Below are 57,671 nucleotides of genomic sequence, written 5' to 3' on the forward strand. Positions count from 1 at the left end.
ATGCGCTACGCCCTGTCGGCCGCCATCGCGCTGGCGCTATCGCCGGCGCTGGCGAGCGCGCAGGAAGCCGCACCCGCGGCGCCCGCCGACCAGGAGGCCAAGACGCTGGACGCCGTGGTCGTCAGCGGCACGGCCAAGTTCAAGGGCCTGCGCAAGCGCGACGCCAGCTTCTCGATCAGCACCGCCACGCCCGAGCAGATCCAGGAAACCGCGCCCACCAGCACCGCCGACCTCCTGAAGATCGTGCCGGGCGTCTGGGCCGAGGCCAGCGGCGGCGGTACCGGCGCCAACGTCTTCGTGCGCGGCATGCCGTCCGAGGGCGATGCCCCGTTCTTCACCCTGCAACTGGACGGCTCGCCGATCTTCCCGCCGCCGACGCTGTCGTTCCTCGAGAACACCACGCTGTTCCGCATCGACGACACCATCGCGCGCGTCGAAGGCCTGCGTGGCGGCCCCAGCCCGATCTACTCGAACGGCCAGCCCGGCGTCACCGTCAATTTCATCCAGAAGAAGGGCGAAGACACGCCCGAAGGCCTGGTGCGCCTGACCGTGGGTACCGACGACCTGCGTCGCGTCGATTTCTACAGCGGCGGCCCGCTGGGCACCGACACTGGCTGGTACTACAGCGTGGGCGGCTTCTACCGCGAGACCGATGGCGTGCGCCAGACCGGCTTCCCGGTGGAGAAGGGCGGCCAGCTCAGCGCCACGCTGACCAAGCGCTGGGCCGAGGGCGAGTTCAATCTCTACGCGCGCCACACCGACGATAAGAACACGTTCTACACCGCGGTACCGCTGGTCTCGCGCAACAACGGCGAGGACATCTCCGGTTTCCCGGGACTGGATCCCACGACCGGCACGCTGGTCGGCGACGACTTCCGCCGGGTGACGCTGCCGACCGGCGTCGGCAACCAGACGATGACACGCGACCTGGCCGATGGCCGTGGCGTGGACATCGACGTGTTCGGCGGCTCGCTGGACTGGTATGTCGGCAACTGGACCATCAGCGACAAGTTCAACTACCTGAAAGGCGATACGCCGACCTACGCACTGTTCACGGGCGCCAATCCGCAGACGCTGTCGTCGTACATCACCGATACCTACGGCGCGGGCGTGACCGGCACCGGCACCTTCGTCAATGGCGGCGGCACGGTCGACCCGAACCAGCAGGTGCTGACGGCAGGCTTCTGGGTGGTGGAGAAGGAGATCAGCTCGTTCACCAACGACCTGCGCTTCAGCATCGACCTGACAGAACGCAATGCGCTGACCTTCGGCGTGTACTACGCGGACTATTCGTCCAAGGACCGCTGGTGGCTGGGCAACAACATGCTGCTCACCGCGCAGGACAACGCGCGCCGCGTGAACCTGGCGCTGTCCAACGGGCAGGTCGCCACGCGCGACGGTTTCGTGGGCACCGCGTTCTACAACATTCGCGGTGACTACGACGGCCAGAACACGGCCTTCTTCATCGCCGACGAATGGACCGTCAACGACCGCATCCGCCTGGATGCCGGCGTGCGCTACGAGCGGCAGGAGGTCAACGGCACGGTGTGGGATCCGGTCACGGTCGACCTGGACGGCAATCCGAACACGCTGTACGACAACAACACCTCGGTCTCCACCACGCCGCGCAGCATCGACCAGAACGACAGCGACGTATCGTGGACGGCGGGCCTGAACTACACGCTCAACGACAGCGTCAGCCTGTTCGGCCGCGTCAACTCGGGCTTCACCTTCCCGCAGTTCGACAATCTGCGCGACGGCGCCAACAACAAGACCGAGATCGACCAGTACGAGCTGGGCCTGAAGGCCGGCGGCGAGACGTACGAGATGTATCTCACCGCGTTCTACAACGACTTTACCGGCCTGCGGTACCAGGCGTTCGACAACAACGGCAACAACGTCGTCATCATCGGCGACTCGAAGGCGCGTGGCTTGGAGTTCGAGGGTGCGTGGCGGCCGGCCGGTGGGTTCGAGCTGGCCTGGAACGCGACCTGGCTGCGCGCCAAGTACGGCGACTTCTCCACGTTCGACGGCAACCAGGTCGTACGCCAGCCGAAGTTCCGCGCACGGTTGACGCCGAGCTACTACTGGTCGCTGCCGTGGGGCGACCTGAAGGTGTTCACCACCTACACCCACGTGGGCGATCGCTACTCGGATCCCGCCAACGGCCAGGTGCTGCCGAAGTACGACACCTGGGACGTCGGCGCCAGCGCCCACGTGGGCGATCACTGGGAGTTCACCTTCTCGGGCCGCAACGTCACCGACGAGATCGCGCTGACCGAGGGCAATGCCCGCGTGCTGGGCAATGCGACCAGCGGTGGCGTGTTCATGGGCCGTCCGCTGGAAGGCACGTCGTACCAGGCCTCCGTCGCCTACCGCTGGTGATGTAGCGCGGCCCGCGTTCGCGCGGGCCGTCTTCCGCCGCCGCGCCGTCTCTCCCCGGCGCGGTGGCGGATATCCTCTTCGCACTGGGCGTCGCGCGGCAGGGCCGCGCTGACGTCGCGCACGAACCGACCGGTACCGCCCATGACGCGCACCCGCATGATCCTGGCGATGATCCTGACCTACATGATCTTCGCCATGCTGTTGAACTCCGTGGGCACGGTGATCCTGCAGTCCATCCAGGGCTTCGGCATCAGCAAGGCCGATGCGAGCCTGCTGGAAGCGTTCAAGGACCTGCCGATCGCGATCACGTCGTTCCTGGTGGCCTCGTTCCTGCCGAGGCTGGGGTATCGCCGCGCGATGATGCTCGGCCTGTCGCTGGTCGCGCTCGCCTGCGCCGCGATGCCGCTGCTGCATGCGTTCTGGGCGACCAAGCTGCTGTTCACCACGGTCGGCGTGTCGTTCGCGCTGGTGAAGGTGTCGGTGTACTCCAGCATCGGCCTGCTGACCGAGGACGCGAAAGGGCACGCCGCGTTGACCAGCACGGTCGAAGGCTGGTTCATGGTCGGCATCCTGGGCAGCGCGTGGCTGTTCGCCGCGTTCATCAATGCCGAGGTGCCGGGCGATCCGGTCTGGCTGGACGTCTACTGGGTGCTCGCCGCCCTGTGCGTGGCGGTGGTCGTCCTGCTGGCGACCTGCACGCTGGATGAGCGCGCCGCGCAGGATGGCCATGCGGCGGGCGAGTCCTTCGTCGACATGTTCCGCCTGCTGGCGTTGCCGCTGGTGGCGGTGTTCTTGGTGTCCGCCTTCCTTTACGTGTTGATGGAGCAGGCGATCAACACCTGGTTGCCGACCTTCAACCGCGAGATCCTGCACCTGCCCACGACGCTCAGCGTGCAGGCGGCCGGTATTTTCGCCGGGTCGCTGGCGCTGGGCCGGTTGGGTGGCGGCGTGCTGCTGCGGCGCATGCCCTGGTTCTGGTTGCTGAGCGGCTGCGTGGTCGCGATGGCGGTGCTGGTGCTGGTGGCGCTGCCGCTGGCCGCGAACGTGCAGCCGCGCGAAGGCATGACGTGGTGGAACGCACCGCTGGCCGCGTATGTATTCCCGCTGATCGGCCTGCTGATGGCCCCGATCTACCCGGCGATCAATTCTGTGGTGCTGAGCGCGCTGCCGAAGGCGCGGCATGCGGCGATGACGGGTTTGATCGTGGTGTTCTCGGCGCTCGGCGGCACTACCGGTTCATACATCACCGGACAGTTGTTCGCGCATTTCGACGGGTCGCGTGCGTTCTACCTGCTGCTGGCGCCGATGGCGATGCTGCTGGTATCGATGGCGCTGCTGCATCGCGCCGTGTCGCGGCGCGACCGGGCAATGGCGCCGGCCTGAGGGCGCTCGCACCCGCGCGTCGCGGCGCTTGGCGTATCGTGTCGCCTCCTTTGGTGCGGGACCCGACATGAACGCGACCGGCGTGGCCTTGGCCCTCTTCATCGGCATGTTGTTGCCGCTCCAGGCGCTGATCAACGCCTCGTTGGGGCGACAGTCGTTCGGCCCGGTGTTCGCATCGCTGGCTTCCTTCATGGTCGGTACCGGCGTATTGCTGACGTGGTGGTTGCTGACGCGGCCGGTGTTCGTGCCTGCGGCACTGGGAAAAGTGCCGTGGTGGGCGTGGACGGGTGGCGTGATCGGCGCGGTGTTCGTCGCCTCCGCCACGCTGCTGGTGCCGCGGTTGGGCGCGGCGTCGCTGATCTGCCTGGTCGTCGCGGGCCAGCTGGTCGGGTCGGTGGTGCTCGACCACTTCGGCGTGCTGCATGCACGCCAGCCGGTGGACACGCTGCGCGTGGTGGGCCTGCTGCTGGTGGTGGCCGGCGCGACGCTGGTGGTGCGGCCCTGGCAGTCCATAGGCGGCTGAGCGGTGGGCGAGGTGCTGGTCGGCTTGCCGCCGCGCGCGGATGCGGATTGTCGTGTACTGGTGCTCGGTTCCATGCCTGGCAGCGCATCGCTGCGCGGGGCGCAGTACTACGCGCATCCACGCAATCGGTTCTGGCCGGTGATGGGCGCGCTGTGCGGCTTCGATCCGGAGGCGCCTTACGAAGCGCGCTTCGACGCATTGCGCCGTGCCGGTGTCGGCGTGTGGGATGTCATCGGCCGCTGTGAGCGCCCGGGCAGCCTGGACGCGGCCATCGTGCGCGGCAGCGAAGTGCCCAATGCCATCGGCGACTGGCTGGCGGCGCATCCCGAGGTCGCCGCGATCGCGCTCAACGGCGGCAAGGCGGCGGACGCGTTCCGCCGGCATGTGCGGCCCACGCTCGCCGATCCGTTGCCCACCCTGCTGGCATTGCCCTCGACCAGCCCCGCGCATGCGGCGAAAGATGTGCCCGCCCTGCTGGATGCCTGGGGCGCAATCAAGCCGTTCCTGCGCCGATCCAGCTGACAATGCGCCAGCGTATCGTGCGTGCGGATCACGCCGAACCAAAGCGATACCAATGACATCGCGGCCTGCATTGTCCCGGCGGGGACAGCAATTAACACCAAGGGATGGTTGGCGCATCGCGCCACTGCGGACACAATAGGGGTTCCCCTCTTCACGCCCGCACCGGAGTAACGCCATGTCCGACATCAAGGAAGCCAAAGTCCCCGATATCGGTGACTACGACGGCGTACCGGTGATCGAGATCCTGGTCGCCGTGGGCGACACGGTGAAGAAGGACCAGGGCCTGGTCACGCTGGAATCGGACAAGGCGACCATGGAAGTGCCGTCGCCATTCGCCGGCGTGGTGAAGGAGATCAAGGTCAAGCTGGGCGACGAGATCGCCGAAGGCGCCATCGTCGCACTGATCGAAACCAGCGAAGGCGCCGCCGAGGCCAAGCCGGCCGCCGCGCCGACCCCCGCGCCCGCCGCCGAGACCGGTACCAAGGTCGAACCCGTCGCCGTTTCGCCGACGCCGGACAAGATCGCCCAGCGCGAGATCGCGCAGGAGCGTGCCGCGCCCGCCGTGGCCCCCGCCGCCTCGCGTGTGCTGGACGACAAGCCGGGCATCGATCCGGAAGCCTCGCCGCCGCGTACGCCGCCGGTCGAGTTCAACGCCGACCGCGTGCTCCCCGAAAAGGTCGCCTACGCCAGCCCGGCCGTGCGCCTGTTCGCGCGCGAACTGGGCGTGGACCTCAACCAGGTCAGCGGCAGCGAGCGCGGTGGCCGCATCAGCAAGGAAGACGTGCAGAAGTACGTCAAGGGCGCGCTGGCCGGCGGCGTGTCGGCGCCTGCCGCAGCGGGTGCACCGGCCGCTGCCGGCGGTGGCCTGAACCTGCTGCCGTGGCCGAAGGTCGACTTCAGCAAGTTCGGCGAGACCGAGGTCGTCGCGCTGTCGCGCATCAAGAAAATCTCGGGCGCCAACCTGGCTCGCAACTGGGCGATGATCCCGCACGTCACCCAGCATGACCACGCCGACATCACCGATCTGGAAGCGCTGCGCGTGGCGCTGAACAAGGAGAACGAGAAGGCCGGCATCAAGCTGACCATGCTCGCCTTCCTGATGAAGGCCAGCGTCTCGGCGCTGAAGAAGTTCCCCGACTTCAACGCGTCGCTCGATGCCAGCGGCGAGAACCTCACGCTGAAGAAGTACTTCCACGTCGGCTTCGCCGCCGATACGCCGAACGGCCTGGTCGTGCCGGTGATCCGCGACGTCGACAAGAAGGGCGTCAACGAGATCGCCCAGGAAAGTGGCGAACTGGCGAAGAAGGCGCGCGACGGCAAGCTCGGCCCGGCCGAGATGTCCGGCGGCTGCTTCTCGATCTCCTCGCTGGGCGGCATCGGCGGCGTGGCCTTCACGCCGATCGTCAACGCACCGGAAGTCGCCATCCTCGGCGTCTCGAAGTCGTCGATCCAGCCGGTGTGGGACGGCAAGCAGTTCCAGCCGCGCCTGATGCTGCCGCTGTCGCTGAGCTACGACCACCGCGTGATCGACGGCGCCGCCGCGGCGCGCTTCACCGCCTACCTCGCCCAGCTGCTCGGCGACATGCGCCGCGTGCTGCTGTAAGGAGACCGAGACCATGGCGAACACGATTGAAGTCAAAGTCCCCGACATCGGCGATTACAGCGATGTGCCGGTCATCGAAATCCTGGTTGCCGTCGGCGACACGGTGAAGAAGGACCAGGGCCTGGTCACGCTGGAATCGGACAAGGCCACGCTGGAAGTGCCGTCCTCGGCCGCCGGCGTGGTGAAGGAACTCAAGGTCAAGCTCGGCGACGCGCTGTCCGAAGGCAGCGTCGTGGCCGTGCTGGAAGCCGAAGGCGCGGCGTCCGCGCCTGCGCCGGTCGCCCCGGCGGCCCCTGCCGCGCCGGCCCCAACGCCGGCGTCCGCGCCTGCGCCGGCTGCCCCGGTCGCCGCGCCCCCCGCGTCCGGCGGTGGTGGCCTGATCGAGGCCAAAGTGCCCGACATTGGCGACTACGATGGCGTACCGGTCATCGAAATCCTGGTCGCCGTCGGCGACACGGTGAAGAAGGACCAGGGCCTGGTCACGCTGGAGTCGGACAAGGCGACGATGGAAGTGCCGTCGCCGGCCGCCGGCGTCATCAAGGAAATCAAGGTCAAGCTCGGCGACTCGCTCGCCGAAGGCAGCCTGGTCGCGATCCTGGAAGGCGAGGGCGCCGCGGCGGCGCCCGCCAAGGCCGCCCCGGTGGCGCCGTCCCCGGCAGCGCCCGCTGCACCGGCGACCTCGGCGCCGAAGCCGGCGCTGGGCACCGGCAAGGCCGCCGACATCGAATGTCGCATCGTCGTGATCGGTTCGGGCCCGGGCGGCTACACGGCGGCGTTCCGCGCCGCGGACCTCGGCCTCGACACCGTGCTGATCGAGCGCTACGAAACCCTGGGTGGCGTCTGCCTCAACGTGGGCTGCATCCCGTCCAAGGCGCTGCTGCATGCGGCCGCGCTGATCGAGGAAGCCTCGCATTCGGAGGACATCGGCATCAGCTTCGGCAAGCCGAAGATCGACATCGACAAACTGCGCGGCTTCAAGCAGGACAAGGTGGTCGGGCAGTTCACCAAGGGCCTGGCCGGCATGGCCAAGCAGCGCAAGGTGCGCACGGTGACCGGCGTGGCGAAGTTCGTCTCGCCGAACGAATTGGAAATCGTCGGCAGCGACGGCAAGACGCAGCTGCTGCGCTTCGAGCAATGCATCATCGCTGCCGGTTCGCAGGCGGTGAAGCTGCCGAACTTCCCGTGGGACGATCCGCGCGTGATGGATTCCACCGATGCGCTGCAGCTGGCCGACGTGCCGAAGAAGCTGCTCGTGGTCGGCGGCGGCATCATCGGCCTGGAAATGGCGACGGTGTACCGCGCGTTGGGCGCGGAGGTGACCGTAGTCGAGTTCATGGACCAGCTGATGCCGGGCGCCGACAAGGACCTGGTGAAGCCGCTGGCCGATCGCCTGAAGAAGCAGGGCGCGGTCGTGCACCTGAAGACCAAGGCCGCCAAGGTCGAGGCGTCGAAGAAGGGCATCACCGTGCACTTCGAGAGCGCCACCGAAGGCCAGAAGCCGGAACTGGAAACGGGCACGTGGGATCGCGTGCTGGTCGCTGTCGGCCGTTCTCCCAATGGCGGCAAGCTGGATGCCGGCAAGGCCGGCGTGACGGTCACCGACCGCGGCTTCATTCCGGTCGATGCGCAGATGCGCACCAACGTGCCGCACATCTTCGCCATCGGCGACCTGGTCGGCCAGCCGATGCTGGCGCACAAGGCGACGCACGAGGGCAAGCTGGCGGCGGAAGTGGCCGCCGGCGAGAAGAAGGAGTGGGTGGCGCGCGTGATCCCGTCGGTGGCCTACACCGATCCGGAAATCGCCTGGGTCGGCGTGACCGAGAACGAAGCGAAGGCCAAGGGCCTGAAGATCGGCGTGGGCAAGTTCCCGTGGGTGGCATCGGCACGCGCCGTCGGCATCGGTCGCGGCGAGGGCTCCACCAAGCTCATCTTCGACGAACACACCCACCGCATCATCGGTGCCGGCATCGTCGGCGTGCATGCAGGCGACCTGATCAGCGAACTGGCGCTGGCGATCGAGATGGGCGCGGAAGCCGGCGACATCGGCGCAACCATCCATCCGCACCCGACGCTCAGCGAATCGGTGGCGATGGCCGCTGAAGTCTACGAAGGCACGATCACCGATCTCTACATCCCGAAGAAGAAGTAAGCCGCTCCGGGCGTCGAAGCAACGAGAAAGGCCGCGCATGAGCGCGGCCTTTTTCTTTTCGGCAGGCGTGTCAGGCGGGCAGGGGCATCGCCCTCGCTGCACGCCGCGCTTCGATCCGCTTCCAGACCTTTTCGTGGAAATGGAACACCACCGTATTGGTTGCCGGCTCGATCAGCGCCAGCATGCCGCCCACCAGCAGGCTGCCGGTGAACAGGTAGCCCAGGGTGAAAGCCACCGAGAAGTGCAGGATCGCGAAGCTCAGGGTCTTGTTCATGGCCGTGCCGGACGCTCAAAGATGAGAATTGATCTCATTCTGGCGTCGTCGATTGGCAAGTCCAATGGATTATTCGTTTTGAATTGATAGCGCCTGGCTATCGGCATCCTTTCTCCCGAAAAGGCGAAGCCCCGGGGGCAGCCGGGGCTTCGGGAGGCCTGCGACGGAGCATCGGACGAGGAAGTTGAGCAGCAGGCCTTGGAGGGACTGACACACGGTTTTCGCCAAAGTTCCGGAGAATCCGCAGGAAAATTCTGAATAGGGGAAACGGTTACACGCAGGCAGGCCAAGGGCTGGCGGCCGAAAGCGCTGTCGGCAGCGTTTTCGACCTTTGGCGGTTGTCCCGGAAATTGTCCCGCTGCTATACTTTTGCGGCTCGGCGAGGCGCTTTACCGCCTTGTACCCCGCCAATTCCGTAGGGCTTTCGTGTGCTGAATTCCGTCGCTGCGGGCCGGCGGCTAGTGTTGCGCGCCGCCGTCTGGCAGACGGTCGCGGTACTGCTGGTCGCGCTGCTGTTCCTGCTCTGGGGCGTGCCCCACGCAGTCGCGGCGGCCGTCGGAGGGTTGGCGATCGTGGCTGGCGCACTGCTGGCGGCCTGGATGGCCTTCGGCGGTGGCGTACTCGGGGCCGTTTCGGCGGTGCTGAGGCTGGTCGCGGGGATGGTGGTGAAGTGGGTCGTGGTGATCGGCGTGCTGGTGATGGGCGCGGGGCTGTACAAGCTGCCCCCGCTGCCCCTGATGGCAGGCGTGGTCGCCGGACTGGTGGCACAGATGCTGGCTGCGGTTGGCAAGCAGCGATAAACCCAATCTAGACGAAAGGTTTCCGACACATGGCGGGCGAGGCTCTAACTCCGACCACCTACATCCAGCACCACCTGAAGAACCTCACGGCCCAGGTGGGCGGTGATGGTCCCTTCTGGACGATCAACGTCGACACCTTCGTGACGGCCGTGCTGATGGGGCTGCTGATCGTGTTCGCGTTCTGGCTGGCGACCCGCAAGGCGACCGCCGGCGTGCCGGGCAAGTGGCAGGCCTTCGTCGAGATCATGCTCGAGTTCGTCGACAAGCAGGCCCGCGACACCTACCACGGGACCAGCAAGCTGGTGACGCCCATCGCGATCACCATCTTCTTCTGGATCCTGATGATGAACCTGCTGAAGATGATCCCGGCAGACTTCATCGCCAAGCCGCTCGAACTGCTGGGCGTGCACTACTGGAAGCCGGTCCCCACCGCCGACGTCAATGCCACCCTGGGCATGTCGATCAGCGTGTTCTTCCTGATGATCGTCTTCGCGTTCCGCTCGAAGGGCTTCGGCGGCTTCGCCAAGGAGTTCCTGACGGCACCGTTCGGCAAGTGGATGATGCCGTTCAACCTGATCCTCAACATCGTCGAATGGGTCAGCAAGCCCATCTCCCTGGCGATGCGACTGTTCGGCAACATGTTCGGCGGCGAGATCGTGTTCCTGCTGATCTGGGTGCTGGGCGGCGCGGGCATTGTCGGCATGTTCGGCGGCGCGGTATTCGGCCTGGGCTGGATGCTGTTCCACCTGCTCGTCATCCCGCTGCAGGCGTTCATCTTCATGATGCTGTCGATCGTCTACCTCAGCTTGTCGGAAGACAGCCACTAACGTTTCCGCTTCACCGTTTCGCCTTTTACCATCCACCTTTCAAGCACTTAAGTTCCGGAGATCACCATGGAAAGCATCCTCACCAACCTCGCCCAGGTCCAGGCTTCGACCGCCCTCGCCATCGGCATCATGATCGGCCTGGCCGCGCTGGGCGCGGGTCTGGGTCTGGCCATCATGGCCGGCAAGTTCCTGGAATCGGCTGCCCGCCAGCCGGAGCTGATCCCGGTCCTGCAGGTCCGCATGTTCATCACCGCCGGCCTGATCGACGCCGCGTTCATCATCTCGGTCGCCGTGGGCCTGCTGTTCGCCTTCGCCAGCCCGTTCATCACGATCTTCACCGAGCAGCTGGCCAAGCTGGCCGGCGGCTGAGAAGCCGCGTGAAGCCTGACCGCGGCGGTTCGCCTCCGCGGTCGGCCATCAGGCGTCGCTGGGCGCGCGCGTCGTGCGCGGGCCCTTCCTCACCGGCAGGTTTACGATGAATATCAATCTCACTCTGTTCGCCCAGGCGCTGGCCTTTGCTGGCCTGATCTGGATCATTGCGACCAAAATCTGGCCGCCGCTGCTGGCTGCCATCGAAGAGCGCCAGCAGAAGATCGCTGACGGCCTCGCCGCTGCAGACCGCGCCAAGCGCGACCTGGAGCAGGCCGGGGACCAGGTCAACGAGGCGTTGAAGGAAGCCCGCGTCAAGGCCAACGAGATCATCGATCAGGCCCATGCGCGTGCAAACCAGATCGTCGATGCGGCCAAGAACGAAGCGATCGCCGAAGCCAACCGCCAGAAAGAACTGGCGCAGGCCGAAATCGATGCCGCCGCCACGCGTGCCCGCGAAGATCTGCGCAAGCAGGTGTCCGCGCTGGCCGTCAGCGGTGCCGAGAAGCTGTTGAAGCGCGAGATCGACGCCAACGCCCACAAGGCGCTGCTCGACGAACTCGCCGCCGAAATCTGATCCGGACGATCTGATCGATGAGCCAGGCCCTGACTGTCGCCCGCCCCTACGCCCGCGCCGCCTTCGCGACGGCGCGCGACGAAGGCAACTTCGCCGCCTGGTCGCAGGCGCTGGGTTTCGCCGCGCATGCCGCGGCGGACCCGCGCGTGGCCGCGCTGCTGCCGAATCCGCAGCTGCTGCCCGCGGTGGCGGTGTCGCTGCTGGCGCCCGATGGTGCCAGCGAAGCGTTCACCCGCTTCCTGAGCGTCCTCGCGGATGCCCGCCGCCTGCCGCAGCTGCCGGAAATCGCCGGCCTGTTCGAAGAGCTGCGCGCTGAGGCCGAGCATGTCGTGAAGGCGAAGGTCACCTCCGCCACGACGTTGCCCGCCGGCGAACTCGACGCGATCAAGGCCGCGCTGAAGAAGCGCTTCGGCCGCGAGGTCGAGGTGGAGACGGCGGTCGACGCGTCGCTGATCGGCGGCGCCGTGATCGATGCCGGCAGCGTGGTGATCGACGGCTCGCTGAAAGGCAAGCTGGCGCGCCTGCAGTCGGCGCTGACGCACTGAATTCCCATTGAACCGCCGCGCGCAAGCCGGCACACAGGACTTACCCATGGCTACCACGCTCAACCCCTCTGAAATCAGCGACCTGATCAAGACCCGTATCGAGAAGGTCAAGCTGGCCGCGGAGTCGCGCAACGAAGGCACCGTCACCAGCGTGTCCGACGGCATCGTGCGCATCTTCGGCCTGGCCGACGTCATGCAGGGCGAAATGATCGAGCTGCCGAACAACACGTTCGCGCTGGCGCTGAACCTGGAGCGCGATTCGGTCGGCGCCGTGGTCCTGGGCGACTACGAGCACCTGCGCGAAGGCGACGTGGCCAAGACCACCGGCCGCATCCTGGAAGTGCCGGTCGGTCCGGAAATGCTCGGCCGCGTCGTGAACGCGCTGGGCGAGCCGATCGACGGCAAGGGCCCGCTGGGCACCTCGCTGACCGCGCCGGTGGAGCGCGTGGCCCCGGGCGTGATCTGGCGCAAGTCGGTCGACCAGCCGGTGCAGACCGGTTACAAGTCGGTCGACGCGATGATCCCGATCGGCCGCGGCCAGCGCGAGCTGATCATCGGCGACCGCCAGACCGGCAAGACCGCGATGGCCATCGACGCCGTGATCAACCAGAAGGGCACCGGCATCAAGTGCGTGTACGTCGCGATCGGCCAGAAGGCCTCGACCGTGGCCAACATCGTGCGCAAGCTGGAAGAGAACGGCGCGCTGGCCCACACCGTGGTCGTCGCCGCCACCGCTTCCGAATCGGCCGCGATGCAGTACATCAGCGCCTACTCCGGCTGCACCATGGGCGAGTACTTCATGGACCGCGGCCAGGACGCCCTGATCGTGTACGACGACCTGTCCAAGCAGGCCGTGGCCTACCGCCAGATCTCGCTGCTCCTGAAGCGTCCGCCGGGCCGCGAAGCCTACCCGGGCGACGTGTTCTACCTGCACTCCCGCCTGCTCGAGCGCGCTGCCCGCGTGTCCGAGGAGTACGTCGAGAAGTTCACCGAAAGCAAAGTCACCGGCAAGACCGGTTCGCTGACCGCGCTGCCGATCATCGAAACGCAGGCCGGCGACGTGTCCGCGTTCGTGCCGACCAACGTGATCTCGATCACCGACGGCCAGATCTTCCTGGAAACCGACCTGTTCAACGCCGGCATCCGCCCGGCCGTGAACGCCGGTATCTCGGTGTCGCGCGTCGGTGGCGCCGCCCAGACCAAGATCATCAAGAAGCTGTCGGGCGGCATCCGCATCTCGCTCGCCCAGTACCGTGAGCTGGCCGCGTTCGCGCAGTTCGCTTCGGACCTGGACGAAGCCACCCGCAAGCAGCTGGAGCGCGGCCAGCGCGTCACCGAGCTGATGAAGCAGAAGCAGTACGCGCCGATGTCCATCGCCCTGCAGGCGCTGTCCATCTACGCCGTCAACGAGGGTTACCTGGACGACGTGCCGGTGGCCAAGATCCTGGCGTTCGAAGATGCGCTGCACGCGCACTTCACCAACACCCAGGGCGCGCTGGTCGACACGGTCAACAGCACCGGCAACTGGAACGACGAGATCGAAGGCGCCTTCAAGAAGGGCATCTCCGAGTTCAAGCAGACCGGCACCTGGTAATTGCGTAGGGTGGGCCCCGGCCCACCGTTCGTAGGCAGGCGGATCGCAGGTCCGCCCGACGAAGACGAAACAAGCGAGCGAGACATGGCAGGCGGACGCGAAATCAAAACCAAGATCAAGAGCGTGCAGAACACCCGCAAGGTGACGCGCGCGCTCGAGATGGTCTCGGCCTCCAAGATCCGCAAGGCGCAGGACCGCATGAAGACCTCGCGCCCGTACGCGCGCGCGATGAAGCAGGTGATCGGCCACCTGGCCCAGGCCAACACCGACTACCAGCACCCCTTCATGGTGGAGCGCAAGGACGTCAAGCGCGTCGGCTTCATCATCGTGTCGTCCGACCGCGGCCTGGCCGGCGGCCTGAACAACAACCTGTTCCGCAAGATGCTCGGCGAGATCCGCCAGTGGAACGAGAAGGGCGTCGAGGTCGACGTGGTCACCATCGGCCAGAAGGCCTCGGTGTACTTCCGCCGGGTCAAGGTCAACATGCTGGCCAGCGTGTCCCACCTGGGCGATGCGCCCAAGCTGGACCAGCTGATCGGCGTGATCAAGGTGATGCTGGACGCCTACACCGAAGGCTCGCTGGACCGCGTGTTCGTCGTCTACAACGACTTCGTCAACACGATGACCCAGCGCGCTGCGTTCGACCAGCTGCTGCCGCTGCCCGCCGCGGAAACGCAGGTCGCGCACCACGACTGGGACTACATCTACGAACCCGATGCCGAGACCGTGCTCGACCACGTGATCACGCGCTACATCGAGTCGCTGGTGTACCAGGCCGTGCTGGAGAACATCGCGTCCGAGCATGCGGCGCGCATGGTGGCCATGAAGGCCGCCAGCGACAACGCCAACAAGCTCATCGGCACCCTGCAGCTGGTCTACAACAAGGCTCGCCAGGCGGCGATCACCCAGGAAATCTCCGAAATCGTCGGCGGCGCGGCGGCAGTCTGACGCGCGTAGTCACAAGAATTCATCTAGAGGAATGCAGCAATGAGTCAGGGCAAGATCGTTCAGATCATCGGCGCGGTGGTTGACGTCGAATTCGCGCGCAACGAAGTGCCGAAGGTGTACGACGCGCTGAAGGTGGAGAACACCGCCATCACGCTCGAAGTGCAGCAGCAGCTCGGCGACGGCGTCGTGCGCACCATCGCCCTCGGTTCCACCGACGGCCTGAAGCGCAACCTGGTCGCCGTGAACACCGACAAGGCCATCTCGGTGCCGGTCGGCGCGGGCACGCTGGGCCGCATCATGGACGTGCTGGGCAACCCGATCGACGAAGCCGGCCCGGTGCAGGCGTCGGATCATTGGGAAATCCACCGTTCGGCCCCGTCGTACGAGGACCAGTCCTCGGCCAACGACCTGCTGGAAACCGGCATCAAGGTCATCGACCTGATGTGCCCGTTCGCCAAGGGCGGCAAGGTCGGCCTGTTCGGCGGCGCCGGCGTCGGCAAGACCGTCAACATGATGGAACTGATCAACAACATCGCCAAGGCGCACTCGGGTCTGTCCGTGTTCGCCGGCGTGGGCGAGCGTACCCGCGAGGGCAACGACTTCTACCACGAGATGAAGGACTCCAACGTCCTCGACAAGGTGGCGATGGTGTACGGCCAGATGAACGAGCCGCCGGGCAACCGCCTGCGCGTCGCGCTGACCGGCCTGACCATGGCCGAGTACTTCCGCGACGAGAAGGACGCGGCCGGCAAGGGCAAGGACGTGCTGCTGTTCGTCGACAACATCTACCGTTACACGCTGGCCGGTACCGAAGTGTCGGCGCTGCTCGGCCGCATGCCGTCGGCGGTGGGTTACCAGCCGACGCTGGCCGAGGAAATGGGCGTCCTGCAGGAGCGCATCACCTCGACCAAGACCGGTTCGATCACCTCGATCCAGGCCGTGTACGTGCCCGCGGACGACCTGACCGATCCGTCGCCGGCCACCACGTTCGCCCACTTGGACGCGACCGTCGTGCTGAGCCGTAACATCGCTTCGCTGGGTATCTACCCGGCCGTGGATCCGCTCGACTCGACCAGCCGCCAGCTGGACCCGAACGTCATCGGCCACGAGCACTACGACACCGCGCGCCGCGTGCAGTCGACGCTGCAGAAGTACAAGGAACTGAAGGACATCATCGCCATCCTCGGCATGGACGAGCTGTCCGAAGAAGACAAGCAGGCCGTGTCGCGCGCCCGCAAGATCGAGCGCTTCTTCAGCCAGCCGTTCCACGTGGCCGAAGTGTTCACCGGCTCGCCGGGCAAGTACGTTTCGCTGAAGGACACGATCCGCGGCTTCAAGGCGATCTGCGATGGCGAGTACGACCACTTGCCGGAGCAGGCGTTCTACATGGTCGGCGGTATCGACGAAGCCGTCGAGAAGGCCAAGAAGCTCGCCGAGAAGGCGTAAGCACGTAAGGTGGGCTTCGGCCCACCTTGTCGGCAATCCGTGGCGGGCCTCGGCCCGCCCTACACGGCAAAGAGAGTTCCATGAGCACCATCCGTTGCGACATCGTCAGCGCCGAGCAGGAAATCTTCCACGGTGAAGCCACCCTGGTCGTCGCCACCGGCGAACTGGGCGAGCTCGGCATCGCGCCGAAGCACGCGCCGCTGATCACCCGCCTGAAGCCGGGCAAGGTGGTGGTGACGCTGGCCAGTGGCGAGCAGCTGGACTTCGCCATCTCCGGCGGCATCCTCGAGGTGCAGCCGCAGGTCGTCACCGTGCTGGCGGATACCGCCGTGCGTGCGACCGACATCGATGAAGCGCAGGTCCGCAAGGCCAAGGAAGAAGCCGAGCGCGTGCTGTCCCACAAGGACCCGAAGATGAGCGTGGAAGAAGCCCAGGCCCAGCTGGCCATGAGCATCGCCCAGCTCAGCGCACTGGAGCGCCTGCGCAAGAACCTGAAGCACTGAGGTTCCGCACCCTGTTGCATCGGAAACGCCGGCCCTGTGCCGGCGTTTTCGTTTCCGGGCCTTAGCGGTAGACCACGTGCCGCCAGAGGAAGAAGGCGACGACCGCCAGCACGCCTTCCACCAGCGGCTTGGCCAGCCAGGCATGGGCCAAGCCAAGGGACGTCGCCACCCACGTCACCGCCAGCGTGCTCACCACCGTCAGCGGGACCCACACGAGCAGGAACTTGGCGAAGCGCCACCAGCCGAGCCGTGCGGTGCCGTCACGCGCGAAGGTCACGCGTCCGTTCAACCAGAAGCCGAGCAGCGCACCGCTGATGCGGCCCGCCAGGTTGCCGGGTGCCGCAGGCACGCCGAGCGCGGTCAGTCCGACGAAGACCAGCCAGTCCAGCAGCAGCTGCGCCACACCGACGGCGATGTAGTGGCCGCCCTGGCGGAACAGCAGATGGCGTGGCGTGGGGTCGCTCATGCGTGCATGGTACCCGCCGGCACGCGTGGCGATGGCACCACTCCGGCGCGATCTGCGTTGAAGGGGGAATTGCTACCATGCGACGACATCGCGACGCCGCACAGCCACAGGGACACGCGCACATGAAGCCACTCCACGTCGTCATCCTCGCCGCCGGCGAGGGCAAGCGGATGAAATCCGCGCTGCCCAAGGTGCTGCAGCCGATCGCCGGGCGGCCGATGCTGGCGCACGTGATCGAAGCCGCGCGCACACTGTCGCCGGCCGGGGTGCACGTGGTCTACGGCCATGGTGGTGACCAGGTGCAGGCAGCCTTCACCGACCAGCCCGACCTGCACTGGGCACACCAGGCGCAGCAGCTGGGTACCGGCCATGCCGTCGCGCAGGCGATCCCGGCCATTCCCGACGGTGCGCGCGTGCTCGTGCTGTACGGCGACGTGCCGTTGACCCGCAGCGAAACGCTGCAGCGCCTGCTCGATGCGCCCGGTCGCCTGGCGGTGCTGGTCGCCGAGCCGGTCGATCCCACCGGTTATGGCCGCATCGTCCGCGATGAAGCGGGCCGCGTGGCCGCCATCGTCGAGCACAAGGACGCCGACGAAGAGCAGCGCCGCATCCGCATCATCAACACCGGCATCATCGCCGCCGACGGCAGCGCGCTGAAGGGCTGGCTCGCCCGCCTGTCGAACGACAATACGCAGGGCGAGTACTACCTGACCGACGTCTTCGCGATGGCGGCGGATGAATTCACGCCGGCCGAAATGGTCCTGGTGGGCGAGCCCATCGAAGCGGAAGGCGCGAACGATCCGTGGCAGCTGTCGCAGCTCGAGCGCGCCTACCAGCTGCGCGCCGCGCGCGCGCTGTGCGTGCAAGGCGCACGCCTGGTCGACCCGGCGCGCTTCGACCAGCGCGGCACGGTCACGGTGGGGCGCGATGTGCAGATCGACGTCGACGTGGTGCTGGAAGGAACGATCGAACTGGGCGATGGCGTCGTCATCGGCCCGTTCACGCGCTTGAAGGACGTTTCGCTCGCGGCCGGCACGCAGGTGCGCGCGCACTGCGACCTGGAAGGCGTCGCCAGCGAAGGTGCCGCATTGATCGGCCCCTATGCGCGCCTGCGCCCCGGCACCGTGCTCGCCGAGGGCGTGCACGTGGGCAACTTCGTCGAAACGAAGAACGCGCGCATCGGCGTGGGCAGCAAGGCCAACCACCTGACGTATCTCGGCGACACCGTCATCGGTACCGGCACCAACATCGGCGCCGGCACCATCACCTGCAACTACGATGGCGTGAACAAGTCCACCACGACGATCGGCGATCGCGTCTTCGTCGGTTCGAACTCCTCGCTGGTCGCACCGGTGACGCTGGCGGATGGCGCGACGATCGGTGCCGGCTCGGTGATCTCGAAGAATGCCCCGGCCGACAAGCTGACCGTCGCGCGTGCTCGGCAGATGACGGTCGAGGGTTGGCAGCGGCCGGTGAAGCAGCCGAAGTAAGGCTCGCTTCGCGCCGTTACGCCGCCGGCGCGTCCGGCAACTGGATCGCCACGCACAGGCCGCCGCCATCGCGGTTGTGCAATGACAGGCGGCCGCCGTGCGCTTCGATGATCTCGCGCGTCAACGCCAGGCCCAGCCCGGTGCCGTTGCGTTTGGTGGAATAGAACGGCACCAGCGCGTTTTGAAGCACCGCATCGTTCATGCCCGTGCCGCGGTCCATCACCTCGATACGGACCCAGCCGGGCAGGCGGGTGACGCGCACGGACACGCCGTCGGCCGTGGTGCCGGACTCATGCGCGTTCTTCAACAGGTTCAGTAGCGCCTGCTCGATCTGTGCCAGGTCGATGCGACCGTCGATGTCGGTTTCCTGCATCGACAGCTCGAAGCCGATCTGCCGCTGCAGGCCTTCCAGGAAGGCGCGCCAGTGCACGGTATGCAGTTGCGGCTGGGGCAGCTTGGCGAAGCGCGCATAACCGCGGATGAAACCTTCCAGGTGGCGCGCACGGTCTTCGATGGTGCCGAACACTTCTTCCAGCCGCTCGTGCTTGCCGCGGCGGACCAGCTCCGCGCCCGAGTGCGCCAGCGAGGCGACCGGCGCCAGCGAATTGTTGAGCTCGTGGCTGATCACGCGGATGACCTTCTTCCAGGTCATCACTTCCTGCCGGCGCAGCTCGTTCGTCAGCAGGCGCAGCAGCAGCAGTTCGTGCGGACGCCCGTTGAGGCGGAAGTTGCGGCGCGCGAGGTGGTAGACCTGTTCTTCCTCGTCGCCCTCTTCGCTGCCGATGGCGAACAGGCTGTCGCCGCTGCGGGCGAGCGCCTCGCGCATCTCCACCGGTGATGCTGCCACCAACGTGTCGTAGTCCTGCCCTTCCAGCTTCCATCCGCCGTGCAGCAGCTTGCGCGCGGCGACGTTGGCGAAGACCACGCGGCGCACGCCATCGCCGCCGGGGGCGACAAGCAACATGGCCACCGGTGTGTTCTGCACCATCGTGTCGAGCAGCAGTTCGCGCTGCACCAGGGTCTGCCGCTGCTCGCGCAGGACCTCGCCCAACGCGCCGTGCGAGCGCACGAGTTCGGCGAGTTCGTCGCTGCCCTGCCAATGGATGCCGAAGTTGTACTCGCCATCCCGATAGCTGTTGACGCTGCCCGCGAGCGCGCGGAACAACGAGCGCGTGCTGCGCAGGCCGCGGTGGATCGCCCAGGCCGCCAGCGGAAGCACGACGAGCGCGGAAAGCAGTACCGCCAGCAGGTCGTCCTGCAGCCAGTGCGACAACGCGACCGGCAGCACCAGCGCCACCACCAGCAACGGCAGCAGCCAGGACAACACGCGACCGGCGAGCGAGCGGCGGATCATGTGGCCTTGATGCCGAAGCGTTCCATGCGCCGGTACAGCGCCTGCCGGCTCATGCCGAGGTCGGTGGCGGCCTGCGCGATCACCCCGCCGGCACGCGCGATGGCGGCCTCGATGTCGGCACGCTCAGGCTCGGCCACGACCGTCGTGCGCACGGGCACCGCCCGCGGCAGGTTGAGGTCGCCGGCTTCGATGCGCTCGCCCATCGCCAGCAGTCCCGCGCGCTGGATGACGTTGCGCAATTCGCGCACGTTGCCGGGCCACGCATGCCGCAGCAGCGCGGCGCGCGCGCTCTCGCCGAGCGGCTTGTCGTCGGGGCGGAAGCGTTCGGCCAGCGGCAGGATGTCGCCGGGACGTTCGGCCAACGGCGGGAGTGCGAGCTCGATCGCGTTGAGTCGGTAGTAGAGGTCTTCGCGGAAGCTGCCATCGCGGATCATCGTGGGCAGGTCCGCGTTGGTCGCGCTGATCACGCGCACCGCGACCTTGCGCTCGCGGTTGGAGCCCAGGCGCTCGAAGCGCCCGGTTTCCAGTACGCGCAACAGCTTCATCTGCCCGGTCAGCGGCAGGTTGCCGATCTCGTCGAGGAACAGCGTGCCGCCGTCGGCCGCTTCGAACTTGCCCTCACGCGCCTTGTTGGCGCCGGTGTAGGCGCCGGCGTCCGCGCCGAACAGTTCGGCCTCGATCAGCTCCGACGGCAGCGCACCGCAGTTGAGGGTCACGAACGGGCCCTGCTTCACGCTGGAATTCGCCTGGATGATTTCGGCGATCTTTTCCTTGCCGGCCCCGTTCGGCCCGGTGATCAGCACCGGCAGGTCGGAGCGGGCCACCTGGCAGGCGAGCGCGATCACGCGTTCGCTGGCGGGGTCTTCGAACACGAGGTTGCGCAGGTGGTATTTCTGTTCGAGCTGATGGCGGCTGCGTCGTTCGCGGCTGCGCCGACGGTCGAGTTCGCGGCGCGTCTCGGTCAGTTCGAGCAGCGTGTTGACCGTGGCCAGCAGCTTGCGGTCGTCCCAGGGCTTGGCCACGTAGTCGGCGGCACCGGCCTTGACCAGGTTCACCGCCGCTTCCAGATGCGTCCACGCGGTCAGCAGGATCACCGGCATGTCGGGCCATTCGGCGCGCAGGTCGATGAACAGCTGTTCGCCTTCCGCGCCGGAGGTGGTGTCCTCGCTGAAGTTCATGTCCTGGATGACCAGGTCCACCGGCTGCTCGCGCAGCAGCGCCAGGCCCGCCGCCGGTGATTCGGCGTGCAGGGTGTCGATGTCGTGCAGGGAGAACAGGACTTCCAGCGCCGTACTGACGGCCAGGTTGTCGTCGATCACGAGGATGGTAGGCATGCGCTATAGCCTAACCGAAGGGCTGCGACTGACGAGATGCGGCGGGATGCGGCGGGCCAGGTACGCGGGCCATGCAGCGGCCACTTGCACGGCCAACGCGACCCAGGTGGCGACGGCCAGCATCGATCCCATCGATGGCGTACTCGCCAGCCACGCCGGCGCGATGCGCGGCAGCAACCAGCCGCCGCAGGCCAGGCCGAGCAATGCCGCTGCGCAGGCCAGCCACAGGTATTCGAGACGCAACCGGCGCGCCAGTTGGCGGCCGGTGGCACCGGCGGCCCGGCGCAGACTGAATTCCTGCGCATGTTCCTGCACCCAGCGTTGGCCGCCGAGCATCAACAGGCCGAGCGCGGAGACCCACCAGGCGATGCAGGCGCCCACCGACCAGCCGGCACGCAGGCGGGGCGCATGCAGCGACACGTCGCGCAATGCGGCCATGTCGACAGGATCGGCGGTGACGACGGCGGGGTAGGCGGCCGACAGGACCGACCGGATGCGCGCCGCCATGTCGTCGCTGGTACCTGCGTGGCGCACCAGGAACTGTGCATCGCCTGCACGCACCATCCGCACCGGCAGCATCATGGCCAGGTCGCGCGCATCGGGCGCACTCGCCGGTGGCGGCACCCGTTCGATCACGCCGACGACGCGCAGGTGCGCGCCCGGTGCGGTCAAGAGAGTACGGCCGAGCGGGTCGACGTCACCGTACAGGCGCGTGGCCAGCGCGGAGGAAATGATGGCCGGCCCCAGGCCTGCGTGCAGGTCGGCCTGGTCGCCGGCATAGTCGCGGAACTCGCCCGGCAGGAAATCGCGTCCATGCATCGTGGCGATGCCGAGCGTCTTGCTGAAGTGCTCATCGGCGAGGAACACCGACACGGTGTTCCGTTCGGCGGGACGTGCCAGCGTCCATGCGTGCACGCTCCACGCGTTGCTCCCATACGGCACCTGGTTGGCCGCCGTGGCGGACAGCACGCCGGGCACGCTGCGCAAGCGATGCAACACGTCGTCCACGCCCGGATCCGACGCCGGCGTCATCTGCATCCACGGCACCAGCAGCAGGCCGGTGTCGTCGATGCCATCCGGCGAGGCGCGCGCGGCCTGCAGGTCCGTCAGCGCTTGCCAGGCTTGCAGGCAGAGCACCACGCCGATCGCCAGTTGCAGGGCGATCAACCAGGTGCCCGCATGGTGGCGTCCCAGCAGCAGGAAAGGAGGAGACATGGGAACTCCGTCGGGCCGCGCACGCCGGTGGGGCGTACGCGGCAGGGAGCCGATGGATCAGGCGGTACGCGTGGCGACCGCGGGCGGCACCGACGCCGCCTTGCGCGCAGGACCGTACACGGCCACCTGGCCCAGCAGCCACAGCAGCACGGCACCGACCGGCAGGTAGAGCAACGGCAGGCGCGGCAGTTCGTACTTGCCCATCAGCAACTGGTTGATGCCGTAGGCCAGGATCATGCCGATGACGATGCCCAGCGTGGCCAGCAGGAAGTTCTCTGTCTGGAAGTAGCGCAGGATCTGGCCCTTGGTCGCGCCCAGCGCACGGCGGATGCCGATCTGCTTGGTGCGCTGCTGCACCCAGAAGCTGGCCAGGCCGACGATGCCCAGCGCGGTGACCACCAGCAGCGAGATGATCACGGTGATCAGCAGCCAGGCCATCGCGCGGTCGCCGCGGTAGTAATCGCTCTTGATGTCGCTGAAGGTGCCGTCGCGCAGCACCAGACGGCGTGCGCTGTTCTTCTCCAGCGTCGCAAGTGCGGCCTTCAGGACTTCCATGCGGCGTTCCGGCGTGGTCCGCAGCACGAAGGTCCCCATGGTGAGGTCCTTCGCCGGCAGGATCATCGTGTAGCCGGCTTCCGCAGGGCCACCGTTGTCGTTGGTGCGGATCAGCCGGTCGACCACGCCGACCACCCGGTGCGGCACGTTGTCGGCATTCCACGAAATGATGGTCTTGCCGATCGCGCTCTCACCCGGGAACAGCTTGTTCGCCAGCTCCCGGCTGAGGATCACCGCAGGCATCATGACCTTCGCGTTCTGCTTGTTGATCTCGGTCCAGTTGACGTACTCGTCTGGCGTGAAGTCGCGGCCTTCGGCCAGCCGCAGGCCCAGCGTATCGATCACCGCATCGCCCAGATAGACGTTCGCTTGGGCGGTGGGACGCTCCTGATCCGGCAGCAGTTGGATCGAGGTGTTCCACGAGGAGTTGTCGAACGGCACGTGGTTGATGCTGCCGGCGGCTTTCACGCCCGCCAGCGCGCGCAGGCTGGCGACGTCCTGCTTTACCAGTGCGTCGGCTTCGGGGTTTTCACCGAGGTTGCCCATGCTGATGCGCACGATCTCCTCGTTGGCCATGCCGGTGGGGCGATCGATGCGCTCCAGTCGCTGGGTGATGAGGAACACCGCGTTGCAGATGATGGCGCACGACAGCGCCACTTCCAGCACGATCAGTGCGGCGGCCGTCTTGTGGCGGGCCAGGGTGGAGAGGATGGGGCGGATGTCCATGACGTGCCTCTTGAATGGATGGGTCACTGGCTCTTGAGCTGGATCGCGGGCGTCACCTGCATGGCGCGCCACGCGGGCAGCATGCCGGCGAGCAGGCTGGCGACGATCGCCAACGCGAAGGTGGCCAGCAGCATCTTCATGTCCATGTGCGCGAGGTCGGCATAGCCGGCGGGCTGCTGGCGAACGGCCAGCAGGCCCAGCCAGGCGAGCACCAGGCCCAGCACGCCACCGACAAGCCCGACCGTGCCCGCTTCCACCAGGCATTGCGCGAAGATCGCCTTGCGTGTCGCACCCAGCGCGCGCCGCACGCCGATCTGCGAAGCGCGGCCCAGGAACTTGGCCAGCAGCAAGCCGACGGTGTTGAGCAGGCACACGGCCAGGAAGCCGAACGCCAGCCACACCTGCAGGCGAACGTCGGCGGGCACTGCGCCCTGCTTGTCCAGCCACCGCATCACGTTGTGCAGGTCCACGTTCGCGGGACGTTCGAAACGGCCGGCGGCGCGCTGCTGGTCGGAGTAGTTCTTCAGGTACTGCTTGTAGGCCTCGACCTTCTCCGGTGTGCCCAGCTCGACCCAGTACTGCAGCCACGAGCACGGCGCGTTCGGGCCTTGCGAGCCTTCTTCTTCCGCACTGGAGTCGCCCCAGCAGTTCATGTTGCCCTGCGTGCCCATCTTCAGCGCGCGCGAGGTCCAGAACGGCACGAACAGCTGCTCCACTTCGGTGAAGCGGTCCTGGGTCATGTCGTAGAACTTCGGTGCCGGACGCCATTCGTCCAGCACGCCGATGATGCGGAACGTCGCGCCGGAGGCCTTGATCTCGCGGCCGACGCTGTTGGCGCCACCGAACAGTTTTTCATTCAGCGCCTTGGAGATGACGGCCACGCGCGCGCGCGATTCGTCGTCGGCCGCCGACCAGCCGTTGCCGTAGCGGAACGGCACCTCGAACATAGGGAAGAAATCGGCGGTGGTGTAGCGCGAGTCGATGCGGAAGGGTTCGATCCTGCCGTCTTCGGTTTCGATCGAAGACGCGCCGCCGGTCATGAAGGCCTGCCGATCGCCCTTCTTGTCGCGCAGCATGCGCTCAGCGTCATGGCGGGTGAACTGGTCTTCCGGCTCGTCGCCGGGGGTGAAGCCGTTCGCCGAGCGCGGGTCGATGCGGGGATAGAACAGCTTGTCGCTCTTCTGCGGAATCGGGTCGCCCGACAGCACGTAGAACACGGTCAGCGTGGTCATGCTGGCGCCGATGCCGAGCGCGATGGCGAGCACCATCAGGAAGGTCAGCGCCTTGTTGCGCTTGAAGCTGCGCAGCGCGAGGGTGAAGTAGTAGCCGAACATACGTGGCTCCGTAGGGTGGGCCTTGGCCCACCATGTGGTGGTCTTGGTTCTGTCTGCGGTGGGCCGAGGCCCACCCTACGCGGAGGCGTTGGCTTCAGCGGCGTGCGCCGCACGGATCAGCGCAGGCTCCACCGACAGGTCGGTGGCCATGCCGTCCACGATATGCACGTTGCGCTGCGCGCGCGCCGCGAGTTCGGGATCGTGCGTGACCATGATGATCGTGGTGCCCTGGCGGTTGATCTCCTCCAGCAGCTCCATCACGCCGCGCGCCATCTGCGAGTCCAGGTTGCCGGTGGGTTCGTCCGCCAGCAGCAGGCGCGGACTGCCGGCCAGCGCGCGCGCGATCGCGGTGCGCTGCTGCTGGCCACCCGACAGTTCGGCGGGGTAGTGCTTCATGCGCGAGCCCAGGCCCACGCGGGCGAGCGCGTCTTCGATGCGCTGCTTGCGCTCGGCGGCGGGCATGCCGCGGTAGCGCAGAGGCACGTCGACGTTGTCGAACAGGTTGAGGTCGGGGATCAGGTTGAAGCCCTGGAAGATGAAGCCGATCTTCTGGTTGCGCAGGCGCGAACGCGCGTCGTCGCCCAGGTGGCTCACGTCCTGGCCGTCGAGCAGGAACTGCCCGCCCGTGAAGGTCTCCAACAGGCCGGCGATGTTGAGGAAGGTGGTCTTGCCGGAACCCGACGGGCCGGTGACCGCGACGAACTCGCCCTCGCGGACATGCAGGTCGAGCGAACGCAGCGCATGCGTTTCCACCTGTTCGGTGCGGTAGACCTTGGCGACTTGGCGCATCTCAAGCATGGCGGGTTCCTTCTTCGGGTTCGGGTGCGGAGTGGATGACGTGGGGGAGGACGCGTGGGGAAGGCGGGTGATGCGGATCAGTTGACCGAGACGCGCTCGGCATCGCCGAACAGGTCGCTGCCGGAGACGACGACCTTGTCGCCGGGCTGCAGGCCGCTCAGCACTTCGACATTGCTCAGGCTGCTGACGCCCAGTTGCACCGGGCGACGCACCGCGGAGCTGCCGTCCATGACATAGGCGTAGCGGCCGCCACCCTGTTCGACGAACGGGCCACGCTCGACCATCAGCACGTTGCGACGGGTGTCCATCAGGATGCGTGCGGACAGGCGCTGGTTCTGGCGCAGGCCGGGCGGCTGCTTCTCGGAGAAGCGCAGGCGGGTGACGACTTCGCCATTCACCACTTCCGGCGACACCGCGGAAATCTCGCCCGGGTACGGCTGGCCGGCGCTGGTCAGCGTGGCCGGCATGCCGATGGCGAGGTCGCGCGCGAAGCTTTCCGGCACCTTGATCTCGACTTCGAAGACGGACAGGTCGACCACGCTCAGCACCGGCGCGTTGATCGCCACGTTGGAGCGCTGCACGGCCTGCACCTGGCCAACCTGGCCGTCGAACGGCGCGCGCAGGGTCAGTGCATCGACCTGGCGCTGCACTTCGGCCACTACCGCGCGCTGGCGCTCGGCCAGCAGCTGCTTGTTGCGCGCATCCAGGCCGGCACCCTGGCCCTGCAGGCCGGCATCCTTGCGTGCGTGGGAAAGGGAGATCTCGGCCTTGCGCAGGTTGTCCTGGGCTTCCAGCACATCGACCTGCGGCACTGCGCCGCCTTCGAAGCCGCGCTGGTAGCGTTGCAGGGTGCGTTCGGCGGCCTGGCGTTCGATCTCCGCCTGGTCCAGCGCCTTCTGCGCGTTGGCGCGGGTGACGCTGGCGTCCAGCGTGGCGCGGCTGGATTCGGCTTCCAGGCCGGCCAGCGTGGTCTGTTCCTGCGCCAGCTTGCTGCGCAGTTCCGGGCTGTCGATCTCGGCCAGCGGCTGGCCCTTGGCGACCTTGTCGCCGGCCACGACCTTCAGCGTGACCACGCCACCGGCGACGGCGTACAGGGTGGGGCTGTTGGCGGCGATGACGCGGCCGTCGGCGGCGATGTCGCGGACCAGGTCGCCGCGGGTGACTTCGCCGAAACGCAGGCGGGCCCCGTCCACCGAGGCGGTGCCGGAGAGCCAGCCGCGGGCGGCGAACACGATGCCGGCCAACAGCAGGGCGCCACCGGCCGCAGGCCACACCCAACGGCGCCAGGCCGGGCGGGTCTGGGTGGAGCTGAGCACACGGTCTTGCGCGGAGGTGTCCCGAATCATCGGTGGCATGCGTTCTTTGGAATGACCTGCTCGTATCAGCAGGATGCGTGCCAAACGCAAGCAGTTGATTCAAAAGGGGGTTGTCCGGCGCAACAGGCTGTCCGGGTGTCCGCGGACACCCGCCGGACAGGGCCTGTCCAGTGCCGGACACGTAGAATGTCCACACGACTCATCCAGAAGGAAGGCGCAGGCCTATGTGCGGAATTGTGGGTGCGATCGCCGATCGCGACGTGGTGCCGGTACTCATCGAAGGACTGAAGCGGCTGGAATACCGGGGCTACGATTCGGCGGGCATCGCGGTGGTCGACCAGCAGGACGTGCGCCGCGTGCGTCGCACCGGCCGCGTGGCCGAAATGGAGGGTGCCGCCGCCGCCGAGGGCTTCAACGCGAGCCTGGGCATCGGCCACACGCGCTGGGCGACCCACGGTGGCGTCACCGAGGCCAACGCGCACCCGCACATCAGCCACGGCGTGGCACTGGTGCACAACGGCATCATCGAGAACCACGAGGAGCAGCGCGAGAAGCTGCGCGCGCTCGGCTACGTATTCGAGTCGCAGACCGATACCGAGGTCATCGCCCACCTCATGCACTACCACCTCAAGGGTGGCGACGACCTGTTGGCGGCGCTCCAGCGCACGGTGAAGGAACTGACCGGCGCCTACGCGCTGGCCGTGGTGAGTCGCAAGGAACCCGAGCGCATGGTGTGCGCGCGCATGGGCTGCCCGCTGCTCATCGGCCTGGGCGAGGGCGAGAACTTCATCGCCTCCGACGTGTCCGCGATCATCCAGGCTACCCGCCGCGTCATCTTCCTCGAGGAAGGCGACACCGCCGAAGTCACGCGGCAGTCGGTGCGCGTGTTCGACGGCAAGGACCAGCCCATCGAGCGCGACGTGCACGTCTCCGACGTGTCGCTGGCATCGCTGGAGCTGGGCCCGTACCGCCACTTCATGCAGAAGGAAATCCACGAGCAGCCGCGCGCGATCGCCGACACCATCGAGGCGGTCATCGACGGCGGCTTCTCGCCCACGCTGTTCGGTGCCAACGCCGAAGCGGCGTTGAAGGACATCGAGGGCGTGCAGATCCTCGCCTGCGGCACCAGCTATTACGCCGGCATGACCGCGCGCTACTGGCTGGAAGCCATCGCCGGCGTGCCGTGCAACGTCGAGATCGCCAGCGAATACCGCTATCGCGCCGCGTACGCGAACCCCAAGCACCTGATCGTCACCATTTCGCAGTCCGGCGAAACCCTGGACACGATGGAGGCGCTGAAGTACGCCAAGTCGCTGGGCCACCAGCACACGCTGTCGATCTGCAACGTGCCCGAGAGCGCCATCCCGCGCGCCAGCGAGCTGGTCTGCTACACCCGCGCCGGCGCCGAGATCGGCGTGGCGTCGACGAAGGCCTTCACGACCCAGCTGGCGGCGCTGTTCCAGCTGACCGTCGTGCTGGGCAAGTTGCGCGGCAAGGTCACGCCGGAGCAGGAAGCCGACTACCTGGAGCAGCTGCGCCACCTGCCGGGCAGCGTGCAGCACGCGTTGAACCTGGAGCCGCAGATCGCCGCGTGGGCCGAGCGTTTCGCACCGAAGTCCGATGCGTTGTTCCTCGGTCGCGGCCTGCATTACCCGATCGCGCTGGAAGGCGCGCTCAAGCTGAAGGAAATCTCCTACATCCACGCCGAAGCCTATCCGGCGGGCGAGTTAAAGCACGGGCCGCTGGCGCTGGTGGATGCGGACATGCCGGTGGTGGTGATCGCGCCGAACGACGTCCTGTTGGAGAAAGTGAAATCCAACATGCAGGAAGTGCGCGCGCGTGGCGGCGAACTGTTCGTGTTCACCGACCAGGACAGCCACTTCAGCGAGTCCGAGGGCGTGCACGTGATCCGGACCCCGCGCCATGTCGGCGTGCTCAGCCCCATCGTGCACACCATTCCGGTGCAGCTGCTGGCGTACCACACCGCGCTGGCGCGCGGCACCGACGTGGACAAACCGCGCAACCTCGCCAAATCGGTGACGGTGGAGTAACGCGGCGGGATAGGCCTCCCCGGGACCCCGGCATCCCCGGGCATGTCCTGGGGGCGGCGCTCCGTCCGTTTCAGGGGATGCGTGGAGCCGCCGGGTGGCGGCGTACTGGGGACTGCGCGTGTCGAACCGCCGGGTGCTGAACACCGCCTACGCATCGCTCGGCGTCTACGTCGAATACCTGCTGGGGCTGGTTGCCTCGATCCTGATCGCGCGCGCGCTGCAGCCCGCCGACATGGGCGTGTATGGGCTGCTCGTGTGGATCTGCGCCACCGGCGTGGTGGTGGCGAATGCGGGCATCACGCTGGCCGCGATCAAGTTCGTCGCCGAGCTGCGAGGCGCGGGGCACGAGGCGCTGGTCGGCGTGCTGATGCAACGGCTGCGGCGCCTGCAGCGCGTGACCTTGTGCGGCGTGCTCGCGGCGGTGGTGGTCATCCTGTTGCTGTCGCACCAACGGCTCGTGCCGGGCGTGGCGTGGATGCCGCTGGCCTTGATGCTGCTGTCGCTGGCGCTGCGTGCTCCGTACATGCTCAACGTGGCCCTACTGAAGGGGCGCGAGGATTTCCGGTCCACCGCGATCATCGCCGGGCTGGGCGCCATCGCAAATCTTGCGATGGTGCTGGCATTGATCTGGGCCGATGCCGCGACGCTCCGGAACTTCCTCGCGGTCTACGCGCTGTCCAGCCTGTTGTTCTGGGGCTTGTCGCAGTGGCGCGCCAGGCCTTCCGGCCAGGCCGCGGCGGGCGCCACGCTGCCTGCCGACATGGAGGCGCGCCTGCGGTACCACCTGCGCATCGTGGCCTTCACCAGCATCGTGGGCACCATCGGCAGCGGCGAACTCGAACTGTTGCCGATCACGCTGTTCGCGACGGCCGCCGACGCCGGCCTGTTCAAGGTGGCCAGCGCGCTGGCATCCGGCGCGGCATTGCTGGTGCCGGGCGTGCTGAGTGCGCAGTTGCTGCCGATGATGGCGCACGCCCGCGGACACGGGCAGGGCGAGGCGGAGTTCCGCTTCGTCGCGACCACGACCTGGCTCGTGATGCTCGGCGCACCCCTGGTCGCGTTCGGCTTCGTACATGCGTCCACGCTGATTCCGTGGCTGTACGGAAGCGCGTACGCGCCCGCCGGCGCGGTATTCGCGGCATTGCTGGTGGCGCGCACCGCGAGTGTCATCGGCCAGGGGGCGACGGCGTACCTGCTCAGCGCGGATCAGCAAAAAGGATTGATGCAGTTGACCGTGCTGTTCACGCTGCTGCGCCTGGTCTTCATCTTCCTGGCGGCCTGGGCCTACGGCTTGTGGGGTGCGGTGACGGCAACCGTGGTGCTGGCCCTGCTGGGCTCGGCGTCCACGATCGCGATGGCGTTGCGCGTTGCCAAGGCCCGCCTGCCCATGCTGCGCCTGCTGCGCATTCTTGCGGCGGCGGCCGTGCCTGCACTGGCCTGCCTGTCGGTGCGCGCGCTGCCGCCCTTCTGGATGCTGTGCGCCGGCGCGACGATCTTCGCCATGGGCTATCCGCTGGCGCTGTGGGTGCTGCGAGGACTCGAGCCGGCTGAAGCGGCGATCGTGCGCGGCTGGCTACGCCGCTCGCGGCGGACGGTCTAACCCTCCTTCGCCTGCGCGGGTTGTAGCAGGGGACAGGTGTCCGGGCGCGCCACTGCGGCAGGGACAATCGGACGCTGTGCTAGCATCGATGCATGGGGTGGGTCGACTTCAGCGAGAAAGTGGCGCGGCACGCATGGCGCGTGCCCGTGGTCGGGCAGCTGCTCGCGCTGGATCATGCGCGTGCGTTCGCGAAGATGCCGCCCAACCGGTTCCTCGGCGTGCATCCCGACTTCGCAACCGCCGAAGCGGCGATCCCGCGCGGCCAGCGCATCGGCTACGACCACGAGCTGCTCGCCGGCATGTACCGCGACCGCATGCAGAAGGCATGCGAGAGCGACTATGCGGTGCTGTTCTGGTTGCGCGACCTGCTGAAGCCCGGCACGCACGTGTTCGATTTCGGCGGCCACGTGGGCGTCAGCTGGTACGGCTGGCGGAATTATCTCGCGTATCCGCCTGGCTTGCGCTGGACCGTCTGCGACGTGCCCGCGATCGTGCGCCACGGCGAGGCCATGGCGCTCGAACAAGGGGCGCAGGGATTGGCTTTCACGAGCGATCTGCACGATGGTCGCGACGCCGACGTGCTGCTGTCGGCGGGAGCGCTCCAGTACGTCGACATGACCTTGCCCGACCTCCTCGCGGGCATGGGCTGTCGTCCGACGCACATCATCGTCAACAAGCTGCCGCTGTACGAAGGACCGACGTTCGTGACCGTGCAGTCGACAGGCCGCGCCTTCCATCCCTATCGCATCTTCAACCGCACCGAGTTCGTCGAAGGGATCGTCGCGCAGGGGTACCGTGTCGTCGACGATTGGCAGAACAGCGAAGTGAGGTGCCATGTCCCGATGACGCGAAACCGCAGCGTCGACGCGTACAGCGGCTACTGTTTCGAGCGACTGCCGGCCACGCGCTGAGCTTCCGCGCTATACGGTCCACTCATTCCTCTTTCCGGCGCCCCAGTGCGGCGAGCATCCGCGCGACCAGCGTCCTGCGTTCGCGCGATGGTGCGCCCGAACTGTCCGGACTGCCGGTTGAATCGATTTCGCATTCCGCCGCGATCTGCGCCAGCGTCTGGAAGACGAACGCGCGCGGACCCACCGTGAGCCCATGGCGCGTATGCAGCAATGCCACCGCGCGCATGATCAACAGCGAATGTCCGCCCAGGTCGAGGAAGTTGTCCTGCGTGTCGACATGGGCGATACCGAGCAATTCGCACCAGACCTCGGCGATCGCGCGTTCGGCCGTTGTCGACGGGGCGTGTGCATGGCGCGGCGCGGTCGGTGTTTCCGCCGGTGCGATCGCGGGCAGGGCATGTCGGTCGACCTTGCCGTTGGGCGTCGTCGGGATCCGCTCCACCACCATCCAGTGCGACGGCACCATGTAATCGGGCAGCTGCTGGCGCAGGTGCGCACGCAATTGCGCGCGATCTACCTCGGCGCCTGCGCGAGGTACGAGGTAGGCGGCCAGCACGGCCTCCCCCGTGCCGCTGCGCGACAGCGCGACCACGGCCTGGGCGATATCCGGATGGCGCGACAGCGCAGCATCGATCTCGCCGGTCTCGATGCGGTGGCCGCGCAGTTTCACCTGCCCGTCCTGCCGGCCCAGGTGCTGGAGCTGGCCGTCGCCGCGCCAGCGGCCTAGATCGCCGGTCCGGTACATGCGCGCACCGTCTTGGCCGTCTTCCGCGACGAAGCGTTCGGCGGTCAGTTCGGGGCGCGCATGGTATCCGCTGGCGACGCCGTCGCCCGCGATCACGATTTCGCCCGTCGCACCGATCGGCATCGGATGCCCGTCCGGCGACAGGATATGGATGCGCGTATTGCCGATCGGATGGCCCACGACGATGTCGCCCAGCCCCGGCGTGATGTGCGCGCAGGTGGACCAGACCGTGGTCTCGGTCGGGCCATACATGTTCCAGAGCTCGCCAACGCGCGACAGCAGGGCTTCGGCCAGTTCGGTGGGCAGCGCTTCGCCGCCGCATAGCGCCTTCCACTGCGGGCCACCCCGCCAACCGGCCTCCAGCAACAAGCGCCACGTCGACGGCGTGGCCTGCAGGGTATCGATCCTGTGTTCCTCGAGCAGCGCGCGCAAGCGCACGCCATCGCTGGCGTCCTCGCGGTCGACCAGCAGCATCTCGGCGCCGCACAGCAAGGGCAGCAGGAGCTCCAGCACCGCGATGTCGAACGACAGCGTGGTGACGGCCGCCAGTCGCGACGTGGGCGACAGCGCGGGGCGCTGCTGCATCGACAGCAGGAAATTCAACACCGCACGACGAGGCACGACGACGCCCTTCGGCACGCCGGTCGAGCCCGAGGTGTAGATCAGGTAAGCCGGCGCATCGCCGGCGATCTCCACGGCGGCTCCGGTCGGCGCATGCGCGAGCGCTTCGTCGAGGGGCAGCATGCCGCGTGGATCGAGCCAGTCGGGCACGTTGTCGTCCGCCATCACCAGGGCGGCGCCGGCATCCTGCACCATGAACGCAAGGCGCGCCGGCGGGAACATGGGGTCGAGCGGCAGGTAGGCCGCCCCGCTGCGCAGGACGCCAAGCAACGCGGCCACCATCTCCGCGCGGCGCCCGAGGTGCAGGCCGACCACGTCGCCCGGACCGATGCCACGCGACGCCAGCGCGGCGGCGATGCGGTCCGCCTGGTCCGCCAGTCCCGCAAAGCTCTGTGCAGACACGGCATCGCGGATCGCGACGCGCTCGCCATGCGCGACCAGCGCGTCATGCAGGTGCGTGGACAGTTCAACCTCCGGCAGCGGCATCGCGGTGTCGTTCCAGCGTGCGAGCGTCGCGCTTTCCTCGTCGCTGATCGCGAGCAGCGACGGCAACGCCTGTGGCCGCGAATCCGCCAGGCGCTCCAGCAACGCCAGATAGCGCTTGCCCAGCCACGACGCGGTGTCGCGCAGCAGGATGTCGGTATTGAAGTTGAGTCCGCCGACCAGTCCGTCCGCGCCATCCAGGAACCACAGCGCGACGTCCTGTGCGGCGGCCGCCTGGAAGACCGGCACGTTGTGGTGGCGCAGGTCGCCCCAGGCGCATGGGCGCTGCCGCGCATCCTGATACGAGAAGAAGGCCTGGTAGAGCGGGAAACGGCTCGTGTCGCGACGATCGTCCAGCACGCGCACCAGGTGTTCGAACGGAACGTCCTGGCAGCCCAGTGCCTCGACCAGTTCCGCACGCGTGGCCATCACCAGCGCATCGAAGCTGGCGGCGGTGTCCACGCGCAGGCGCAACGGCAGCGCATTGACGAAGAAGCCGGCCACGGACTCCAGGTCTGCCGTACCGCGACCGCGCACGGGCGTGCCGATCACCAGGTCCGTCTGGCCGGTGGCCTGATGCAGCAGCAGCGTCCATGCGGCCAGCAGGACGTGGAACAACGTGCCGCCTTCGCGCTGGGCGCGTTGCCGCAACGCATTCGCGGTGGCGTCCGGCACTTTCAGCCAGACGGTGTCGCCGTCGCCGCTCTGCACCGGCGGACGCGGCAGGTCGGTCGGCAGTTCGAGGACCCGCGGCGCATCCTCGAGTCGTGCTTGCCAGAAGGCCAGCTGCCGCGCCAGCTCCGGCCCGGCCATCCAGTCGTTGTGCCACGCGGAGAAATCCGCGTACGTCACCGGCAGCTGCGGTACCTCGGCGTCGCGCCCGTCGCGTTCCGCCGCGTACAGCGCCGCCATCTCGTCGTAGAAGAGATCGAAGGACCATCCGTCCCAGACCAGATGATGGGCCATGAAGAACAGCACGTGTTCGTCATCGGACAGGGCGAACAGGCGCGCGCGGAACAGCGGTCCCCGCACCAGGTCGAACGGTCGCGCGATCTCGTCCTGCATGCGCCGGGCGAGTTCGCCCTCCTGCGCATCGCCCTCGAGCCCACGCAAGTCATCGCAGGACAGCGTTGCATCGACCTTCTCGAGCACGCGCTGGTACGGCGCGCCCTCGTGCTGGCCGATGATCGTGCGAAGCACCGACTGGCGCTCCACGAGCTGCGCGAACGCGGCCTGCAGCGCGTCCCGGTCGAGCGCGCCCTGCAGCCGATGCGCAGACGGCACGTTGTAGACGGTGCGGCCCGGATGCAGCTGTTCGAGGTACCACACGCGTTGCTGCATCAACGAGAGCGGTGCCGGTGTTTCCGCACCCAGCCGCGGGATCACCGCGGCCGCATCCTGCGTGCGACTGGACAGCCAGGCGGAGAGGCGTCCGATGGTCGGATGATCGAACACCGCCCGCATCGGGATCTGGTGGTCGAGCGCACGCCCCAGGCGCGCGGCGAGTTGCGCCGCCAGCAGCGAATGTCCGCCGAGGGCGAAGAAATCGGCGTCGCGGTCCACCTGCGGCAGGGCCAGCAGTTCGCGGAAAAGCGCGGCGACGCGGGCCTCGTCCGGATCGAGCAACGCGTCGTTGCCGGCCGGGGCCGCGCTGGTGCGCACGACCGCATCCTGGGGAGCGGGCAGGGCGTTACGGTCTATCTTGCCGCTGGTGGTCAGCGGCAGCGTGGGCAGCGGGACGCAACGCTGCGGCACCATGTAGGAAGGAAGCCGCTGAGCGACGTGCGCGCGGAGCGTTTCTTCGTCGATGTCGACACCCGGATGCGGCACGACATAGGCGAGCAGCCGGGTCTCGCCGCCCGGTGCGGGGCGGCCGACCACCACGGCGCGGGCGACGGCGGGATGCGCCATCAGCGCATGCTCCACTTCGCCGGCTTCGATGCGGTAACCGCGGATCTTGAGCTGGAAGTCGTTCCGGCCCAAGCATTCGAGCGTGCCGTCGTTGCGCCAGCGGCCGAGGTCGCCGGTCCGGTAGAGGCGGCCAAGCGTGCCGTCGTCGATGAAGCGCTCGGCGGTCAGTTCGGGTCGGCCGAGGTAGCCGCGCGCGACCCCCTCGCCGCCGATGCACAATTCACCGACGACGCCGATCGGCACCTCGATACCGCGCGCATCCAGCACGTGGAATTGCGTGTTCTGCAGCGGCTGGCCGATCGGAACGGTCGCATCGACGCCATAGACGCGGTGGCGACTGGACCACACAGTGGTTTCCGTGGGGCCGTACACGTTCCACAACGCCCCCACACGCGGCAACAGCGCGGCGGCAAGATCGGCCGGCAGCGCTTCGCCACCGCACCAGGCACGCAGGGCCATGTCGCCCTGCCAGCCGGCGTCCAGCAGCATCCGCCACGCAGCCGGCGTCGCCTGCATCACGTCGACCCGGTGCGCAGACAGCAGTGCGCGCAAGCGATCGGGATCGGCGGCATCCTCGCGACCGGCCAGCCAGACCGTGGCACCGGTCGCCAACGGAAGCAGCAGCTCGCACACGGCGATGTCGAACGAGAGCGTCGTGAGCGCCAGCACCACATCGCCTTCGCCCATGCCGGGCGACGCGCGCAAGGTGTCGATCAGGTTGGCCACGTTGCGATGCCTAACCTGTACGCCCTTGGGACGCCCCGTCGAACCGGAGGTGTAGATCGCGTAGATGTCGTCGTCGGCCGTGCCGCCGTGCACCGGCCATGGCCCTGCATGCGACAACGCCATGTCGATCGGCAGCAGCGCCACGCGATCCAGCACGTTCGCATGGTGCGCCAGCAAGGAGGGATGGCCGAGGACGAGCCGCAGGCCTGCGTCCTCGATCATGAAGGCGAGACGCTCGGCAGGCGTGGCCGGATCCAGCGGCACGTAGCATGCCCCGGCACGCAGGACGCCCAGCAGGGCAGGCAGCAGGGCGAGATCGCGCTCGAGCAGCAGGCCGACCCGATCGCCTGCGCGCACACCCGCCACCGCGAGCGCACCCGCGACAGCGGCGCTGCGGGCGTCGAGCGCGGCATACGTCAGCGTTCCCGAGGACGTTTCGACGGCGACGGCGGACGGTGCGCGCCGGGCCTGCGCCAGCACGAGCTGTTCGATGCGCGCGTCGCGTGGATACTCGGCCGCGGTCGCATTCCACGCATCAAGCAGGGAGCGATCGTGGGCGCCGAGCAACGGCAGCGCGCCGACTTCCGCGGTGGGAGCCTGGGTGGCGCCGAGCAGCAGGGTTTCGAAACATGCCATCCAGCGCGCGAGCGTGGCGGCATCGAAGAGGTCGGCGTTGTACTGGCATTCCAGCCGCATCCCGCCGACGCCCAGGTCGACGGCGTTGACGAATACCTCGAACGTTTCGAACGTCCGCGGATTGCTCGCGAGCTCGAGCTCCACGCCAGGCATCGCGGCATGTTCGCCGGAGAGCGCCTGGTCGATGTTGAACATCACGCTCATCAGCGGCAGGCGGCTGCGGTCGCGTGGCAGGGGCAACGCACGCAGCAGTTCGCCGAAGGTGATCGCCTGGTGATCGTAGGCATCCATCAGCATGCTGCGGCTGGCATCGACCAGCGTGTCGAACGCGAGTGCACCGGACGGACGCAGGCGCAGCGGCAACATGTGCACGCAATGGCCGACCAGTCCTTCCAGCCCGGCGGCCGCCTGTCCGGCAGCCGGCACGCCGATGACGACATCTTCCTGGCCCGACAGGCGATGCAGCAGTGCCGAGAAGCCCGCGATCAATGTCGCGAACAGGCTGGCGCCCTGGCTGGCGCCCAACTTGCGCACCTGCGTCACCAACCCGGCGGGCAGCATGTGGTCGATGCGGCCCGCGCGTTGCGTGCGCACGGCCGGTCGCGGTCGATCGGTCGGAAGGTCCAGGGCAGGACCGCCGTCCTCGAACAGCGTGGCCCACCACGCCAGGTCGCCCGCCGAGCCGGCGGGCTGCGCAGCGCGCATGCGCGCGTAGTCGGCGAACGAAGGGGGCGCCTGCAACGGCGCGTCATCGCGGCACGCGGCCGCGAGCTCCTTGACCAGCACCCAGAACGACCAGCCATCCAGCACGATGTGGTGGCCACTCAGCACCAGCGCGTGGTGGCCATCGGCAAGCCGCAGCAGTTCGGCGCGCAGCAGGGGTCCATTCGCGAGATCGAACGGCTCGGAGACGTGGCGCGTCGTGATCGCCGCGAGCTCGGCGCCGGGATCGGACGCCTGCGAGAGGTCGCGCAACGGGACGTCCAGGGGAGCGACGGTATCGGGTACCTGCAACCACAGGCCGTCGTCGGAGAACGTCGAACGCAGCGCATCGTGCCGCTGCGGCAGCGCGCCGACCGCGGCCCGCAGCCTTTCCGCATCGAGCGTGCCGCGCAGATGCAGCGTCACCGATTCGTTGTAGGCCAGCGATGCCTCGGTGCCCAGCCTGTCGGCCAGCCAGACCTCGCGCTGCGGTTCGGTCGTCGGCACGCGGCGCACGCCATCGCCGGCATCCGTCTGTTCGCGCGCGCGCACGGGGAAGAAGCCGCTCGCGATCATCTCCGACGCCGCGTCGCGATACGCCTCGACGATGCGATCCAGGTCGGCGTCGCTGTGGGCCGTGGTCAGGAAGCACGGGAAGTTGTCGAGGATGTGGATGCCGCGATCGCGCAGCATCACGTAGAGGAGGTCGCCGTACGGGAGATCTTCGGTGAACACGTTGCGCCACCATGAGGCGAACGTGACCAGTTTGAATGGCGCACCGAGCTCGTCCATCGCCTGGTTGACGCGCGCGACCATCGCCGCGGTCCGCTGGTTCAGCCCTTCCTGCAGCGACGGCCCGACTTCCGCGAAGTGCTCCAGCGTGGCGTGGGTCGCCGCCAGCGCGAGCGGATGGCGCACGAAGGTGCCGGCGAAGTACGTCACGCCGACGCTGGGTACGGAATCATCGCCGTATTCCCAGTGGCCGCCGTCCAGCGCATCCATGTATTCGCGCTTGCCCGCGATCACGCCGATCGGGAAGCCGCCGCCCACCGCCTTGCCATAGCTGCCGAGGTCGGCCTGGATGCCGAACACGCCCTGCACGCCGCGCGGATGCGCGCGGAATCCGGTCACCACTTCGTCGAAGATCAACAGGGAACCGGAGGCCGTGGTGATCTCGCGCAGCTCGCGCAGGAAGTCCACCGGCTGGAAATCGGGGCGCCGGCTCTGCACGGGTTCCACCAGGATGGCGGCGAGTTCGTGCGCGCGCTCGCGCAGGATGCGCAACGATTCCTCGGTGCCGTACTCCAGTACGAGGATGTTGCGCGCGGCCTCGGGCATGATGCCGGGTGCGGCGGGCACGCTGCGCAGCGAACGCGTGCCGCGGACGATCACCTCGTCGAAGATGCCGTGGTATGCGCCTGCGAACATCGCAATCGTGCTGCGGCCGGTCACGGTCCTGGCGATGCGCATGGTGCCCATCACCGCTTCGGAGCCGGTGTTGCAGAACGCCGCGCGCTCGGTGCCGGCGATCTGGCAGAACAGGCGCGCGGCTTCGCCCGCGAGCACGTGCTGCGGGCCGATCTCGTAGCCCTGCTCGATCCGCTCATGCAGGCATTCGCGCAGGAAATCCGGCTGCCAGCCGAACAGGTTCATGCCGAAGCCATTGAGGACGTCGACATACTCGTTGCCGTCGAGGTCCCACACGCGCGCACCGCACGAACGCTCCACGACGATCTGGTAGACGAGTTCCTTCGTGAGCGGGCGGAAGCCGTTGACCACCCGCGGGTCCGCCATGTGCGGGCGATGCTCGACGGTGTACGCCTTGGACTTCGCGGTGCGTGCCGTGTAGCGCGCGACGAGCGCGTCCAGGCGCGAGCGCTGCAGGGGCGTCAACGCGTCGCGCTGGGTGTGGATGCGCGCGATCGCGCCGAAGGCCTTGCGCACGTCGTAGCGTTGCGCCGCAGTGGCCTCTTCGTCGTTGTCGGCCGGAGGCGGTGTCGACGCGGAAGCGGTCGGCGCGGTCGTGCCCGCCGGTTCGCGCGCGGCGGAACCGGCGGGCGTGGCTTCATCCAGCCGTGCCGCCAGGCGCGCGGCGGTGCCGTACTGCTCCATTACCTGCCGGAACGACAGCTGCACGCCGAACACGCGCTGCAACTGCAGCGCCAGCTGCGTCAGGGCGAGCGAATCCAGCCCCAGCTCCAGCCAGGCGGTGTCTGCATCGGCAGGCGTGAGTTCCAGGCCGGAGACCTCTTCCACCAGCGCGAACAGCCGCGTCCGTGTATCGGAAACCTCGGGTTGGGTGGCCGCATCGGTGGCCTGCGCAGGCGCGGCGTCGACCGCGTCGTCATCGTGCTGTGCCGGCACGGACGCGGCGGTTGCCGTGCCGAGGAGGCCTGCGTCGATCCAGTGCCGCTGGCGCTCGAACGGATAGAGCGGCAGGGCGACCTTGCGCCGCTGCTCCCCCTCGCCGTACGCCCGCCAGTCCGGCTGGATGCCTGCCGCCCACAGGCGCCCGAGTGCTTCGGCGACCGCGGCCGACTCGCCCTCGGGGGCGTCGGCGAGGCTGGCGAGGATCACCTGCGAGGCGCGGCCTCCGGGCGCGCATTGGCGCGCGAGCGTCGCCAGCGTCGTGCGCGGGCCGATCTCCAGCAGGACGCGTGCTTCGTCTTCCAGCAGGCGTGCCGCCGCCGGAGCGAAGCGCACGGGCGCACGCAGGTGGCCTGCCCAGTAATCCGGATCGCAGGCCTGCGCGTCCGTCAGCCAGTCGCCGGTGACCGTGGACACGATCGGGGTGCGCGGTGCGTGCAATGCGATCGTCGCCAGGCGTGCGCGCATCGGCGCGACCACCGGATCCATCATCGCCGAGTGGAACGCATGCGATGTCACCAGTCGGCGCGCGGCGACACCCTCGGCCGCCAGTCGCGCCTCGAGCGCTTCGATCGCCGGTGTCGGGCCTGCGACGACGCACAAGCCAGGCGCGTTTTCCGCGGCGAGCTCCAGCGGGCCCTCGAGATACCGTGCGACATCGGCAACCGGCAGGCGCGCCGAGAGCATGCTGCCCGGCGGCTGCGCGTTCATCAGGCGGCCGCGCAGCGCCACCAGCCCGATCGCGTCTTCCATCGACATCACGCCGGCCAACGCCGCGCAGACGAATTCGCCGATGCTGTGGCCTGCGAGTGCGCCGGGAACGATGCCCCACGACAGCCACAGCCGTGCGAGCGAGTATTCGAGCGCGAACAGCGCCGGCTGCACGGTTTCGGTCGTGGCGAGCGCATCCGCGCCGGCATCCATCAGGCGTGCGCGTGGGTCGCCACCGAACGCATCCGCCAGCGCCGCGCAGCAGGCGTCGTAGGCGTCGCGGAACACGGGTTCGTCCGCATACAGGCCCGCGCCCATCGCGGCGTACTGCGAGCCCTGGCCCGGGAACAGGAAGGCAACGCCCGCACCGCCGTTCGCGCGAGTCGGCTGCGCTGTCGGCTGGAGGCGCGCGATCGCCTCGGCATGGTCGCGTGCGGCGACGCTGCGGCGATAGGGAAACGCGCGACGCCCGACGCGCTGCGTATGCGCGATGTCCGCGAGCGCATGCTGCGCGCCACCGCCCGGTCCGGTGTCGGCAAGGAACGTGGCCAACCGATGAGCCGCTTGTTCCAGCGCCTGTGGGGTGCGCGCGGACAAGGTCAGGATCTGCTGCGTCCGCGCGACGGAAGAAGCGGAAGGGGCCGGCGGCGCTTCCTGCAGGACGACGTGCGCATTGGTGCCACCGAAGCCGAACGCACTCACGCCTGCGCGGCGCGGTGCATCGCCGCGCGGCCACTTCACCGCCTGCGCGGCGGGCACGAAGGGCGTCGCATCGAAATCGATCTGGGGGTTGGGCGATGCGTATCCGATCGTCGGCGGGATCTGCTCGCGATGGAGCGACAACGCGGTCTTGATCACGCCAGCGGCACCGGCGGCGGTGACGAGGTGGCCGACATTGCTCTTCAGCGACCCGATCGCGCAGAAGCCGCGATCTTCGGTATGCCGGCGGAACGCGCGGGTCAGGCCCTCGATCTCGATGGGGTCGCCAATGGGCGTGGCGGTGCCGTGCGCTTCGACATAACCGATGGTGCGGGCGTCCACGTCGGCTGCGTCGTGCGCCATCGCGATAACGGCCGCCTGGCCGGCGGGATTGGGTGCGGTGAAGCTGGCGCGCGAGGCGCCGTCGTTGTTCACCGCGCCGCCGAGCAGCAGCGCGTAGATCGTGTCGCCCGCCGCCTGCGCATCCGAAAGGCGCCGCAGCGCGAGGATCGCCACGCCATCGGAGAACACCGTGCCCGCCGCCTGCGCATCGAACGTGCGCGTGTGGCCGTCCGGCGAGGCCATCGCGCCTTTCTGGTACAGGTAGCCGCTGTCCGGTGGGCAGGTGATCGCCACGCCGCCCGCGAGGGCGAGGTCGCACTGCCCGTTGCGCAGCGCATCGATGGCCATCGCGGTGGCGACCAGCGACGTCGAGCACGCCGTGTGCACGCCGACGGCCGGTCCTTCCAGTCCCAGCTTCCACGCCGCGCGCGTCGCCAGGTAGTCCTTCTCGTTCGCCAGCATCACCGGCAGAGCGCCGAGTCGCGCGACGAGCTCCGGGTGCGCGCGCACATGGTGTTCGAGGTAACTGGCGTTGTACATGCCGCCGTACACGCCGATCCGCCCGGCGAACGATTCGGGCACGTAACCGGCATGCTCCAGCGCATGCCAGGTGCATTCGAGGAAGTGGCGATGTTGCGGATCGGTCAGCTGCGCCTCGAGGGGCGAGATGCCGAAGAACGCCGCATCGAAATACTCCACGCCGTCGAGCGTGCCGCGCGCCCGCACGTAGGCGGGATCGTCGCGCAGCGACGCGGGGATGGACGGGTCCAGTTCGTCCGTGCCGAACGTGCGGATCGATTCGCGCCCGTCGCACAGGTTGCGCCAGAACGCTTCGATATCGGCGGCGCCCGGGAAGCGTCCCGCCATGCCGACGATGGCGATGGGTTCGCGTGTGTCGCGCGGCATCGTCGATGCCGTCGGCAATGACGCGGCAGGCGCGGTGGCGCCCAGCAGCGACGCCACGCCTGCAGGCGTGGGCGCGGAGAACAGTTGCGCGGGACGCAGGTCGCCGAGGCCCCGGCTGCGCAACTGCTGGAGCAGCCGCAATGCCGACAGCGAGTCGCCGCCGAGTTCGAAGAAGGCATCGTCGGCGCCGACGTCATCCAGTGCGAGCACGTCGGCGAAGACCGCGCACACCGCGGCTTCGCGAGCGTCGCGGGGAATGCGTGCGATGGCCAGGTGCGCGGGACGCGCCTGCGACGGGCGGGGCAGCGCGGCGCGGTCGAGCTTGCCGTTCGCGGTGAGCGGCAGCGCCGGCAACGGGATGAACGCGGCGGGCACCATGTAGTCCGGCAAGACGCCCGCCAGCGCCTGGCGCAGCGCGGCAGGCGTGATGCCCTCGCCCACGACGTAGGCCAGCAGCCGGCGACCCGCCGGGCCGTCGTCGGCGATGACCGTGCTGGTGCGCACGCCAGGTTGGCGCGCCAGTACGGCCTCGATTTCACCCGGCTCGATCCGATAACCGCGGATCTTCACCTGGCGATCGATACGACCGAGGAATTCCAGCACGCCATCCTCGCGCCAGCGGACCTGGTCGCCGGTGCGGTAGAGGCGCACGCCGTCGGCCGCGACCGTGAAGCGTTCGCCATCCAGATCCGGGCGGCCCAGGTAGCCGCGTGCGAGCCCGCCACCGCCGATGTGCAGTTCGCCCGGCGCACCCGCCGGCACTTCGTTGCCTGCGGCATCCAGCACGCGCACGTGCGTGTCGGCGATCGGACGGCCGATGGGCACGTTGTCCACCGCCGCGGGGAGCGGATGCGGCACCGGATAGGTCGTCGCGAACGTCGTGCATTCGGTCGGGCCGTATCCGTTGTGCAGCGCCAGCCCCGGCAAGGCGTGCTGCGCGCGCCGCAGGTGCACCGGCGACAGCGCCTCGCCACCGGTATAGAGCGATTGCAGGCCGCGCAATGCGCCGGGATCCTCATCGATCACGGCATTGAACAGCGCGGCCGTCAGCCACGCGGTGGTGGCAAGCAGCGCATGGATCGCCTCACCCAGCGCGGCGGCATCCGGCACGGGAGCCGTCAGGATCACGCAGGTGCCGCCGTTGAGCAGCGGCCCCCACAGCTCCAGCGTGGACGCATCGAAACCCAATGGCGCGGCGTGCAGGAAGCGTGTCTGTTCGCCGAGCGCCACGTAGTCGACGTCCACGACGAGGCGCAGGATCGCGCGATGTTCGATCTGCACGCCTTTCGGCGTGCCGGTCGAACCCGAGGTGTACATCACGTAGGCGAGGTCATCCTGCGTCGTGGCGTCGGGTGGCGCGTCGCCGGGAACGTCGTCGGCCGCTATGTCGCCCGGCAGGCAATGCGCCACCAGGCCCTGCAGCGATTCCGCATGCGCTGCATCCGTCAGCGCGATGCGCACGCCGGCGTCGGCGAACACCTGCCGCACGCGTTCGACCGGCAGTTCGGGGTCCAGCGGAAGATAGGCGGCGCCCGCTTTCAGGATCGCCAGCGCCGCGACGATGGCATGCGGGCCACGCGGCAGGCAGATCGCGATCCGCTCGCCGCGGGAGAGGCCCAGGCCGAGCAGTCGGTGGGCCAGCGCATCGGAGCGACGATCGAGCGTGGCGTAGTCCATCTCGCCGCCGATCCATGCCAACGCGGTGCGCGCCGGATGCCGTGCGGCGCAGGTGCGGAACAGGCCATGCACGGTCGTGGCGGGGCGCGGTCGACCGGGGTTGTACGCCCGGTCGGCACCGGAGGACGAGGAGGGCACGACGGGATCCTGCGGACTCATGGATGGCATGTCTTGATGCGGTCGACCAGGGCGAGCACTTCGTTGATGGGGACGACGGCGGCGTTCAGCGCCGCATCGGAATTCCACGCCTGCGATGCATCGACGTCGATCCAGTGCACGGCCGGATGGGCGGTCGTCCAGGCGGCGTGCAGGCGCGCCATCTCCGGTGAGCGTCGCGAGCAGATCACCGTCGTCATCGGTGCCGCTGGCGGTGAAGCCGCAAGATCGAGCGCTGCCAGGCCCTCGCGCAGCGCGGGAGAGAGCGGCATGCCCATCGCCTCGCCGGGCGTGTCGCTGGCATCGGGCTGGCGTTGGCCCGTTTCTTCCTCCAGGTAGGCACGGTGGGACTGGGCGAGTTCGGCAAGATAGCCGCGACCGTCGACCACCGGATCCCACAACACGACATGCGCCGCACGCACGTCGCTGCGCTGCGCCGCGCGCGCGGCAAGGGTCGCACCCAATCGCAGACCGGCCAGCACGATGCGCGAGACGCCCGCACGGCGCCGCAGCTCATCGGCCGCCGCCGCGATATCGTCGATCCAGTCGTCGGGCGTGAAGGCGTCGCTGTCGCCACCGGAATCGCCCGTGCCGGCATAGTCGAAGCGCAGGGTTGCGTAGCCGGCGGCTTCCAGGCGCTGTGCGAGCACGCGATAGGCGCGGTGCGCACGCACGGCTTCTTCGCCGAACGGGTTGCACAGCAGGACCGCGACGGATGCCGGACGCAGGCGCGCAGGGAGCCGCGCCGCGACCAGCAGGTCGCGATCGTTGGCGCGAAGGAACTCGAACCCCATGGCAGTCCCCCTGTGACTGTTGTCTAATCAACGTCGGTCGCGGAGCCCACAGGCCATGCATGGCGAACGTCGTTTCATTTCGTGAGTCGATCGCATCACCCGGTGATGCAGGTGGCGTCGTCGCCATCCTCACCGAACCGGAAGGCGAAATCACGGGGCAACAGCGGCCATCCGTCACGCTGCTGAATGCGGGCGTGATCCATCGGGTCGGACCGCATCGCCTGCACGTTCGCCTCGCCAGGGCGCTGGCGGCGACCGGGTTCCCGGCGCTGCGGCTGGACCTGTCGGGCATCGGCGACAGCCGCCCGCTGGCGGAGGGCCTGACCTTCCGTGAAAGCGCCGTTGCCGACATCCGCACGGCCCTGGATTGGCAGGCCGCGCGTCTCGGCGATGCGCCGGCAATCCTGTTCGGGATCTGTTCCGGCGCGGACAACGCCCTCGCGGCCGCGCTGCAGGACACGCGCGTGGCCGGCATCGTGCTGGTCGATCCGCATGCCTACGCCACCCGGCGGGCGCGGCTGCGGCAGTTGCGACGCATGGGCCCGCGCGCCCTGTTGCGTCGGGTGGGCGCACGGCTGCTGCCGCGTCCGTCCCGCGCGCATGCCGGCGACGGGGCGCCCGGCGGCAGCGCGCGCCAACCGCCCCCGCGCGAGGACATGCGCGGGCAGCTGCAGGCGCTCGTCGCGCGCGGCGTCCGGATCCTGTCCATCCACACGCTGGCGCAAGGCCAGCGCAACAATCACGTCGACCAGGTGTTCGAATCGTTTCCCGAGCTGCGCGGAAAGGTCGACACGCTGTATTTCCCGCGCGCGAACCACACCTTCACCGCGTTGTCGGAACAGGCGGCCCTGATCGATGCGGTCGTCCAGTGGTGCGGCCGGCGATTCCCCGCCTCCTGAGGCCGCGTCAGCCCATGGCGGGTGCGCCGGTGAGGGTGTCATGCCGGTGTTCCACCCAGGCGACACGCGGGGTCGCCGACCATGCGGACGGCAGGCAAAGCGCGGCTGCGTGAGTGCCGCCGGCGGGGAGGTCGATCACTTCCCAGTCGCCCGCGCGTGTCGTCGAACCGTCCAGCAATACCCGCCAACGGCCGTCGACCGGCGCGGCGAATCCGATGCGGTGCGGTTCCAGCGCCAGGCCCAGGCCGCGCGCCTTCATGTAGGCCTCCTTGCGCGTCCACAGCGCATGGAAGGCGGCGGGTTGCGATGCGGGCGGCAGTGCGGCGAGGTCGCGTTGCTCGTCGTCGGTGCAGCAATGCGCCACCAGTTCCGGCACCAAGGCGCGGCCGACGGATTCCACGTCCAGCCCGATCGGTCCACGCAGGTCAACGGCGCAGGCGACCAGTCCATGCGTATTGGCCGCACTGAAATGCCAGGCGGCCAACGAGGGCGGCGACCGCACCCACGGGCGCCCGTGCTCATCGGGGGCGAAGCGCAATGCGGCGGCGGATCCGGGGGTGGCGACCGCCTGCGCCAGTGCGAATCGCTGCAGCCATCGCGACGCCGCGGCGATGTCCCGGTCACGTGGAAAGCGGAATCGCTGGACGTGGGCGAGGTCCGCCTCATCGAGGATGGCGGGCGTCGTCGCGTCGACTCCGCCGAGCACGGTGTCGGGGCGGGCGAACCAGACCAGGACGGGCTCGGGGGCGGGCATGCGGCGAGTGTAGGCTTCGCCGCGCTGTCGCGGGCCTGTAACAGGCGCCGCGCACAATGGCGCCCGCAACAAGGATCCTCTCTCCTCCCGCGTTGCTCCAAAGCCCGGTCCCTGCCGGGCTTTGTGCTTTCCGGGATCAGCCAGCGAGGCAGGGTGCGGGCGCGGCCTGGCGGGTATGCACCAGTCGGTCCGCCGCCACCGGTTCGCCGAGCAGGTAGCCCTGGTAGAAATCGCAGCCCAGCTGCCGCAGCTGCTGTTGCTGACCGGGGGTTTCGACGCCCTCGGCGACAACCTTGAGGTTCAGCGTGCGGCCCAGGGCCACGATCGAGGCGACGATCGCGGCGTCGTCGGCATTGGATTCCAGCTCGCGGACGAAGGCGCGGTCGATCTTCAGCTCGGTGGCCGGCAAGCGCTTGAGGTACAGCAGGCTGGAGTAGCCGGTACCGAAATCGTCGATGGAGATCCGCACGCCCATGCGTGTCAGCTCGTCGAGGATGTCGACGCTGGCGTCCGCATCGCGCATCGCGGTGGTCTCGGTGATCTCCAGCGTCAGGCGCGTCGGGTCCAGCGCATGCCGCGCCAACGTGTCGCGCACGGTTTCGACCAGCGATGGCGAGGAGAACTGCAGCGGCGACAGGTTCACCGCGATGGAGGGCACATCGTGGCCTGCGCAGTCCCATGCGTGCAGCTGCCGGCAGGCTTCGTCCAGCACCCATTCGCCCAGGCTCAGGATCAGCCCGCTGCGTTCGGCGGCGGCGATGAACGCCCCCGGCGGCAGCAGCCCCATGTCCGGATGCTGCCAGCGCAGCAGCGCTTCCACGCCCGCCATGCGGTAGTCGGGTGCGGCGAACTTGGGCTGGTAATGCAGCACGAGTTCGTTGCGCTCCACCGCGCGACGCAGGTCGTTCAGCAGCTTCAGCTGCTGGTGCGCGCTGATGTTCATCGACGGCGCGAAGAAGGTGTAGCCGTTCCGGCCGTTGTCCTTGGTGTGGTACATCGCGGCATCGGCGTGCGCCATCAGGTCGCGCTCGGTCACGCCGTCGGAGGGATACATGGCGATGCCGATGCTGGCGGTGACCTGCACGTCGATGCCCTGCGCCTGGATCGGCAACGACACGGCATCGAGGATGCGCTGCGCGACCACCGCGGCATCGTCCGGGTCGGTGGAGGGGGCGACCAGCACGAATTCATCGCCGCCAAGCCGCGACAGCGTGTCCTGGCTGCGAAGCAGGCCGCGCACGCGCGTGGCGACGTCGGCGAGCAGCAGGTCGCCGGCCTGGTGGCCGTAGGCGTCGTTGACGCTCTTGAACCCATCGAGGTCCAGGAACATCACCGCCAGCGACTCCTGCTTGCGCTTGGCCTTCTCGATGGCCTGTTCGATGCGGTCCTGCAGCAGCACGCGGTTCGGCAGCTTCGTGAGCGGGTCGTGCAGCGCGGCCTGCACCAGTTCCTCGTTGGCGCGCGCCAGCGAGATCGCGAGGTGGCGGGTGCGCAGGTGCATCTGCCGGTCCAGCACGGACACGATCAACGCGATGCCCATGATGGCCACGGTAGCCACCACCACCAGCACGGCCAGCCATTGCGCGGGCACGCCACCATCGCGCGCCGCGCCGCACCAGCTGTCGGCCGGGAAGCGGGCAGCGGCCATCCCGGTGTAGTGCATGCCGACGATGGCAAACCCCATCACCACGGCGGCCGTCAGGCGCATCCCGTGCCGGCGGTGGCCACGCCGGAGGTGGAAGGCGATCCACAGCGCAGCACCGGAGGCGACCACGGCGATGACGATAGACAGCGCAAACCACAGCGGGTCGTAGTCGATGCCGGGCTGCATGCGTAGCGCGGCCATGCCGATGTAGTGCATCACCGCGATACCCGCGCCCATCAGCACGGCCCCGAGGCTCAGCAGGCGCAAGGGCAGGTCGGGACGCGAGACCAGCCACAAGGCGAACGCCGAGACGCCCACCGCGGCGAGCATCGAGTAGAGGGTGATGGCGAGGTCGTAGCCGAGCGGGATGGGCAGGTCGAACGCGAGCATGCCGACGAAGTGCATCGACCAGATGCCCAGGCCCATCGCCATCGCGCCACCTGCCAGCCACCAGCGCGCCGCGGCGGTACCGCGGGTGGTGGTGACGCGGCCGGCCATGTCCAAGGCCGTGTAGGACGCCAGGATGGCGACCAGCAGCGAAAAGAGGACGAGGACCTCGTTGTAGGTTCCGGACATGGGGCAGGGGCCGACGCCGGGGACGGGCGTCCGTCAGACTGTATCGGCCGCTACGCTTCTGACTTGAGCGCCGCGGCCGCCACCGAGGCGACCGCGGGCAGGACCGGACGCCCGGTCAGACGCGCCCGAACACCAGGCTCGCGTTGGTGCCGCCGAAGCCGAAGCTGTTGGACATCACCGTATCCAGCGTCGCGTCGCGGCTGGCCTGCACGATGGGGAAGCCCGCCGCGCCTTCATCGAGGGTCTCTATGTTGGCCGAGCCCGCGATGAAGCCGTCGCGCATCATCAGCAGGCAGTAGATCGCTTCGTGCACGCTGGCCGCGCCGAGCGAGTGGCCGGACAACGCCTTGGTGGACGAAATCGGCGGCAGGGTGTCGCCGAGCGCGGCGCGGATCGCGTCGAGTTCGATCACGTCGCCCAGCGGCGTCGAGGTGCCATGCGTGTTGAGGTAATCCAGCGGCTGGGTGACGCCTTCCAGCGCCATCTGCATGCAGCGCACCGCGCCTTCGCCGGATGGCGCCACCATGTCGGCGCCGTCGGAGGTCACGCCGTAGCCGAGCAGTTCGGCATGGATGCGCGCGCCGCGCTTGACCGCGTGGTCATAGTCCTCAAGCACCAGCATGCCGCCGCCACCGGCGATGACGAAGCCGTCGCGGTCCGCGTCGTAAGGACGCGAGGCGTGGGTCGGGTCGTCGTTGCGCTTGCTCGACAGCGCGCCCATCGCGTCGAACATCATCGTCAGCGCCCAGTGCAATTCCTCGCCGCCGCCGGCGAAGACGATGTCCTGGCGGCCGGCGCGGATCAGGTCCGCCGCCGCGCCGATGCAGTGCGCGGAGGTCGCGCAGGCCGCGGAGATCGAATAGCTGACGCCCTTGATCTTGAACGCGGTGGCCAGCGTCGCCGACACCGTCGAGCACATCGTGCGCGGGACCATGTACGGGCCGACCTTGCGGATGCCGCGTGCGCGCAGCAGGTCGGCCGCTTCGATCTGCCATTCGGCCGAACCACCGCCGGAACCGGCGATCAGGCCGGTGCGCGGCTGGCTGACCAGTGCCTCGTCCAAGCCGGCATCGGCGATCGCATCGCGCAGCGCGATGTGCGCGAACGCGGCCGCGTCGCCCATGAAGCGCTTCTGCTTGCGGTCGATCTGCGCGTCGAGGTCGATCTCGGGCGCGCCGCCGACCTGGCTGCGGAAACCGAGCTCGGCGTACTGCGGGATATGGCGGATGCCGGAGCGGCCTTCGCGCAACGCGGCCGACACGGTGTCCGCGTCGTTGCCCAGGCAGGAGGTGATGCCCAGGCCGGTGATGACGACACGGCGCATCAGAAGCTCTCCGTCGACGTGAACAGGCCCACGCGCAGGTCGCGCGCGGTGTAGATCTCGCGGCCGTCGACCAGCATGCGGCCATCGGCCACCGCCAGCACCAGCTTGCGGTTGACCACGCGGCTGATGTCGATCTCGTAGCTCACGCGCTTGGCGGTGGGCAGCACTTGGCCGGTGAACTTCACTTCGCCGGAGCCGAGCGCGCGACCACGGCCGGGCGCGCCGATCCAGGTGAGGAAGAAACCGGTGAGCTGCCACATCGCATCCAGGCCCAGGCAGCCGGGCATCACCGGATCGCCGAGGAAGTGGCACTGGAAGAACCACAGGTCCGGACGGATATCGAGTTCGGCGCGCACCATGCCCTTGCCATGCGTGCCGCCGTCCTGGCGGATCTCGGTGATGCGATCGAACATCAGCATCGGGTCGTTCGGGAGACGGCCGCTGTCGGGGCCGAAGAGTTCACCGCGCGCGCTGGCCAGCAGCTGTTCGCGCGAGAAGGAAGCGGGGGCGTTCATTGCGTCGTCCGTTCTGCGAAGGCGCAAATAATGCACACATGTGCATACGCTTGTCTTGATGCAAATCAACCGGGTTTTTCCATACGCCGGCGTACCATCGTGGAAGTGCAATTTCGGCAAGGGTTTCACGCGATCCGCCCGCATCTCCACACGCGTGCGTATCCAACGCGCATGCATCCATGCGATCGCGTACGGCCGCCGATATCATCGCGTGATGCGCAAGATCATCCACATCGACATGGACGCGTTCTACGCGTCGGTGGAGCAGCGCGACGATCCGTCGCTGCGCGGGCGACCCGTGGTCGTGGCCTGGCGCGGCGAGCGCTCGGTGGTGTGTGCGGCGTCCTACGAAGCGCGCGTGTTCGGCGTGCGCTCGGCGATGCCGGCGATTCGCGCGGAGCGGTTGTGCCCGCAGGCGGTGTTCGTGCCGCCCGATTTCATCCGCTACAAGGCGGTGTCGCGGCAGGTGCGCGAGATCTTCTTCCGTCATACCGACCTGGTCGAACCGCTCTCGCTGGACGAGGCCTACCTCGACGTCACCGCGCCGAAGACCGACCTGCCGACGGCCACCGCCGTGGCCGAGACCATCCGCGCGCAGATCCGCGAAGAAACGCAGCTGACCGCCTCGGCCGGCGTGGCGCCGAACAAGTTCCTCGCCAAGATCGCCTCGGACTGGCGCAAGCCGGATGGCCAGTTCGTCCTGCGTCCGCACCAGGTGGAGGCGTTCCTGACGCCACTGCCGGTGGAGCGCATCCCGGGCGTCGGCAAGGTGATGCAGGGGCGCTTGAATGCGGATGGCATCCGTACCGTCGGCGACCTGCGCCTTCACCCGCAACACGAGCTGGAAGCGCGCTACGGCAGCTTCGGCGGCAGCCTGTACCGGCGCGCGCGCGGCATCGACGAGCGGCCTGTCGAACCGGACCAGCCGGTGCAGTCGATCTCCTCCGAAGACACCTTCGCCACCGACCTGCTGTTGTCGGAACTGGAACCGCACATCGTCCGCATCGCGGAAAAGGCATGGCAGGCCAGCCGCAAGACCGAGCGCGTGGGCCGCACAGTGGTGCTGAAGCTGAAGACCTCCCAGTTCCGCATCCTCACCCGCAGCTTCACGCCGGAATCGCCGCCGTCCTCCGCGCAGGACTTCATCGATATCGCCCTGGCGCTGCGCGAGCGCGTCGACCTGCCGGGCGCCACCCGCTACCGACTGGTGGGCGTGGGGCTGTCGGGGTTCCGGGATCGGGATGAGATGGCGACCCAGCCTGGCTTGTTCGACGGAGCGGAGTTGGCTGCCGGTTGAGCCGAAAAAAAGCCCGGCAATGCCGGGCTTCTTCCTGTCGCGTGCCGCCGTCGAATTACTCGGTCGGCTGGTAGCGCAAGCTCAGGCCGTAGGTGCGGCCGGCCTGGTTGTACCAGGCGACGGTTTCGTACTCGCGGTCGAACACGTTGCCCACCTTCGCTTGCAGCGTCCATGCCGGCGCGATGGCGTACTCCAGGCGCAGATCCAGCGTGCTGTAGCCGCCCAGGCGGACCGTGTTGGCCAGATTGTCGTAGCGCTCGCCTGCGGCGTTGAACGTCAGGCCGGTGCGGAACGCGCCGAACGCGCGATCCACGTCGACGCGCGCGGTGTTGCGCGGACGGCGTGCCAGCAGGTTGTCGTCGTTGAAGCCGGCCGACCGATTGCGCGGATCGGTGTGGCTCAGCTGGGTGGCGATGTCGAAGCCTGCCACCGCGACGTCGACGGTGAACTCCGCGCCGCGGATGCGGGCTTCGTCGATGTTGTTGGGCAGGAAGATCGCCGCGTCGTAGGAGATCAGCTGGTCCACCTTGTTCTGGTAGACGTTGAACGTCCAGTTCCAGGTGTCCGCGTACTGCGCGATGCCGAGGTTGACGCTCTCGGACTCTTCCGGCTTCAGGTCCGGATTGCCGAAGAACGGGTAGTACAGGTCGTTGAAGCTCGGCGCCTTGAAGCCCGTGGCCACGCTGGCGGTCAGCTTCAGGCCGTTACCGAAGCCGAACCCGTAGCCCAGGCTGCCGGTGGTGTGGTTGCCGAACTGCTCGTTGTCGTCGTTGCGGACGCTGGCCTGCAGCTGGTGCGCGCCGAAGCGGCCCTGGTATTCGACGAAGCCGGCCAGGTTGTCGCGCTGGGTGACGTCGAAGTCGGTGGCGCTTTCCACCTTGTCGTCCTGCCAGTCGATGCCGGCGGTCAGCAGCTGGTTGGCGGCCACGGCGAAGTCGCCCTGCGCCGACGCCACGTAGCGACGCGTCTCGAAGTAACCGGACGGCACGTCATCGTGGAAGTCGTCGGACTTGTCGTCGTTGCGGCCCAGGCTCAGCAGCAGGTTGACCTTGTCGCTCGGCGCGTAGCGCAGCTTGGTGCCCAGCACCTGCTGCACGGTTTCGGATCGGTTGGTGAAGCTGCCGTCGAACTCGCTCTCGCCGTCGGCGCGCAGCGCGTTGGCTTCCAGCGTCAGCGTATCGGTGAACGAGTAACCGCCGCGCAGGTTGGCCGAGGTATTACGGTAGCCGTCGCGGTCGGGTTCGTCGGCGAAGCAGCCGGCACCGAACGGGTTCGCGGCATCCCCGCTGGTGCCGCGGCAGGCGTTGAAGCCGTCGGTGCGCGTGTGCGCCACGTCGGCGCCGAACCAGCCGCGGCCGATGCCGCCGCCGATACCGGCGCTGGCTTCACGCGTACTGTCGCTGCCCACGCCGATGCGGAAGTTCGGCCGCACCTTGCCGGTGTTGCGGCGGGTGAACACCTGGATCACGCCGCCGATGGCTTCGGAGCCCCACAGGCTCGAGCGCGGACCGCGCACGATCTCGACGCGATCGATCTGGTCGATCGGCAGGTCCTGCAATGCCGGCAGGCCGGCGGTCGCCGAGCCCATGCGCACGCCATCCACGAGCACCAGCACGTGGTCGGATTCGGCACCGCGCAGATTGAGCGTGGTGATCTTGCCCGCGCCGCCCTGGTTGGCGATCGAGATGCCGGCGCGTCCCTGCAGCAGTTCGCCCAGCGAGCGCGCCTGGCTGCGCTGGATCGCGTCGCGGCCGATCACCTGCGCGGGAACCAGGCTGTCTTCGACGGCCACTTCCGTGCGCGTGCCGGAGACGATGATCTCGTCGAGGTTGGTGGCCTCCTGCGCCTGCGCTGCAGCGGGCAGCGCCATCGCGACCGCGAGGGCCAGCAGGGAAGGGGAGGAAAAAGTACGGCTTTGCATCGGAACAACTCCATCGCGCGCCCCGCGCGCATTCTTCGGCGTGGAGTCGCGATGGAAAGGGATGCGGAGCGGACAGCGCAGGCGAAGCGGCGCGGCACGCCGCGACGCCCTCCGCATCGCAACCAGTGGACTCCCAGGCCGGTCTCCGGGCTTGCGAACGAGTGCAGGGCACTCCGCCGTGGCGCCTTCCCATGCGTCGTGGACGCACAGTGGCCGATGCCGCGGCTGTCTTCGCCTACCGTTGCGGGGGCAGCGCCGGAATGCCGCCGTGGGGCGGGTCACCGGCTTCCCGTTTCAACCCGGCACGAGGCGCGGGTCACCTGAAAGCGCGCGCAGTATACGGGAAGCGCTCGCGTCGCCGTCAGGCGCGCGGTCGCCGCGGGCGATCAGTCGTCGCCGCGCGAGTCGAACAGGTTCAGGGACGGGCCCGTGTCTTCTTCCTGCTCGGTGTGGGTCGTCGTCACCGGGCCGGCGGCAGGGCGGCCACGCGGTGGCGGCAGCAAGGCCGCGGCCGCGTCGTAGGCCACCAGTAGTTCGCCGCGGCGCGCTTCGGGCAACTGCTGCCAGTGGCAATCCAGCAGGGCGCCTTCCAGCGCATACAGCAGGTTGAGACTCGGGCGGAACCCCGCACGCTTGACCCGGATGAAGGCCTCGACCGCGCCAACCGACTCCAGGTCCTCCTGCGTGCGCAGGCCGACCTGGCGGAGCCAGGCGGCGGACTTGGGGCCGATGTTGCGCAGCTTGGTGCCTGTCATGTCAGCGAATCCAGGAAAATGGCGGCGATGCGTTCCATGCCTTCCTGGTCGTCCGCATCGAACCGGGCCAGGCGGGGGCTGTCCAGGTCGAGCACGCCGACGAGTTCGCCCCCTTTCACCAGCGGGACCACCAATTCCGAGCGCGATGCGGAATCGCAGGCGATGTGGCCCGGGAAGGCGTCCACATCGTCCACGCGCTGGGTCTGGTGGGTGCGTGCGGCGGCTCCGCAGACCCCCTTGTCCAACGGGATCCGCACGCAGGCTGGTAAGCCTTGGAACGGACCGACCACCAATTCCCGGCCATCGAAGAAGTAGAAACCCACCCAGTTGAAGTCCGGAAGGGCGTGGTAGACCAGTGCGGCCAGGTTGGCGGCATTGGCGATCCGGTCCGGTTCGCCAGCCAGCAGGGCGCGCGCCTGTTCGACCAGCTGCGCGTATTGTTCCGGCTTGCTGCCGGTGAGCGTTTGGGAGGCGAATGACATGCCGTCGATTCTACTCCCGGCACTTCGCGGCGGCCCGATATGATGCATTCCATCGGCAGGCCTGACGGGGAGACGGGTAGGCATGAGCGCAGGTGAAGACGAGGCCAGCTGGCGCGGCCATGGGGTGACGCGGCTCGAGGCGTTCGTGGATGCGGCCTTCGCGTTCGCGGTGACCCTGCTGGTGATCTCGGTGGACAGCATCCCGGACAGCATCGGCGCGCTGCTGCAGGCGCTGAAGAACGTGCCGGCGTTCGCCGCCAGCTTCGCGATGGTGGCGATGTTCTGGTATGCGCACGTGCGCTGGAGCCGTCGCTACCGCCTCGGCAGCGTGCCCGCCACCTTGCTCAGCCTGCTGCTGGTGTTCCTGGTGCTGGTCTACGTGTATCCGCTGCGCCTGTTGCTGGGCACCTTCTTCGCCTGGATCACCGGCGGCTGGTTGCCGATGCCGCTGAACGACGCCAACGGGGCGCGCCCATTGGCCTTCATGTTCACCTTTTACGGGTTGGCGTTCGCGTCGATGTCGGCCTGCATCGGCGGCCTGTACGCGCTGGCGTGGCGTGCGCGTGCGCGCCTGGAGTTGGATGGAGAGGCCGCCGCCAACGCCGCGGGCGAGTTCGCTTCGCATGCGTATTTCGTCCTGGTCGGGCTGCTGTCGGTGCTGATCGCCGGCCTGCTGACCGAAGACTCGCGCTCGTGGCAGGTCGCGCTGCCGGGCAGCGTGTACTTCCTGCTCTCGTTCACCGGCCTGCTCCACGTGGCGGGACAGCGCTGGGGCGCGCGTCGCTGGCCGGCACGCGCGGAGGATTGAGGCGATGGACAGGCTGTTCGTCACCGGCACCGATACCGGCGTGGGCAAGACCGTCGCCAGCGCCGCGCTGCTGCATGCGTTCCGCGCACGTGGCCTGTGCGCGGTGGGCATGAAGCCGGTCGCCAGCGGCTGCGAACGTATGCCCGATGGCTGGCGCAATGAAGATGCGCTGGCCCTGCAGGCCGCCAGCGATCCGGTGCCGCCCTACGAGGACGTCAATCCCTACGCCCTGCCCGCGCCGCTGGCGCCGGAGATCGCCGCGCGCGATGCGGGCGTGGACGTGCAACTGGGTGTGCTGGTGTCCGCGTTCGAACGCCTGCATCCGCTGGCCGACATGGTGCTGGTGGAAGGTGTCGGCGGCTGGGCCGCGCCGCTGACGGCCACGCTCGACCAGCGGCACCTGGTCGAACAGCTGCGCCTGCCGGTGGTGCTGGTGGTCGGCATGCGCCTGGGGTGCATCAACCATGCGCGGCTCAGCGCGCGCGCGATCCAGGACGACGGCGCGCGGCTGGTGGGCTGGATCGCGAACGAAGTCGACCCCGACATGGCGCGCCGCGACGAAAACTTCGCCCTGCTGTCGGCGCGCATGCCCGTGCCTTGTTGGGGACGGTTGCCGCATGCCCCGGGTGCGCAGGCCCAGGCGCTGGCGACGTCCCTCGCGTTGCCCTGATCGCGGACAATAAAAAACCCGGCAGCGTGGGGGCTGCCGGGTCGGGCTTGCGCGGAGGGAGGGGAGGGCCGCGCAATAACCGGTTGAAGCGGGCTTACTTGGCCTTCGCGGCCTTGGTCGCCTTGGCCACGGAGGCCTGGACGTTGTCGGTCGCGGTTTCGAACTGGGTCTTCACCAGCTGGCCGAAGGCTTCACCGGTCTTCAGGCTCAGGCCGAACACTTCCTGGCTGGCGGCGACGACGCGCTCGGCGTTGTCCTTGGCGACCTGCAGGCCCTTCGGCCACAGATTCTTGTAACCGTCGAGATCACGGGTCTCGGCCAGCTCGCCGAAGAAGGCGGTGGTGGCGTCGACGTTCTTTTCGAAGGTCTTCAGCTGCACGCCGAACACCGTCTCGGCGCTTTCCAGGGCCAGGCGGTTCGCACGGGCCGCAGCGGCCGCGAACTGGTGCGTGAACTGGCTGAAGCTTTCGTTGAATTGCGTGGTCATGGCGTGCTCCTAAAAGGGGATTTCCATCTGTTGCGGCGCAGCATAGAGGGATCCATGTTGCAGCGCAATAACCGGCGTATGGAAATCCGACGAACGGTCAGGAGCCGTTAAAAATCAAACGCTTGTATGGCGTGGTCTGGAACCGGTTCCAGCGCTCAGGGGCCGGTATAGCGGCAGCCGGAAGTGCAGGTTTCATGCACCACGACGGCGCTTAGCAGCGGCAGCACCGGCTTGGCCTGGTCCCAGATCCACGTGGCCAGCTGCTCGCTGGTGGGGTTGTCCAGGCCCGGGATGTCGTTGAGGTAGTGATGGTCCAGCCGGTCGTAGATCGGCTGGAAGGCCGTCTTCACGTCGGCGAAGTCCATCACCCAGCCGGCGCGCGGGTCGATCGGCCCGGACAGGTGCAGCTCGATGCGGAACGAATGTCCATGCAGGCGCGCGCACTTGTGGCCGTCCGGTACGTG

At 68.2% G+C, this 57,671-nt stretch carries 43 protein-coding genes and 1 riboswitch (2 of these 44 only partly in view); of the genes, 23 read left to right on the forward strand and 20 right to left on the reverse strand.

Annotated features, from left to right (window positions below; translation table 11 throughout):
• From ACSION_RS03270 to lpdA, 6 genes are all read left to right on the forward strand, one after another.
• A protein-coding gene (locus tag ACSION_RS03270) for a TonB-dependent receptor (protein ID WP_435304824.1) crosses the window boundary here: on the forward strand, nt 1–2,385 show its 3' portion. The gene continues 21 nt to the left of window position 1, outside the view; only the last 2,385 of its 2,406 coding nucleotides appear in the window; the start codon falls outside the window, past its left edge; the stop codon is at nt 2,383–2,385.
• Between the two features lie 141 nt (nt 2,386–2,526).
• A complete protein-coding gene (locus ACSION_RS03275) occupies nt 2,527–3,768 on the forward strand; it encodes an MFS transporter (protein ID WP_435304825.1) in 1,242 nt (413 codons plus the stop codon).
• Nucleotides 3,769–3,835: 67 nt separating this feature from the next.
• Nucleotides 3,836–4,291, forward strand: a complete 456-nt coding sequence (locus tag ACSION_RS03280) for a DMT family transporter (protein ID WP_435304826.1) — start codon at nt 3,836–3,838, stop codon at nt 4,289–4,291.
• A 3-nt stretch (nt 4,292–4,294) separates the two neighbouring features.
• Nucleotides 4,295–4,813, forward strand: coding sequence for a DNA-deoxyinosine glycosylase (locus tag ACSION_RS03285; protein WP_435304827.1), 519 nt, complete (start codon nt 4,295–4,297; stop codon nt 4,811–4,813).
• Between the two features lie 175 nt (nt 4,814–4,988).
• The gene (locus ACSION_RS03290) at nt 4,989–6,416 is read left to right on the forward strand and encodes a dihydrolipoyllysine-residue acetyltransferase (protein ID WP_435304828.1); all 1,428 of its coding nucleotides are present in this window, start codon (nt 4,989–4,991) and stop codon (nt 6,414–6,416) included.
• A 13-nt stretch (nt 6,417–6,429) separates the two neighbouring features.
• Nucleotides 6,430–8,565 (forward strand): dihydrolipoyl dehydrogenase, encoded by a 2,136-nt coding sequence (lpdA, locus tag ACSION_RS03295; RefSeq protein WP_435304829.1) that lies wholly within the window; start codon nt 6,430–6,432, stop codon nt 8,563–8,565.
• A gap of 70 nt (nt 8,566–8,635) precedes the next feature.
• On the opposite strand, the gene ACSION_RS03300 is transcribed toward lpdA, so the two are convergent.
• On the reverse strand, nt 8,636–8,839 hold the full coding sequence (locus tag ACSION_RS03300; RefSeq protein WP_093489851.1) for a DUF2061 domain-containing protein: 204 nt from the start codon (nt 8,837–8,839) through the stop codon (nt 8,636–8,638).
• Between the two features lie 428 nt (nt 8,840–9,267).
• Here ACSION_RS03300 and ACSION_RS03305 point away from each other — a divergent pair, with 428 nt between their 5' ends.
• The 9 genes from ACSION_RS03305 (at nt 9,268) to ACSION_RS03345 (ending at nt 16,448) form a co-directional block, all read left to right on the forward strand.
• Complete coding sequence (locus ACSION_RS03305; protein ID WP_056880789.1) at nt 9,268–9,639, forward strand: hypothetical protein; 372 nt, start codon at nt 9,268–9,270, stop codon at nt 9,637–9,639.
• Between the two features lie 29 nt (nt 9,640–9,668).
• Entirely contained in the window at nt 9,669–10,466 is a 798-nt protein-coding gene (gene atpB, locus ACSION_RS03310) for a F0F1 ATP synthase subunit A (RefSeq protein WP_093489853.1), read from the forward strand.
• A 66-nt stretch (nt 10,467–10,532) separates the two neighbouring features.
• Nucleotides 10,533–10,835, forward strand: coding sequence for a F0F1 ATP synthase subunit C (gene atpE, locus ACSION_RS03315; protein ID WP_056880791.1), 303 nt, complete (start codon nt 10,533–10,535; stop codon nt 10,833–10,835).
• Between the two features lie 106 nt (nt 10,836–10,941).
• Nucleotides 10,942–11,412 carry a F0F1 ATP synthase subunit B gene (locus ACSION_RS03320; protein WP_056880792.1) on the forward strand — a complete coding sequence of 157 codons (471 nt, stop codon included), beginning with the start codon at nt 10,942–10,944 and terminating at the stop codon, nt 11,410–11,412.
• A 17-nt stretch (nt 11,413–11,429) separates the two neighbouring features.
• A complete protein-coding gene (locus ACSION_RS03325) occupies nt 11,430–11,957 on the forward strand; it encodes a F0F1 ATP synthase subunit delta (RefSeq protein WP_435304830.1) in 528 nt (175 codons plus the stop codon).
• 46 nt (nt 11,958–12,003) lie between these two features.
• Entirely contained in the window at nt 12,004–13,551 is a 1,548-nt protein-coding gene (gene atpA / locus ACSION_RS03330) for a F0F1 ATP synthase subunit alpha (RefSeq protein WP_435304831.1), read from the forward strand.
• Between the two features lie 84 nt (nt 13,552–13,635).
• Nucleotides 13,636–14,499, forward strand: coding sequence for a F0F1 ATP synthase subunit gamma (atpG, locus tag ACSION_RS03335; protein ID WP_093489856.1), 864 nt, complete (start codon nt 13,636–13,638; stop codon nt 14,497–14,499).
• A 39-nt stretch (nt 14,500–14,538) separates the two neighbouring features.
• Entirely contained in the window at nt 14,539–15,945 is a 1,407-nt protein-coding gene (gene atpD, locus ACSION_RS03340) for a F0F1 ATP synthase subunit beta (protein ID WP_435304832.1), read from the forward strand.
• 80 nt (nt 15,946–16,025) lie between these two features.
• A complete protein-coding gene (locus ACSION_RS03345; protein WP_093489858.1) occupies nt 16,026–16,448 on the forward strand; it encodes a F0F1 ATP synthase subunit epsilon in 423 nt (140 codons plus the stop codon).
• A gap of 61 nt (nt 16,449–16,509) precedes the next feature.
• Here the strand turns inward: ACSION_RS03345 and ACSION_RS03350 are convergent, their stop codons facing one another.
• A complete protein-coding gene (locus ACSION_RS03350; protein ID WP_435304833.1) occupies nt 16,510–16,914 on the reverse strand; it encodes a GtrA family protein in 405 nt (134 codons plus the stop codon).
• Nucleotides 16,915–17,036: 122 nt separating this feature from the next.
• Between ACSION_RS03350 and glmU the strand changes: the two genes are divergently transcribed.
• On the forward strand, nt 17,037–18,404 hold the full coding sequence (glmU, locus tag ACSION_RS03355) for a bifunctional UDP-N-acetylglucosamine diphosphorylase/glucosamine-1-phosphate N-acetyltransferase GlmU (RefSeq protein ID WP_435304834.1): 1,368 nt from the start codon (nt 17,037–17,039) through the stop codon (nt 18,402–18,404).
• A 16-nt stretch (nt 18,405–18,420) separates the two neighbouring features.
• Here glmU and ACSION_RS03360 read toward each other — a convergent pair whose 3' ends face one another.
• The 7 genes from ACSION_RS03360 to ACSION_RS03390 all read right to left on the reverse strand — a co-directional run bounded on the left by ACSION_RS03360 (nt 18,421) and on the right by ACSION_RS03390 (nt 27,066).
• Nucleotides 18,421–19,758, reverse strand: coding sequence for a sensor histidine kinase (locus tag ACSION_RS03360; RefSeq protein WP_435304835.1), 1,338 nt, complete (start codon nt 19,756–19,758; stop codon nt 18,421–18,423).
• Complete coding sequence (locus ACSION_RS03365; protein ID WP_435304836.1) at nt 19,755–21,092, reverse strand: sigma-54-dependent transcriptional regulator; 1,338 nt, start codon at nt 21,090–21,092, stop codon at nt 19,755–19,757. The genes ACSION_RS03360 and ACSION_RS03365 overlap by 4 nt, the downstream gene beginning before the upstream one ends.
• A gap of 3 nt (nt 21,093–21,095) precedes the next feature.
• Nucleotides 21,096–22,307, reverse strand: coding sequence for an ABC transporter permease (locus ACSION_RS03370; protein ID WP_435304837.1), 1,212 nt, complete (start codon nt 22,305–22,307; stop codon nt 21,096–21,098).
• 57 nt (nt 22,308–22,364) lie between these two features.
• A complete protein-coding gene (locus ACSION_RS03375) occupies nt 22,365–23,588 on the reverse strand; it encodes an ABC transporter permease (RefSeq protein WP_435304838.1) in 1,224 nt (407 codons plus the stop codon).
• Between the two features lie 23 nt (nt 23,589–23,611).
• Nucleotides 23,612–24,922 (reverse strand): ABC transporter permease, encoded by a 1,311-nt coding sequence (locus ACSION_RS03380; protein WP_435304839.1) that lies wholly within the window; start codon nt 24,920–24,922, stop codon nt 23,612–23,614.
• A gap of 75 nt (nt 24,923–24,997) precedes the next feature.
• Entirely contained in the window at nt 24,998–25,720 is a 723-nt protein-coding gene (locus ACSION_RS03385) for an ABC transporter ATP-binding protein (protein WP_093489866.1), read from the reverse strand.
• A 77-nt stretch (nt 25,721–25,797) separates the two neighbouring features.
• Nucleotides 25,798–27,066, reverse strand: coding sequence for an efflux RND transporter periplasmic adaptor subunit (locus ACSION_RS03390; RefSeq protein WP_435304840.1), 1,269 nt, complete (start codon nt 27,064–27,066; stop codon nt 25,798–25,800).
• Between the two features lie 194 nt (nt 27,067–27,260).
• On the opposite strand from ACSION_RS03390, the gene glmS reads away from it, so the two are divergent.
• The 3 genes from glmS to ACSION_RS03405 all read left to right on the forward strand — a co-directional run bounded on the left by glmS (nt 27,261) and on the right by ACSION_RS03405 (nt 31,598).
• On the forward strand, nt 27,261–29,087 hold the full coding sequence (glmS, locus tag ACSION_RS03395) for a glutamine--fructose-6-phosphate transaminase (isomerizing) (protein ID WP_435304841.1): 1,827 nt from the start codon (nt 27,261–27,263) through the stop codon (nt 29,085–29,087).
• Between the two features lie 118 nt (nt 29,088–29,205).
• Nucleotides 29,206–30,687 (forward strand): oligosaccharide flippase family protein, encoded by a 1,482-nt coding sequence (locus ACSION_RS03400; protein ID WP_435304842.1) that lies wholly within the window; start codon nt 29,206–29,208, stop codon nt 30,685–30,687.
• 92 nt (nt 30,688–30,779) lie between these two features.
• On the forward strand, nt 30,780–31,598 hold the full coding sequence (locus tag ACSION_RS03405) for a TIGR04325 family methyltransferase (RefSeq protein WP_435304843.1): 819 nt from the start codon (nt 30,780–30,782) through the stop codon (nt 31,596–31,598).
• A gap of 22 nt (nt 31,599–31,620) precedes the next feature.
• Here ACSION_RS03405 and ACSION_RS03410 read toward each other — a convergent pair whose 3' ends face one another.
• On the reverse strand, nt 31,621–44,262 hold the full coding sequence (locus ACSION_RS03410; protein ID WP_435304844.1) for an amino acid adenylation domain-containing protein: 12,642 nt from the start codon (nt 44,260–44,262) through the stop codon (nt 31,621–31,623).
• 17 nt (nt 44,263–44,279) lie between these two features.
• Complete coding sequence (locus tag ACSION_RS03415) at nt 44,280–45,074, reverse strand: alpha/beta fold hydrolase (protein ID WP_435304845.1); 795 nt, start codon at nt 45,072–45,074, stop codon at nt 44,280–44,282.
• A 59-nt stretch (nt 45,075–45,133) separates the two neighbouring features.
• On the opposite strand from ACSION_RS03415, the gene ACSION_RS03420 reads away from it, so the two are divergent.
• Complete coding sequence (locus ACSION_RS03420) at nt 45,134–45,973, forward strand: alpha/beta fold hydrolase (protein WP_435304846.1); 840 nt, start codon at nt 45,134–45,136, stop codon at nt 45,971–45,973.
• A 7-nt stretch (nt 45,974–45,980) separates the two neighbouring features.
• Here ACSION_RS03420 and ACSION_RS03425 read toward each other — a convergent pair whose 3' ends face one another.
• The 4 genes from ACSION_RS03425 to fabA all read right to left on the reverse strand — a co-directional run bounded on the left by ACSION_RS03425 (nt 45,981) and on the right by fabA (nt 50,787).
• Nucleotides 45,981–46,727 carry a 4'-phosphopantetheinyl transferase family protein gene (locus ACSION_RS03425; RefSeq protein ID WP_435304847.1) on the reverse strand — a complete coding sequence of 249 codons (747 nt, stop codon included), beginning with the start codon at nt 46,725–46,727 and terminating at the stop codon, nt 45,981–45,983.
• A 136-nt stretch (nt 46,728–46,863) separates the two neighbouring features.
• On the reverse strand, nt 46,864–48,948 hold the full coding sequence (locus ACSION_RS03430) for a putative bifunctional diguanylate cyclase/phosphodiesterase (RefSeq protein ID WP_435304848.1): 2,085 nt from the start codon (nt 48,946–48,948) through the stop codon (nt 46,864–46,866).
• 115 nt (nt 48,949–49,063) lie between these two features.
• Nucleotides 49,064–50,272: a beta-ketoacyl-ACP synthase I gene (gene fabB, locus ACSION_RS03435; RefSeq protein ID WP_435304849.1), complete on the reverse strand. Its 1,209-nt coding sequence runs from the start codon at nt 50,270–50,272 to the stop codon at nt 49,064–49,066.
• Complete coding sequence (fabA, locus tag ACSION_RS03440; RefSeq protein ID WP_435304850.1) at nt 50,272–50,787, reverse strand: 3-hydroxyacyl-[acyl-carrier-protein] dehydratase FabA; 516 nt, start codon at nt 50,785–50,787, stop codon at nt 50,272–50,274. Before fabA ends, fabB begins: the two co-directional genes overlap by 1 nt.
• Before the next feature lie 214 nt (nt 50,788–51,001).
• Between fabA and dinB the strand changes: the two genes are divergently transcribed.
• Nucleotides 51,002–52,084: a DNA polymerase IV gene (gene dinB / locus ACSION_RS03445; protein ID WP_435304851.1), complete on the forward strand. Its 1,083-nt coding sequence runs from the start codon at nt 51,002–51,004 to the stop codon at nt 52,082–52,084.
• A gap of 55 nt (nt 52,085–52,139) precedes the next feature.
• Here dinB and btuB read toward each other — a convergent pair whose 3' ends face one another.
• From btuB to ACSION_RS03460, 3 genes are all read right to left on the reverse strand, one after another.
• A complete protein-coding gene (btuB, locus tag ACSION_RS03450) occupies nt 52,140–54,005 on the reverse strand; it encodes a TonB-dependent vitamin B12 receptor (protein WP_435304852.1) in 1,866 nt (621 codons plus the stop codon).
• 119 nt (nt 54,006–54,124) lie between these two features.
• Nucleotides 54,125–54,344, reverse strand: a riboswitch (cobalamin riboswitch).
• 47 nt (nt 54,345–54,391) lie between these two features.
• Nucleotides 54,392–54,760 carry a TfoX/Sxy family protein gene (locus tag ACSION_RS03455; RefSeq protein WP_093489871.1) on the reverse strand — a complete coding sequence of 123 codons (369 nt, stop codon included), beginning with the start codon at nt 54,758–54,760 and terminating at the stop codon, nt 54,392–54,394.
• Nucleotides 54,757–55,242, reverse strand: a complete 486-nt coding sequence (locus tag ACSION_RS03460; protein WP_435304853.1) for a GAF domain-containing protein — start codon at nt 55,240–55,242, stop codon at nt 54,757–54,759. Before ACSION_RS03460 ends, ACSION_RS03455 begins: the two co-directional genes overlap by 4 nt.
• Nucleotides 55,243–55,324: 82 nt before the next feature.
• On the opposite strand from ACSION_RS03460, the gene ACSION_RS03465 reads away from it, so the two are divergent.
• Nucleotides 55,325–56,050, forward strand: a complete 726-nt coding sequence (locus ACSION_RS03465; RefSeq protein WP_435304854.1) for a TMEM175 family protein — start codon at nt 55,325–55,327, stop codon at nt 56,048–56,050.
• 4 nt (nt 56,051–56,054) lie between these two features.
• Entirely contained in the window at nt 56,055–56,720 is a 666-nt protein-coding gene (bioD, locus tag ACSION_RS03470; protein WP_435304855.1) for a dethiobiotin synthase, read from the forward strand.
• A gap of 94 nt (nt 56,721–56,814) precedes the next feature.
• On the opposite strand, the gene ACSION_RS03475 is transcribed toward bioD, so the two are convergent.
• On the reverse strand, nt 56,815–57,207 hold the full coding sequence (locus tag ACSION_RS03475) for a phasin family protein (protein ID WP_093489875.1): 393 nt from the start codon (nt 57,205–57,207) through the stop codon (nt 56,815–56,817).
• A 155-nt stretch (nt 57,208–57,362) separates the two neighbouring features.
• Nucleotides 57,363–57,671 carry the 3' portion of a 6-carboxytetrahydropterin synthase QueD gene (gene queD, locus ACSION_RS03480; RefSeq protein ID WP_435304856.1) on the reverse strand. 48 nt of this gene lie beyond the right edge of the window, so 309 of the gene's 357 nt are visible here — the last part of the coding sequence; its start codon lies off the right edge, out of view; the stop codon is at nt 57,363–57,365.

Source organism: Pseudoxanthomonas sp. LjRoot125, from assembly GCF_964252705.1.
Classification (GTDB): Bacteria; Pseudomonadota; Gammaproteobacteria; order Xanthomonadales; family Xanthomonadaceae; genus Pseudoxanthomonas_A.

Bases quoted from the DNA above. Each gene is read 5' to 3' on its own strand.
- dinB (WP_435304851.1), top strand. From the start codon at position 51,002: ATGCGCAAGATCATCCACATCGACATGGACGCGTTCTACGCGTCGGTG.
- ACSION_RS03325 (WP_435304830.1), top strand. From the start codon at position 11,430: ATGAGCCAGGCCCTGACTGTCGCCCGCCCCTACGCCCGCGCCGCCTTC.
- ACSION_RS03465 (WP_435304854.1), top strand. From the start codon at position 55,325: ATGAGCGCAGGTGAAGACGAGGCCAGCTGGCGCGGCCATGGGGTGACG.
- atpB (WP_093489853.1), top strand. From the start codon at position 9,669: ATGGCGGGCGAGGCTCTAACTCCGACCACCTACATCCAGCACCACCTG.
- ACSION_RS03455 (WP_093489871.1), bottom strand. From the start codon at position 54,760: ATGACAGGCACCAAGCTGCGCAACATCGGCCCCAAGTCCGCCGCCTGG.
- atpE (WP_056880791.1), top strand. From the start codon at position 10,533: ATGGAAAGCATCCTCACCAACCTCGCCCAGGTCCAGGCTTCGACCGCC.
- glmU (WP_435304834.1), top strand. From the start codon at position 17,037: ATGAAGCCACTCCACGTCGTCATCCTCGCCGCCGGCGAGGGCAAGCGG.
- ACSION_RS03425 (WP_435304847.1), bottom strand. From the start codon at position 46,727: ATGCCCGCCCCCGAGCCCGTCCTGGTCTGGTTCGCCCGCCCCGACACC.
- ACSION_RS03300 (WP_093489851.1), bottom strand. From the start codon at position 8,839: ATGAACAAGACCCTGAGCTTCGCGATCCTGCACTTCTCGGTGGCTTTC.
- ACSION_RS03415 (WP_435304845.1), bottom strand. From the start codon at position 45,074: ATGGGGTTCGAGTTCCTTCGCGCCAACGATCGCGACCTGCTGGTCGCG.
- ACSION_RS03290 (WP_435304828.1), top strand. From the start codon at position 4,989: ATGTCCGACATCAAGGAAGCCAAAGTCCCCGATATCGGTGACTACGAC.
- ACSION_RS03350 (WP_435304833.1), bottom strand. From the start codon at position 16,914: ATGAGCGACCCCACGCCACGCCATCTGCTGTTCCGCCAGGGCGGCCAC.
- ACSION_RS03275 (WP_435304825.1), top strand. From the start codon at position 2,527: ATGACGCGCACCCGCATGATCCTGGCGATGATCCTGACCTACATGATC.
- ACSION_RS03375 (WP_435304838.1), bottom strand. From the start codon at position 23,588: ATGGACATCCGCCCCATCCTCTCCACCCTGGCCCGCCACAAGACGGCC.
- ACSION_RS03460 (WP_435304853.1), bottom strand. From the start codon at position 55,242: ATGTCATTCGCCTCCCAAACGCTCACCGGCAGCAAGCCGGAACAATAC.
- atpA (WP_435304831.1), top strand. From the start codon at position 12,004: ATGGCTACCACGCTCAACCCCTCTGAAATCAGCGACCTGATCAAGACC.
- ACSION_RS03320 (WP_056880792.1), top strand. From the start codon at position 10,942: ATGAATATCAATCTCACTCTGTTCGCCCAGGCGCTGGCCTTTGCTGGC.
- ACSION_RS03430 (WP_435304848.1), bottom strand. From the start codon at position 48,948: ATGTCCGGAACCTACAACGAGGTCCTCGTCCTCTTTTCGCTGCTGGTC.
- atpG (WP_093489856.1), top strand. From the start codon at position 13,636: ATGGCAGGCGGACGCGAAATCAAAACCAAGATCAAGAGCGTGCAGAAC.
- fabB (WP_435304849.1), bottom strand. From the start codon at position 50,272: ATGCGCCGTGTCGTCATCACCGGCCTGGGCATCACCTCCTGCCTGGGC.
- ACSION_RS03385 (WP_093489866.1), bottom strand. From the start codon at position 25,720: ATGCTTGAGATGCGCCAAGTCGCCAAGGTCTACCGCACCGAACAGGTG.
- ACSION_RS03370 (WP_435304837.1), bottom strand. From the start codon at position 22,307: ATGTCTCCTCCTTTCCTGCTGCTGGGACGCCACCATGCGGGCACCTGG.
- glmS (WP_435304841.1), top strand. From the start codon at position 27,261: ATGTGCGGAATTGTGGGTGCGATCGCCGATCGCGACGTGGTGCCGGTA.
- ACSION_RS03390 (WP_435304840.1), bottom strand. From the start codon at position 27,066: ATGATTCGGGACACCTCCGCGCAAGACCGTGTGCTCAGCTCCACCCAG.
- ACSION_RS03405 (WP_435304843.1), top strand. From the start codon at position 30,780: ATGGGGTGGGTCGACTTCAGCGAGAAAGTGGCGCGGCACGCATGGCGC.
- ACSION_RS03280 (WP_435304826.1), top strand. From the start codon at position 3,836: ATGAACGCGACCGGCGTGGCCTTGGCCCTCTTCATCGGCATGTTGTTG.
- ACSION_RS03475 (WP_093489875.1), bottom strand. From the start codon at position 57,207: ATGACCACGCAATTCAACGAAAGCTTCAGCCAGTTCACGCACCAGTTC.
- ACSION_RS03365 (WP_435304836.1), bottom strand. From the start codon at position 21,092: ATGCCTACCATCCTCGTGATCGACGACAACCTGGCCGTCAGTACGGCG.
- ACSION_RS03345 (WP_093489858.1), top strand. From the start codon at position 16,026: ATGAGCACCATCCGTTGCGACATCGTCAGCGCCGAGCAGGAAATCTTC.
- bioD (WP_435304855.1), top strand. From the start codon at position 56,055: ATGGACAGGCTGTTCGTCACCGGCACCGATACCGGCGTGGGCAAGACC.
- atpD (WP_435304832.1), top strand. From the start codon at position 14,539: ATGAGTCAGGGCAAGATCGTTCAGATCATCGGCGCGGTGGTTGACGTC.
- ACSION_RS03360 (WP_435304835.1), bottom strand. From the start codon at position 19,758: ATGATCCGCCGCTCGCTCGCCGGTCGCGTGTTGTCCTGGCTGCTGCCG.
- btuB (WP_435304852.1), bottom strand. From the start codon at position 54,005: ATGCAAAGCCGTACTTTTTCCTCCCCTTCCCTGCTGGCCCTCGCGGTC.
- lpdA (WP_435304829.1), top strand. From the start codon at position 6,430: ATGGCGAACACGATTGAAGTCAAAGTCCCCGACATCGGCGATTACAGC.
- ACSION_RS03420 (WP_435304846.1), top strand. From the start codon at position 45,134: ATGGCGAACGTCGTTTCATTTCGTGAGTCGATCGCATCACCCGGTGAT.
- ACSION_RS03380 (WP_435304839.1), bottom strand. From the start codon at position 24,922: ATGTTCGGCTACTACTTCACCCTCGCGCTGCGCAGCTTCAAGCGCAAC.
- fabA (WP_435304850.1), bottom strand. From the start codon at position 50,787: ATGAACGCCCCCGCTTCCTTCTCGCGCGAACAGCTGCTGGCCAGCGCG.